This is a genomic window from Cellulomonas humilata, from assembly GCF_030814415.1.
Taxonomy (GTDB): Bacteria; Actinomycetota; Actinomycetes; order Actinomycetales; family Cellulomonadaceae; genus Cellulomonas; species Cellulomonas humilata_A.
In genome coordinates this window covers 173,015-230,685 of sequence record NZ_JAUSVB010000001.1, presented here as the reverse complement: position 1 = coordinate 230,685, position 57,671 = coordinate 173,015, and the positions used below count along the sequence as shown (strand labels likewise).

At 72.3% G+C, this 57,671-nt stretch carries 52 protein-coding genes (2 of these 52 running past the window's edge); 35 read left to right on the top strand and 17 right to left on the bottom strand.

Translation table 11 applies throughout. The features are described from left to right. From J2X26_RS01000 to xseA, 3 genes are all read right to left on the bottom strand, one after another. Positions 1 to 424: the 5' portion of a carbohydrate kinase family protein gene (locus J2X26_RS01000; protein WP_307489056.1), read on the bottom strand. 509 nt of this gene lie to the left of the window's left edge; 424 of the gene's 933 nt are visible here — the first part of the coding sequence; its start codon is at positions 422 to 424; its stop codon lies off the left edge, out of view. Then, entirely contained in the window at positions 421 to 726 is a 306-nt protein-coding gene (locus J2X26_RS00995; RefSeq protein ID WP_307489055.1) for an exodeoxyribonuclease VII small subunit, read from the bottom strand. The genes J2X26_RS01000 and J2X26_RS00995 overlap by 4 nt, the downstream gene beginning before the upstream one ends. Positions 727 to 934: 208 nt before the next feature. Next, positions 935 to 2,191, bottom strand: coding sequence for an exodeoxyribonuclease VII large subunit (gene xseA / locus J2X26_RS00990; RefSeq protein ID WP_307489053.1), 1,257 nt, complete (start codon positions 2,189 to 2,191; stop codon positions 935 to 937). Positions 2,192 to 2,326: 135 nt separating this feature from the next. Between xseA and J2X26_RS00985 the strand changes: the two genes are divergently transcribed. Continuing rightward, the gene (locus J2X26_RS00985) at positions 2,327 to 3,385 is read left to right on the top strand and encodes a 4-hydroxy-3-methylbut-2-enyl diphosphate reductase (protein ID WP_307489051.1); all 1,059 of its coding nucleotides are present in this window, start codon (positions 2,327 to 2,329) and stop codon (positions 3,383 to 3,385) included. 136 nt (positions 3,386 to 3,521) lie between these two features. On the opposite strand, the gene J2X26_RS00980 is transcribed toward J2X26_RS00985, so the two are convergent. Continuing rightward, on the bottom strand, positions 3,522 to 4,868 hold the full coding sequence (locus J2X26_RS00980) for a DNA recombination protein RmuC (RefSeq protein WP_307489049.1): 1,347 nt from the start codon (positions 4,866 to 4,868) through the stop codon (positions 3,522 to 3,524). Positions 4,869 to 4,920: 52 nt separating this feature from the next. On the opposite strand from J2X26_RS00980, the gene J2X26_RS00975 reads away from it, so the two are divergent. From J2X26_RS00975 to ychF, 3 genes are read left to right on the top strand one after another with little or no spacing between them, the layout of a single operon-like run. Next, on the top strand, positions 4,921 to 5,727 hold the full coding sequence (locus J2X26_RS00975; RefSeq protein WP_439897802.1) for an ABC transporter ATP-binding protein: 807 nt from the start codon (positions 4,921 to 4,923) through the stop codon (positions 5,725 to 5,727). Further along, positions 5,703 to 7,262 carry a hypothetical protein gene (locus tag J2X26_RS00970; protein WP_307489046.1) on the top strand — a complete coding sequence of 520 codons (1,560 nt, stop codon included), beginning with the start codon at positions 5,703 to 5,705 and terminating at the stop codon, positions 7,260 to 7,262. Before J2X26_RS00975 ends, J2X26_RS00970 begins: the two co-directional genes overlap by 25 nt. Before the next feature lie 27 nt (positions 7,263 to 7,289). Then, complete coding sequence (gene ychF / locus J2X26_RS00965) at positions 7,290 to 8,363, top strand: redox-regulated ATPase YchF (RefSeq protein ID WP_307489045.1); 1,074 nt, start codon at positions 7,290 to 7,292, stop codon at positions 8,361 to 8,363. Between the two features lie 267 nt (positions 8,364 to 8,630). Here the strand turns inward: ychF and J2X26_RS00960 are convergent, their stop codons facing one another. Next, positions 8,631 to 11,819, bottom strand: coding sequence for a fibronectin type III domain-containing protein (locus J2X26_RS00960; protein ID WP_307489044.1), 3,189 nt, complete (start codon positions 11,817 to 11,819; stop codon positions 8,631 to 8,633). Positions 11,820 to 12,592: 773 nt separating this feature from the next. Here J2X26_RS00960 and J2X26_RS00955 point away from each other — a divergent pair. Next, the gene (locus J2X26_RS00955) at positions 12,593 to 13,537 is read left to right on the top strand and encodes a sugar phosphate isomerase/epimerase family protein (RefSeq protein WP_307489042.1); all 945 of its coding nucleotides are present in this window, start codon (positions 12,593 to 12,595) and stop codon (positions 13,535 to 13,537) included. Between the two features lie 4 nt (positions 13,538 to 13,541). On the opposite strand, the gene J2X26_RS00950 is transcribed toward J2X26_RS00955, so the two are convergent. From J2X26_RS00950 to J2X26_RS00940, 3 genes are all read right to left on the bottom strand, one after another. Beyond that, entirely contained in the window at positions 13,542 to 14,588 is a 1,047-nt protein-coding gene (locus J2X26_RS00950) for a hypothetical protein (protein WP_307489040.1), read from the bottom strand. A gap of 78 nt (positions 14,589 to 14,666) precedes the next feature. Continuing rightward, the gene (locus J2X26_RS00945) at positions 14,667 to 15,968 is read right to left on the bottom strand and encodes a lactate 2-monooxygenase (protein WP_307489038.1); all 1,302 of its coding nucleotides are present in this window, start codon (positions 15,966 to 15,968) and stop codon (positions 14,667 to 14,669) included. Between the two features lie 76 nt (positions 15,969 to 16,044). Continuing rightward, the gene (locus J2X26_RS00940) at positions 16,045 to 16,323 is read right to left on the bottom strand and encodes a GlsB/YeaQ/YmgE family stress response membrane protein (RefSeq protein WP_307489036.1); all 279 of its coding nucleotides are present in this window, start codon (positions 16,321 to 16,323) and stop codon (positions 16,045 to 16,047) included. A 91-nt stretch (positions 16,324 to 16,414) separates the two neighbouring features. Between J2X26_RS00940 and J2X26_RS00935 the strand changes: the two genes are divergently transcribed. After that, positions 16,415 to 17,080 carry a response regulator transcription factor gene (locus J2X26_RS00935; RefSeq protein ID WP_307489034.1) on the top strand — a complete coding sequence of 222 codons (666 nt, stop codon included), beginning with the start codon at positions 16,415 to 16,417 and terminating at the stop codon, positions 17,078 to 17,080. A gap of 53 nt (positions 17,081 to 17,133) precedes the next feature. After that, complete coding sequence (locus J2X26_RS00930) at positions 17,134 to 17,862, top strand: class I SAM-dependent methyltransferase (RefSeq protein ID WP_307489032.1); 729 nt, start codon at positions 17,134 to 17,136, stop codon at positions 17,860 to 17,862. On the opposite strand, the gene J2X26_RS00925 is transcribed toward J2X26_RS00930, so the two are convergent. Next, positions 17,853 to 18,521 carry a hemerythrin domain-containing protein gene (locus J2X26_RS00925; protein ID WP_307489030.1) on the bottom strand — a complete coding sequence of 223 codons (669 nt, stop codon included), beginning with the start codon at positions 18,519 to 18,521 and terminating at the stop codon, positions 17,853 to 17,855. The two genes, J2X26_RS00930 and J2X26_RS00925, sit on opposite strands and share 10 nt — an antisense overlap. Before the next feature lie 107 nt (positions 18,522 to 18,628). On the opposite strand from J2X26_RS00925, the gene J2X26_RS00920 reads away from it, so the two are divergent. Next, positions 18,629 to 19,111 carry a CGNR zinc finger domain-containing protein gene (locus tag J2X26_RS00920; RefSeq protein WP_307489028.1) on the top strand — a complete coding sequence of 161 codons (483 nt, stop codon included), beginning with the start codon at positions 18,629 to 18,631 and terminating at the stop codon, positions 19,109 to 19,111. Here the strand turns inward: J2X26_RS00920 and J2X26_RS00915 are convergent. Together J2X26_RS00915 and J2X26_RS00910 are read right to left on the bottom strand one after the other, a co-directional pair. Beyond that, positions 19,102 to 19,662, bottom strand: a complete 561-nt coding sequence (locus J2X26_RS00915) for a GNAT family N-acetyltransferase (RefSeq protein ID WP_307489026.1) — start codon at positions 19,660 to 19,662, stop codon at positions 19,102 to 19,104. The genes J2X26_RS00920 and J2X26_RS00915 overlap by 10 nt on opposite strands. Then, entirely contained in the window at positions 19,659 to 20,123 is a 465-nt protein-coding gene (locus J2X26_RS00910; protein ID WP_307489024.1) for a nitroreductase family deazaflavin-dependent oxidoreductase, read from the bottom strand. Before J2X26_RS00910 ends, J2X26_RS00915 begins: the two co-directional genes overlap by 4 nt. Positions 20,124 to 20,487: 364 nt before the next feature. Here J2X26_RS00910 and J2X26_RS00905 point away from each other — a divergent pair, with 364 nt between their 5' ends. The 3 genes from J2X26_RS00905 (at position 20,488) to J2X26_RS00895 (ending at position 25,109) form a co-directional block, all read left to right on the top strand. Then, positions 20,488 to 22,326, top strand: coding sequence for an ABC transporter family substrate-binding protein (locus tag J2X26_RS00905; protein WP_307489022.1), 1,839 nt, complete (start codon positions 20,488 to 20,490; stop codon positions 22,324 to 22,326). A 189-nt stretch (positions 22,327 to 22,515) separates the two neighbouring features. Further along, positions 22,516 to 24,036 (top strand): ABC transporter permease, encoded by a 1,521-nt coding sequence (locus tag J2X26_RS00900; protein ID WP_307489020.1) that lies wholly within the window; start codon positions 22,516 to 22,518, stop codon positions 24,034 to 24,036. After that, complete coding sequence (locus J2X26_RS00895) at positions 24,033 to 25,109, top strand: ABC transporter permease (RefSeq protein WP_307489018.1); 1,077 nt, start codon at positions 24,033 to 24,035, stop codon at positions 25,107 to 25,109. The genes J2X26_RS00900 and J2X26_RS00895 overlap by 4 nt, the downstream gene beginning before the upstream one ends. A gap of 23 nt (positions 25,110 to 25,132) precedes the next feature. Here the strand turns inward: J2X26_RS00895 and J2X26_RS00890 are convergent, their stop codons facing one another. After that, complete coding sequence (locus J2X26_RS00890; protein WP_307489016.1) at positions 25,133 to 25,735, bottom strand: PH domain-containing protein; 603 nt, start codon at positions 25,733 to 25,735, stop codon at positions 25,133 to 25,135. Between the two features lie 74 nt (positions 25,736 to 25,809). Between J2X26_RS00890 and J2X26_RS00885 the strand changes: the two genes are divergently transcribed. The 7 genes from J2X26_RS00885 (at position 25,810) to J2X26_RS00855 (ending at position 37,115) form a co-directional block, all read left to right on the top strand. Beyond that, positions 25,810 to 27,654 (top strand): ABC transporter ATP-binding protein, encoded by a 1,845-nt coding sequence (locus J2X26_RS00885; RefSeq protein ID WP_307489015.1) that lies wholly within the window; start codon positions 25,810 to 25,812, stop codon positions 27,652 to 27,654. A 143-nt stretch (positions 27,655 to 27,797) separates the two neighbouring features. Continuing rightward, the gene (locus J2X26_RS00880) at positions 27,798 to 29,642 is read left to right on the top strand and encodes an ABC transporter substrate-binding protein (protein ID WP_307489014.1); all 1,845 of its coding nucleotides are present in this window, start codon (positions 27,798 to 27,800) and stop codon (positions 29,640 to 29,642) included. A 106-nt stretch (positions 29,643 to 29,748) separates the two neighbouring features. Beyond that, positions 29,749 to 31,719: a translational GTPase TypA gene (typA, locus tag J2X26_RS00875; protein WP_307489012.1), complete on the top strand. Its 1,971-nt coding sequence runs from the start codon at positions 29,749 to 29,751 to the stop codon at positions 31,717 to 31,719. Positions 31,720 to 31,726: 7 nt separating this feature from the next. After that, complete coding sequence (locus J2X26_RS00870) at positions 31,727 to 32,683, top strand: PIG-L family deacetylase (protein ID WP_307489010.1); 957 nt, start codon at positions 31,727 to 31,729, stop codon at positions 32,681 to 32,683. A gap of 5 nt (positions 32,684 to 32,688) precedes the next feature. After that, positions 32,689 to 33,111, top strand: a complete 423-nt coding sequence (locus J2X26_RS00865) for a hypothetical protein (protein WP_307489008.1) — start codon at positions 32,689 to 32,691, stop codon at positions 33,109 to 33,111. Then, positions 33,108 to 33,593: a flavin reductase family protein gene (locus J2X26_RS00860; protein WP_307489007.1), complete on the top strand. Its 486-nt coding sequence runs from the start codon at positions 33,108 to 33,110 to the stop codon at positions 33,591 to 33,593. The genes J2X26_RS00865 and J2X26_RS00860 overlap by 4 nt, the downstream gene beginning before the upstream one ends. 156 nt (positions 33,594 to 33,749) lie before the next feature. Further along, on the top strand, positions 33,750 to 37,115 hold the full coding sequence (locus tag J2X26_RS00855) for a VanW family protein (protein ID WP_307489005.1): 3,366 nt from the start codon (positions 33,750 to 33,752) through the stop codon (positions 37,113 to 37,115). Here J2X26_RS00855 and J2X26_RS00850 read toward each other — a convergent pair whose 3' ends face one another. Next, the gene (locus J2X26_RS00850; RefSeq protein ID WP_307489003.1) at positions 37,116 to 37,388 is read right to left on the bottom strand and encodes a hypothetical protein; all 273 of its coding nucleotides are present in this window, start codon (positions 37,386 to 37,388) and stop codon (positions 37,116 to 37,118) included. It lies immediately after the preceding gene. A gap of 84 nt (positions 37,389 to 37,472) precedes the next feature. Between J2X26_RS00850 and fdxA the strand changes: the two genes are divergently transcribed. The 3 genes from fdxA (at position 37,473) to J2X26_RS00835 (ending at position 40,438) form a co-directional block, all read left to right on the top strand. Further along, positions 37,473 to 37,799 (top strand): ferredoxin, encoded by a 327-nt coding sequence (gene fdxA / locus J2X26_RS00845; RefSeq protein WP_028050935.1) that lies wholly within the window; start codon positions 37,473 to 37,475, stop codon positions 37,797 to 37,799. Between the two features lie 10 nt (positions 37,800 to 37,809). Further along, positions 37,810 to 38,940, top strand: a complete 1,131-nt coding sequence (dapC, locus tag J2X26_RS00840; protein WP_307488999.1) for a succinyldiaminopimelate transaminase — start codon at positions 37,810 to 37,812, stop codon at positions 38,938 to 38,940. Between the two features lie 199 nt (positions 38,941 to 39,139). After that, complete coding sequence (locus J2X26_RS00835) at positions 39,140 to 40,438, top strand: citrate synthase (protein WP_307488997.1); 1,299 nt, start codon at positions 39,140 to 39,142, stop codon at positions 40,436 to 40,438. Between the two features lie 19 nt (positions 40,439 to 40,457). On the opposite strand, the gene J2X26_RS00830 is transcribed toward J2X26_RS00835, so the two are convergent. Both J2X26_RS00830 and dapD read right to left on the bottom strand, forming a co-directional pair. Continuing rightward, the gene (locus J2X26_RS00830; protein ID WP_307488996.1) at positions 40,458 to 41,345 is read right to left on the bottom strand and encodes a hypothetical protein; all 888 of its coding nucleotides are present in this window, start codon (positions 41,343 to 41,345) and stop codon (positions 40,458 to 40,460) included. Further along, on the bottom strand, positions 41,342 to 42,289 hold the full coding sequence (gene dapD, locus J2X26_RS00825) for a 2,3,4,5-tetrahydropyridine-2,6-dicarboxylate N-succinyltransferase (RefSeq protein WP_307488994.1): 948 nt from the start codon (positions 42,287 to 42,289) through the stop codon (positions 41,342 to 41,344). Before dapD ends, J2X26_RS00830 begins: the two co-directional genes overlap by 4 nt. 44 nt (positions 42,290 to 42,333) lie before the next feature. Between dapD and dapE the strand changes: the two genes are divergently transcribed. From dapE to J2X26_RS00795, 6 genes are all read left to right on the top strand, one after another. Continuing rightward, positions 42,334 to 43,422: a succinyl-diaminopimelate desuccinylase gene (dapE, locus tag J2X26_RS00820; RefSeq protein WP_307488993.1), complete on the top strand. Its 1,089-nt coding sequence runs from the start codon at positions 42,334 to 42,336 to the stop codon at positions 43,420 to 43,422. A gap of 68 nt (positions 43,423 to 43,490) precedes the next feature. Continuing rightward, positions 43,491 to 44,312 (top strand): TIGR00730 family Rossman fold protein, encoded by an 822-nt coding sequence (locus J2X26_RS00815; RefSeq protein WP_307488991.1) that lies wholly within the window; start codon positions 43,491 to 43,493, stop codon positions 44,310 to 44,312. Further along, positions 44,309 to 45,214, top strand: a complete 906-nt coding sequence (gene folP / locus J2X26_RS00810) for a dihydropteroate synthase (RefSeq protein ID WP_307488990.1) — start codon at positions 44,309 to 44,311, stop codon at positions 45,212 to 45,214. The genes J2X26_RS00815 and folP overlap by 4 nt, the downstream gene beginning before the upstream one ends. Next, positions 45,211 to 46,473, top strand: coding sequence for a hypothetical protein (locus J2X26_RS00805; protein WP_307488988.1), 1,263 nt, complete (start codon positions 45,211 to 45,213; stop codon positions 46,471 to 46,473). The genes folP and J2X26_RS00805 overlap by 4 nt, the downstream gene beginning before the upstream one ends. A 177-nt stretch (positions 46,474 to 46,650) precedes the next feature. Beyond that, positions 46,651 to 46,818, top strand: coding sequence for a DUF3117 domain-containing protein (locus tag J2X26_RS00800; protein ID WP_013772033.1), 168 nt, complete (start codon positions 46,651 to 46,653; stop codon positions 46,816 to 46,818). 50 nt (positions 46,819 to 46,868) lie between these two features. Continuing rightward, a complete protein-coding gene (locus tag J2X26_RS00795) occupies positions 46,869 to 48,413 on the top strand; it encodes a leucyl aminopeptidase family protein (RefSeq protein ID WP_307488973.1) in 1,545 nt (514 codons plus the stop codon). Positions 48,414 to 48,462: 49 nt separating this feature from the next. Here the strand turns inward: J2X26_RS00795 and J2X26_RS00790 are convergent, their stop codons facing one another. Continuing rightward, positions 48,463 to 49,347: an alpha/beta hydrolase family protein gene (locus J2X26_RS00790; RefSeq protein WP_307488971.1), complete on the bottom strand. Its 885-nt coding sequence runs from the start codon at positions 49,345 to 49,347 to the stop codon at positions 48,463 to 48,465. Between the two features lie 269 nt (positions 49,348 to 49,616). After that, on the bottom strand, positions 49,617 to 50,249 hold the full coding sequence (locus J2X26_RS00785; protein ID WP_307490679.1) for an O-methyltransferase: 633 nt from the start codon (positions 50,247 to 50,249) through the stop codon (positions 49,617 to 49,619). Between the two features lie 173 nt (positions 50,250 to 50,422). Here J2X26_RS00785 and sigE point away from each other — a divergent pair, with 173 nt between their 5' ends. From sigE to J2X26_RS00745, 8 genes are all read left to right on the top strand, one after another. Beyond that, a complete protein-coding gene (sigE, locus tag J2X26_RS00780; RefSeq protein WP_307488969.1) occupies positions 50,423 to 51,034 on the top strand; it encodes an RNA polymerase sigma factor SigE in 612 nt (203 codons plus the stop codon). Beyond that, the gene (locus J2X26_RS00775; RefSeq protein ID WP_307488968.1) at positions 51,031 to 52,026 is read left to right on the top strand and encodes a zf-HC2 domain-containing protein; all 996 of its coding nucleotides are present in this window, start codon (positions 51,031 to 51,033) and stop codon (positions 52,024 to 52,026) included. Before sigE ends, J2X26_RS00775 begins: the two co-directional genes overlap by 4 nt. After that, complete coding sequence (locus tag J2X26_RS00770) at positions 52,023 to 53,615, top strand: S1C family serine protease (RefSeq protein ID WP_307488966.1); 1,593 nt, start codon at positions 52,023 to 52,025, stop codon at positions 53,613 to 53,615. Before J2X26_RS00775 ends, J2X26_RS00770 begins: the two co-directional genes overlap by 4 nt. 72 nt (positions 53,616 to 53,687) lie before the next feature. After that, on the top strand, positions 53,688 to 54,083 hold the full coding sequence (locus J2X26_RS00765) for a twin-arginine translocase TatA/TatE family subunit (protein ID WP_307488964.1): 396 nt from the start codon (positions 53,688 to 53,690) through the stop codon (positions 54,081 to 54,083). 74 nt (positions 54,084 to 54,157) lie between these two features. Further along, positions 54,158 to 55,198, top strand: coding sequence for a tryptophan--tRNA ligase (trpS, locus tag J2X26_RS00760; RefSeq protein ID WP_307488962.1), 1,041 nt, complete (start codon positions 54,158 to 54,160; stop codon positions 55,196 to 55,198). Then, positions 55,195 to 55,767, top strand: coding sequence for a 2'-5' RNA ligase family protein (locus J2X26_RS00755; protein ID WP_307488960.1), 573 nt, complete (start codon positions 55,195 to 55,197; stop codon positions 55,765 to 55,767). The genes trpS and J2X26_RS00755 overlap by 4 nt, the downstream gene beginning before the upstream one ends. Before the next feature lie 9 nt (positions 55,768 to 55,776). Further along, a complete protein-coding gene (locus tag J2X26_RS00750; RefSeq protein WP_307488958.1) occupies positions 55,777 to 56,799 on the top strand; it encodes a YihY/virulence factor BrkB family protein in 1,023 nt (340 codons plus the stop codon). Between the two features lie 176 nt (positions 56,800 to 56,975). Next, a protein-coding gene (locus tag J2X26_RS00745; RefSeq protein WP_307488956.1) for a YihY/virulence factor BrkB family protein crosses the window boundary here: on the top strand, positions 56,976 to 57,671 show its 5' portion. 294 nt of this gene lie beyond the right edge of the window; 696 of the gene's 990 nt are visible here — the first part of the coding sequence; its start codon is at positions 56,976 to 56,978; the stop codon falls past the right edge of the window.

Here is a 57,671-nt window from a genome sequence, read left to right as displayed (position 1 = left end):
CGATCGTCGCGACTGCGGCACCGCCGGGCTGCAGCACCGTCGCGATCGAGCCGGTGTGCACGACCAGCGGGTTGCCGGGCTCCTCGTCCCACGTCTCGGGCAGGTCCCACTCGAGGTCGAACTCGTAGGAAGCGGTGCCCTCGGCGTCGAGGTGCGCCGTCGCGACGGGGGTGCGCAGCGCCGACCGGTTGCCCTGCAGGACGTTGACGCCCGAACCGAGCAGGTGCCGGCGCACCAGGTCGCCGTCCGCGTCCTGCCCGAGCCACGTCAGCAGGTCCACGCGCCGACCGAGCCGGCCGAGCCCGAGGGCGACGTTGGCGGGGCTGCCGCCGGGGTGCTGCGCGCGACTGCCGTCGGGGCGTGCGACCACGTCGATGAGCGCCTCGCCGATCACGAGGGCCCGGTCTGCTGTCGGCGTGGTCATCGCGTCTCCTCGTCGTCCATGCTGTCGTTCGTGCTGCCCTCCGCGCCCACCACTGTGTCGCGCACGGCGGCGAGCCGCTCACGAGCACCGTCCAGCCACTCCTGGCACCGCGTCGCCAACGCCTCACCGCGCTCCCAGAGCGCGAGCGACTCCTCGAGCGTCGCCGCACCGGCCTCGAGCCGGGCGACGACCGAGACGAGCTCGTCGCGGGCCTCCTCGTAGCCGAGGGCGGCGACGTCGGCGTTCGGGTCGGGCGGGGCGGACGACGAGGCGGACGCGGCGGACTGGGACGACTTCGGCACGGGGACAGTCAACCAGGACGTGCCCACAGCGCCGGCCGGTGTCCGCCGCGGCCGCAGCGGGTCGCGGTGAGCGGCGTCCGGACCGGGTGATGCGGGCGCGCTGCGGGCACCGTTGGCGCGACTCGTCCGCACGTCGTCGATCGGCCCTGGGTTGCGTCGCGCGGACGAGCACGCGGCGCGGTTGGCGCAGACGGTCGCGTGTCGTCCGTCAGCTCGAGGTGACCGTCGCGGCCAGCTCGCCGCGGGCGACCCGGATACGCAACAGCTCATCGGGCGCGACGTCGTCCGGGTCCCGCACCACGTGCCCGTCGGCGCCCTGCACGACGGCGTACCCGCGGTCGAGCGTGGCGGCCGGCGACAGGGCACGGACCTGGGCGCTGAGCCCGGCCACCTCGGCGCGGCCGTGCACGAGCGCGGTGTGCAGGGACCGCCGCGCACTCTCGCGCAGGGCGTCGACGCGGTGCTCGTGCATGTCCACCAGCGTCGTCGGGTTGGCCAGCACGGGCCGGCTGCGCCAGTGGTCGAGCCCGCTCTGCTCGCGGGTGAGGCGGTGCGTGAGTGCGGCCCGGGCGCGCAGCCGCGCCTGGGTCAGCCGCGCACGCTCCTCGCTGACGTCCGGCACGATCCGCTTGGCGGCGTCGGTCGGAGTCGAGGCGCGGAGGTCCGCGACGAGGTCCAGCAGCGGCGTGTCCAGGTGGTGCCCGATCGCGCTGACCAGAGGTGTCCTGCAGGCCGCCGCGACGCGCACCAGCGACTCGTTGCTGAACGGCAGCAGGTCCTCGAACGACCCACCGCCGCGGGCGACCACGATCACGTCGACGCGCGGGTCCCGGTCCAGCTCCGCGATCGCCGCACTGACCTCGGGCACCGCCCGCGGCCCCTGCACGGTCACCCGGCGGATCTCGAACTGCACCGCGGACCACCGGGCGCGTGCGTTGGACACCACGTCGTGCTCGGCGTCGCCCTGCTGCGCGACGATCAGCCCGACCACCGCCGGCAGGAACGGCAGCCCGCGCTTGCGCGACGGCTCGAACAGCCCCTCGGCGCCGAGCACGCCCTTGAGGTGCTCGATCCGCGCGAGCAGCTCGCCGAGCCCGACCAGCCGCACGTCGTCGGCGGCGAACGTCAGGGTCCCCTTCTTGGCGTGGAACTGCGGTCGGGCGTGCACCACGAGGTGCGCACCGTCCGCGAGCTTGTCCGCGAGCTTGTCGATGGCGGAGGCCGGGGCCGTGACCGACAGGGACATGTCGAGGTCGGTGTCGCGCAGCGTCAGGAAGTAGAGGGTGTTCCACCGCTTGAGGTTCAGCACCTGCCCCTCGACCCACACCGGCGGCATCTTCGCGATGTAGTCGGCGATCTTCGGTGCCAGGTGCCGCACCGGCCAGGGGCGGTCGGGGGTGGTGTCCGCCGCGCGCAGCGGACGAGGGCCGGCCGTCGCCGGGGTGCTCAGGGGGCCGGTGCTCACACGCCCAGCCTGCCTCATGGCGCCGACATCTCCGCCCCCGCCGCATGTGACGGGGCCGTGCGGGTCGGGTGCAGGTCACACCCGCGGGGCGCCTCCGAGCAGGGCCGATGCGGCCCGCCGATCTAGACTCGGACCGTGACTTCCCCGACCGTCTCCGCCTCCGGCACGCCCTCCGGCACGCCCGCCACCGGCAAGCGCGTCCTGCTGGCCGCCCCCCGCGGCTACTGCGCCGGCGTCGACCGCGCGGTCATCGCCGTCGAGAAGGCGCTCGAGCACTACGGCGCCCCCGTGTACGTCCGCAAGGAGATCGTCCACAACCGGTACGTCGTCGAGACGCTGGCAGCCCGGGGTGCCGTCTTCGTGAACGAGACCGACGAGGTGCCCGAGGGCTCCCACGTCGTCTTCTCCGCGCACGGTGTCTCGCCCGCGGTCCACGCGCAGGCGGCGGCGCGGAACCTGCAGACCATCGACGCCACCTGCCCGCTGGTCACCAAGGTCCACAAGGAAGCCGTGCGGTTCGCGTCCGAGGACTACGACATCCTCCTCATCGGCCACGACGGCCACGAGGAGGTCGAGGGCACGTACGGCGAGGCCCCCGACCACATCCAGGTCGTGAACTCCCCGGATGCCGTCGCCGACGTCGTGGTGCGCGACCCCGACCGGCTCATCTGGATCTCGCAGACCACGCTCTCGGTCGACGAGACCATGGACACGGTCCGCCGGCTGCGCGAGCGCTTCCCGAACCTGCAGGACCCGCCCAGCGACGACATCTGCTACGCCACCCAGAACCGTCAGGTGGCCGTCAAGAAGCTGGCTCCCGAGTGCGACCTGGTCATCACGGTCGGCTCGGCGAACTCGTCCAACTCCGTCCGGCTGGTCGAGGTCGCCCTGGACGCCGGTGCGCGGACGTCCTACCGCGTCGACCAGGCCTCCGAGATCGACCTCGCCTGGCTCGACGGCGTCACCACCGTCGGCGTCACGTCGGGCGCCTCCGTCCCCGAGATCCTGGTCAAGGACGTCCTGGCCCTGCTCGCCGAGCACGGATTCGGCGACGTCGAGGAGGTCCGCACCGCGACCGAGGACCTCATGTTCTCGCTGCCCCGCGAGCTCCGCGCCGACCTCAAGGCCGCCGGCAAGGCCCCCGTCGTCCCGCGCCGCGACGGCCGCACGTCGCTGGACGTCCAGCCGGCCTGACGGACCGCAGCCTGCCGCTGACCCCAGGCGAGCCGCGACGCGCGCCCGCGGCCCCTTCCGACGAACCCGACGTGGGTGTCGCTCTCCGGCCCAGAACGCCACCCATGTCGGGTTCGAGGCCGCCGTGTGCGGGGCGTCAGGCCGTCGACGCGTCCGGGGGTTGCGCGGCGCGCTCGGCGCGGAGGGCGCGCTCGTCACGGTCGGCGCGGCCGTCGAACATGACGATCAGCTCCTCGGCCGACGCGACCAGCTCGGGCGCGCTGACCGCGGAGAGCTGCGGGTTCACGGGGTCGGGGGTCTCCAGGCCGCCGTCGACCACGTGCAGGTCCGCGAACCGTCGGGCGCTGACCAGGACCCGGGTCTCCAGGGACGACACGGTCTGGTTGTAGGCACCGGCTGCGGAGTCGATGGCGCGGCCCAGCTTGGCCAGGTGCGAGCCCATGGTGGCGAGCCGGCCGTGCAGCTCCTTGCCGAGCGACAGGACGGCCTGCGCGTTGCTGGCCAGCGCGTCCTGCCGCCACGCGTACGACACGGTGCGCAGGAGGGCGAGCAGGGTGGTCGGCGTGGCGATGACGACGTTGCGCTCGAACGCGTACTCGATCAGCAGCGGGTCCTGCTCGGCGGCGGCGTGCAGGAACGACTCGGCGGGCACGAACATCACGACGAACTCCGGTGCCGGGGCGAACTGGTCCCAGTAGCGCTTCCCCGCGAGGTCGTCGACGTGCGCGCGGACGTGCCGGGCGTGCGCCGCGAGCCGCTCGGTACGGACGTGCTCGTCGGTGGCCTGCGCGGCGTCGAGGAACCCGAGGAACGCGACCTTGGCGTCCACGACGACGTTCTTCCCGCCTGCGAGCTTGATGACCATGTCCGGCCTCAGCAGCCCGTCGTCGGTGCGGACCTGGTCCTGCTCGACGAAGTCGACGTGGGCGAGCATCCCCGCGGCCTCGACGACCCGCTTGAGCTGCAGCTCACCCCACTTCCCCCGCACCTGCGACGAGCGCAGCGCCGTGACCAGCTGCGCCGTCTCACCGCGCAGGTGCTCGGAGGCCAGGTGCATCGCACGCACCTGCTCGCCGAGCGCAGCCTGCCCGGCGGCCCGCGCCTGCTCGGCGGTCGACAGCTCGACGCGCACCTGGTCGAGGGTGCGGGACAGCGGCTCCACCATCGCGCGGACGGCCTGCTCGCGCTGGGCGAGCTCACCGACCTGCGTCTGGTGGTCGGCGGCGAACCGTTGGTGGGCGAGCGCCAGGAACTGGTCGGTGCTCGTCGCCAGGGCGTCGGCCGCCAGGGCCCGGAACTGGTCGGCCAGCCGGTCGGAGTCCGCCAGCCTGGCCTGTGCACCGTGCCGCTCGGCCTCGAGCAGCGCGCGCGCCCGTGCGGCCTCGAGGTCGGCGGCGCGCAGCCGGGACGAGGCGAGCATCCAGCCGGCGAGCGCGCCGACGACCGCGCCGATCGCGAGTCCCAGCAGCAGTCCTGTGTCCATGCGTGCAGGCTCCCAGCAGCCACCGACATCCCACCCGGCCTCCCACCGGAGAATGAGGCACGGCGGGCCGACGACGCCTTACGGTGGTCCGATGTCGAACGCACCCGCCCTCGAGCTGCGCGGACTGTGGCGCAAGTTCGGCGACAAGATCGCCGTCTCCGGCATCGACCTCGTCGTCCCTGCCGGCTCGTTCTACGGCCTCGTCGGCCCCAACGGCGCCGGCAAGACGACCACACTCTCGATGGCGACCGGGCTGCTGCAGCCCGACTTCGGCACCGTGCTGGTGCACGGCCGCGACCTGTGGGCGTCCCCGATCGAGGTCAAGAGCATGCTCGGGGTGCTGCCCGACGGCGTCCGCCTCTTCGACCGGCTGACGGGTGAGCAGCTCATCACCTACGCGGGGCTGCTGCAGGGGCTCGACCGCGAGACCGTCGCCGCCCGCGCGGCCGACCTGCTGGCCGCCCTGGACCTGACCGCCGACGCGACGAAGCTCGTCGTCGAGTACTCCGCGGGCATGACGAAGAAGGTCGCCCTGGCGTGCGCGCTGGTGCACGCACCCCGGCTGCTGGTCCTGGACGAGCCGTTCGAGGCCGTCGACCCGGTGTCCGCCGCGAACATCCGCGACATCCTGCGCTCGTACGTCACGTCGGGCGGCACCGTGATCGTGTCGTCGCACGTCATGGACCTGGTCCAGCGCATGTGCGACCACGTCGCGGTGATCGCGGCGGGCCACGTGCTCGCGGCCGGCACCATCGACGAGGTCCGCGGCAACGGCAGCCTCGAGGACCGGTTCGTCGACCTGGTCGGCGGACGCGTGACCGGGGAGGGGCTGGCGTGGTTGCGCACCTCGTCCGCCTGAAGCTGACCCTGCTGCGCAACGCGCTGCGGCGCAGCGCCTGGCAGGTGGTCGGCCTCGTCGTCGGCTCCCTGTACGGGCTCGGTGCCCTGGTGCTCGTGGTGGTGTCGATGGCGGTGCTCAGCGTGCAGGAGCCCGACATCCGTGGGCTCGTCACCGTGCTCGCCGGCTCCGTGCTCGTCCTGGGCTGGTGGGTGGTGCCGCTCGTCGCCTTCGGTCTGGACTCCACCATCGACCCCGCGCGGTTCGTCACGTTCGCCATCCCGCGGCGGTCCCTGCTCACGGGCCTCGCCCTCGCGGGGATCATCGGGGTGCCCGGCGCGATCACGGTGGGGTCGGCGCTCGCGATGGCGGGCGTGTGGTGGCGGACCCCGGCGGCGCTCGTCGTCGGGATCGTCTGCGCGGCGCTCGCCGTCGCGACGTGCGTGATCGGCGCGCGGGCGACGACCTCGGCCGCGTCCACCCTGGTCACGGGCCGACGCTTCCGCGAGGTCATGGCCGCCGTCGCCGTGCTGCCGTTCATCGTCGTGGGACCGGTCCTGGGCCGGCTGACCTCGGGCGCGACCATCACGCAGGACCTGCTCCAGCAGGTGGCCGACGTCCTGTCGTGGACCCCGTTCGGCGCGTCCTGGGCGGTGCCGGCCGCCGTCGCGGACGGGCAGTGGGGGCTGGCGGTGGCGCGCTTCGGGATCGCCGTGGCGACGCTCGCGGTCGTCGCCGTCGTGTGGGACCGGTCGCTGGCGCACGCGCTGGTCAACCCCGCGCACCAGAAGGTCTCGTCGAAGGGCCGCGGCCTCGGCTGGTTCGACCGGCTGCCCGCGACACCGCTCGGCGCGGTCACCGCACGATGCCTGACGTACTGGGCGCGGGACCCGCGCTACGCGCTCGCCGTGGCCGTCGTACCAGTGCTCGCGGTGGTGCTGTACATCGTCAGCCCGGGTGGCGAGGTGGTCCTGCTCATCGGCCCCATCGCGGCCTATCTCATGGGCTGGGGGATCTCCGCCGACGTCGCGTACGACGGCTCCGCCTTCTGGACGCACGTCGCCGCACCCCTGCGCGGGAGCGCGGACCGGCTGGGTCGGGTCATCGCGGCGGGAGCGATCGCCGTGCCCGCGGTCACGGTCCTCGTCGTGGGCTCCGCACTGGTCGCCCGCCAGCCGCACACGATCCTCGCGCTGCTCGGGCTGTCGTTCGGGGTGCTGCTGACGTCGCTCGGCGGCTCCAGCGTCCTGTCCGCGCTCGTCGTCTACCCCGTCCAGCTGCCGGGCGAGAGCCCGTTCCAGACGAAGCAGGGTGCCTCGACGGCGTCGGTCCTCTCCCAGCTGGTCGGCTGGCTGGTCGTCATGGCGCTGTGCCTGCCCGAGATGGTCCTCGCGCTGATGGCTGTCCGCGGTGGGTCGGTCACGCTCGGCTGGGTGACCCTCGTCGTCGGGCTGGTGCTCGGCTCGGCGCTCCTGGCGATCGGTGTGCGCGTCGGTGGTCGCACGCTCGACCGGACCGGTCCGAGCCTCCTGAGCAAGATCGTGGCGTTCGCCTGACGGAAGGCCCCCGTAGACTTTCCCGCCGTGGCACTCACCATCGGCATCGTCGGCCTGCCCAACGTCGGCAAGTCCACCCTCTTCAACGCGCTGACCCGAGCGCAGGTCCTCGCGGCGAACTACCCGTTCGCGACGATCGAGCCCAACGTCGGCGTCGTCCCGCTGCCCGACCCTCGGCTCGAGACGCTCGCGGAGCTCTTCGGCTCCGAGCGGATCCTGCCCGCGACCGTGTCGTTCGTCGACATCGCCGGCATCGTCAAGGGCGCCAGCGAAGGTGAGGGCCTGGGCAACAAGTTCCTCGCCAACATCCGCGAGGCCGACGCGATCTGCCAGGTCACCCGCGTGTTCGCCGACCCGGACGTCGTGCACGTCTCCGGCGCGGTGAACCCGAAGGACGACATCGAGATCATCGCCACCGAGCTGATCCTCGCGGACCTGCAGACCCTCGAGAAGGCGATCCCGCGCCTCGAGAAGGAGGTGCGCGCGAAGAAGGCCGACCCCGGTCTGCTCGCGGCGGCCCAGGAGGCGTTCGCGATCCTCGAGACCGGCCAGACGCTCGCGCAGAGCGGCAAGAAGATCGAGCACCTCGACGAGCTGCAGCTCATGACGAGCAAGCCGTTCATCTACGTCTTCAACACCGACGACGCCGGCCTGGCCGACACCGCGATGCAGGACGAGCTCCGCGCGCTGGTCGCCCCCGCCGACGCCATCTTCCTCGACGCCAAGTTCGAGTCCGAGCTGGTCGAGCTGGAGCCGGACGAGGCCCGCGAGATGCTCGCCGACAACGGCCAGGAGGAGGCCGGCCTGGACCAGCTGGCCCGCGTCGGCTTCCACACGCTCGGCCTGCAGTCGTACCTGACGGCCGGCCCCAAGGAGTCCCGCGCCTGGACGATCCACCGCGGCTGGACCGCCCCGCAGGCCGCCGGCGTCATCCACACCGACTTCCAGAAGGGCTTCATCAAGGCGGAGGTCATCTCGTTCGACGACCTCGTCGCCGCGGGCTCCGTCGCGGCCGCCCGTGCCGCGGGCAAGGCCCGCATCGAGGGCAAGGACTACGTGATGGCCGACGGCGACGTGGTGGAGTTCCGCTTCAACGTGTAACCGGCCCGGTCAATTGCTGTTTCTTGGCCTCAACCCGCAGGGAGTCTGCAGGAGAACGGAGGACCATGCCTGGGGCAGCACCCGGTGGTCAGCGGCGCGCTCCCCGGCCGCGAGGTCTCCCGGATCGACCCTGCTGCCGAGACCGAGCGGCCCGCGCGAGCCGCGACCCGCTCGCACGACAAGACCCCCCACGGCGAACCCTCTCGGGCTCCGCGTGGGGGGTCTGGTCGTTCAACCAGTCGCTGCGGTTGCGCTGCTATCGGTGGGTCAGTGCTGCGACCCGTGCCGACGGATCCGGCTGGCGGCGAGGGCTGAGGTGCCCGCTGCGAGCAGGAGGGCGACCATCAGCAGCGTCGAGCCCAGGTCGGCGCCCGTCGCTGCGAGCGGTGCCGAGGTGGCCACCGGGGCATCGGCGAGGACGACGACGCCCGTCGAGACGCTCCGGACCTCCCCGTCGACCGAGACGCCGTTGACCTGCACCGTGTGCGCCCCGACGGCGAGCCCGTCCGGGAGGTCGAACCGTGCCACGAACGCGCCGTCGTCGCCGACGGTCACCTGACCGAGCAGGATGTCCGTGCCCAGGAGCCACACGTCGATGGCACTCCCCGGCTTGAAGCCCGTCCCGCTCGCCTGGATGAGCCCGCTCTGGCCGACGACGATCCGGCCCGAAGAATCCAACGGGACGAGCGAGCCGTCGGCGTTCAGGGCACGCATCTGCATCGTGAAGCCGTTGCCGACGAGGTTGAACGCCCCACCGGTCGTGGTGACCGTCACGGGGCGGAGCTGACCGTCCACGACGAGCACGCTTGTGCCCGGAGCGGGTGCCGGGCTGACCGGGGAGAGGATCCCCGGCGCGAGGATCGGCTGGAGCACCGGGGTTCCGCTGACCGACGCACTGGCCGGTCCGTGACCTGCCTCGTTGACCGCGCGGAGCACGACCTGAACCGGCACGCCGTTGACGAGCCCGCCGATGACCAACGGGCTCGCGGCGCCACCGGTCGAACGGCGGGTCCACGTGGTCCCACCGTCCAGCGAGTAGTCGTACGTCGTGACGTCCGCGCCGCCGTCGTTGACGGGGGGCTGGAAGCTCACCGTGAGCGTGCGGTTGCCGCCCACGACCGTGGTGATCGTCGGTGCACCCGGGGTGGTGCGCGGGGTGGCCGTCTCGACGGTGCTGTACGCGCCGGCGCCCGCCTCGTTGACCGCGGCGACCCGGAACGAGACCGGGGTGCCGTTGGCGAGCGAGGTCACCGTGTACGTCGGGCTGGTCGAGGCGGTGTCGGCGACGACCGTCGTCCACGTGGTGGCATCGGTCGAGCTCTCGACCCGGTAGCCGGTGACCGGGGCGCCACCGTCATCGACAGGGGCCGCCCAGGTCAGGGTGACGACCTCGTTGCCCGGCGTCGCGGCGAGGTTCACCGGGGCGTCGGGGATGGTGCGAGGCGTTGCGGTCGTGGGGACGCCGGCCGGGCCCGCACCGACGGCGTTGAACGCGCTGACCCGGAAGGAGACCGGGATGCCGTTGGCCAGGCCGGTCGCCGTGAAGGCCGTGGCGGTCGAACCGGTGTCGGCGACGACCGTCGTCCAGGTCGTGCCGTCCGTGGAGGACTCGATCTGGTACCCCGTGAGGGGCGTGCCGCCGGTGTCCGTCGGCGCCGTCCAGGTGAGGTCGACGCGGTGGTTGCCGGGAAGCGCGACCAGGTCGGTCGGCGCCACGGCGACGTCCACCGGGGTGGCCGTGACGGGCGTCGAGGCGGTGCCCGTCCCGGTGGCGTTGCGTGCCGAGAAACGGAAGGACACGGCGTCGCCGTTGGTCAGTCCGGTCGCGGTGTAGGACGTCGCGTCCGTGCCCGTGTCGGTGAGTGTGGTCCACAGGACGCCGTCGGTCGAGGATTCGATGACGTAGCCCTCGATCGCCGATCCGCCGAGCCAGACCGGAGCCGTCCAGGTCAGGGCGATCTGCTCGGGTCCGGGCGTGGCGGCGAGCGCGGTCGGCGTGCCCGGCGCGGTGTCCGGCACGCTGATCGCGATCGTGTACGACGCGGTGCTCGTGATGCCCAACGACGACGCGGTCACCGTGAACGAGTCGGCGTCGTCGACCAGGCGGGCGTCGATCGCTGAGGCGTCGGGGACGAACACGTACTGGCCGGTCACGTCGTCGACGCGAGCTGTGCCGTAGGTGCCGACGAGGGCGTGCGTGTAGCTGACGCCGCCGATGGTCGCGGCCTGGGCGACGCCCCCGTCCAGCCCGTAGGTGATCGGATCACCCTCGGGGTCCGTCGCGGCGAGCGTCCCGGTGGCGTTGGCGTACGTCTGCGCGCCCTCGGAGTTGGTGAAGGTGTCCGTCGACGGTGCGACGAGCGTGGGGCCGTCGTCGACGGGCGTGATGTTCACCGTGACCTGGCCGGATCCGGAGCCCTGCGAGCTGCTGTCAGCCAGGATGGTGATCGTCCGGCTGGCCGGCGGGGTGTCCGAGGTGTTCGAGTACGCCAGCAGGCGGGCGACCTGCTGGGCGACGTCGTCCGTCGCCTTGGTGCCGTAGACGCGAACGTTGTCGATCTGCAGCGAGGCGCCGGCGGCCAGGCCGCAGGTCGCGTCGTGGGTACCGGCGACGAAGACGAAGCGGTAGGTGCCCGCCGTGGGGATGACCGTCTCCTGCGAGGCCCACGGCGTGGTGCCCGGGCCGGTGGAGTCGAGGACCTCGGTCTGGACGCCGTTGGTGTCCACGATGTAGCCGAAGACGTGGTAGTTGTCGTCACCCGCGTAGGCGCGCCAGTCGAAGTAGATCTTGTCGCCGGCGGCGGCCTGGAACGGTGCCGTGTAGACGCCCGGACCGTGCACGACGTCGCAGCCCTGGGCGGTCGTCATGCCGCTCGAGGTCAGCTCGAGGGCGTACGAGCCCTCGCTCGCGCTGGTCGTGACCGTGCTCGTGTAGGAGCCCGGGAACATCGGGGCGTTGTTGTCCTGGTTGGGCGTGTTGCCCGGGTAGGTGCTCGTGTCGGCCGCCACGAAGCCGGCGATCGAGGTGACGCCGAGGTCGATCCGGTTGTTGATGGCCGTCCAGCCGGTGAGGTCGGAGCTCTCGAACCCGGCGTTGTCGAAGGCGCTGGTGAAGTTGACGCGTAGGGGCTGGCCGGACGTCCCGTCGAGGCTCGGGTCGACCGAGCCGACCGGGTCCGCGGACGTGCCGTTGCCCAGGTAGACCGAGCCGCCGACGACCGAGACGACGCCGGCCGCGACGACCGGCGAGGAGCTGGTGAGGAGGGACAGGACGTCGGATGTGTCGCCGGCGTCGACCGAGAACTCGACGAACTGACCCGCGTAGGAGGTTCCGCCGGTGACCGTGACGTTCGAGCCGACGGCGACGGGGGCGGCCTGCTCGACGTAGACGGGGGTGGGCGCGCTGCCGCCGTCGACGACGGGCGCGGCGAAGGCGCCCGCGAGGGGGGCTGTCACGAGGAGGAGTGCGGTGGCCGCTGCGATCTTCCACAAGCGGGGTCGAGCGGGGGGTGTGGCGACGGTGCAGACGGGTGTCGTCGTCATCGGTGGTGATCTCCCTTGGGCGCGGTACAACCGCGCTGGTGAGGTGTGGGTGACGTGCGGGCCGAATGTCCGATGGACATGTGGCCTCATGGTCATCGGGAGCCTCACCCCGATACTTGACCGTTCAACGACCGAGGTTCTGCCACTGACCGGGTGAAGGCGTCGTCTCGCGAGCCGGACAAGCGCTCAGATAGTGGACACAACGCACGCTCAGCGGCCCACGGTTCCGACTCCTTCGCCGCGCAGGGCTCGCACCGTCCGCACACCTCACCAAGACCTATGGGGACGGCCAGCACCGCACCATCGTGCTGGACTGCTTCGAACTCGACGTCGCCGACCGCTACATCGCCGCGGTCGTCGTCCCCAGCGGTTCCGGGAAGAGCACCCTCGCGATCGGTGTGACGCTGCTCGAGCCGCCGACCTCGGCTTCGAGCACACCGACGACCAGGAGGACCCCGAGGCCGGCGTCGTGTGGGAGTGGCGATGGACCCGAGCGTCGGACACGTAGGCCCGGCGACCCACTCCGCGCGATGGCGGCCGACGACCGAATGGGCCCGACCCCCTTCCGTCCGGGCGGCCCCTTTCCCCTCGGCGCGACGGCCGGTTACGGTGCTAGTGGATCGAACGCCGTACGGGCAAGGAAGGCCGGGCGAGCGTTCGACGACGTGGCGCCTCGGGAGCACCTGATGGAAACCATGCACGGATCGTGGGCCCGCACTCTGCGTGGCTTCATCGTCGCGACGGTGGTCGCACTCTTCCTCGCAACCGGTGCTGTCAGCCCTGCATCCGCGGGGCCTCCGGGCCACGCGGGCAGAGGGGTGCCGACGAGCAAGATCTCGGTGCAGCTGTGGACCTTCGCGGAGTACATCGGGTTCGGCACGGACGCCGCCACCATCGCCCGGACCGAGGAGGTGTTCAGCCGCCTCAAGGAGATGGGGTACCGGAACGTCGAGCCGTTCACCCTGAGCGGGCTGACCGCGCAGCAGTACCGCGCGCTGCTCGACAAGTACCGGCTCAAGGCGTCCGCGCGCCACGTCGACGTCGGGACGCCGCAGAACCCGGCCGACATCGACCAGATCCTGCGGGACAACCGGACGCTGGGGATCACGTACTTCGGCTCCGGGTCGACCCCGATCTTCCCGCCGGTCTACACCACCGAGGCGGAGTGGATCGCGTACGCGGAGTACATCGACGGGCTCGGCGCCGTGGCCCGCCGGCACGGCCAGACGCTGATGGTGCACAACCACGACATCGAGTTCGAGACGGTCTTCGGCGGCCGGACCGTGTTCGACATCCTCATGGCGAGCACGAAGCCGAAGAACGTCGTGTTCCAGCTCGACCTCTACTGGGCGACCAACGGCGGCGGCATCGACAACCCGATCGACGTGATCGAGCGGTACGGCAACCGGATCAAGCTGTTCCACGTGAAGGACATGGCGGCCGGCGCGTTCCCCGGTCGGATCGAGATCGTCGGCGACGGGATCATCGACTTCCCCTCGATCTTCCGTGCCGCGGGTGGCAGCACCAAGTACTACGTCGTCGAGCACGACCCTCGGTTCGGCGACCCGACCTTCGACCCGTTCGTGGCCGCCCAGGAGGGCTTCGACTACCTCGAGCGCGTGACCTTCTGACGCGTCAGTGGTGCGGCGTGCCGCGTCGTGCCTCGACCACGGCGTGCCGCACGAACCGCTTCGCGTGGTCGAGCATCTCGGCGTTCGACTTGACCCCGTCCGTCTCTCCATCCGACCGCCGCGGCTTGTGGTCGGGTGCTGCGACGACGAACGACGCCAGGGCAGCCGCAGCGCGCGCGTAGATGTCCCGGGCCAGGTCGGTGCAGAGGAACGACGTGATGCTGGCGGACTTCTCCGGCCTGCCGCCCGGTGGCTTGAAGAAGTACCGCGACGGGTCGGATCCCACCTCTGCCGCGAACTCTCGGTAGGCCTGGTCGAGCTCCTGCATGGGTGTGAAACCGAAGGACGCCGCTGCCACGGGCTCGGGCGCCCAGTACTTCGACGTCGGTCGCGGCCGGGAGCCGGCCGCGCGCCCCGGCCCCACGGGGGCGGGCTTCGACAGGTTGTAGAGGATGGTGCCGACGCGGTACTGGCCCGGGTCGGACTGCAGGTAGACCACCCGGCGGCACGCGGCGAGCGTCATGACCCCGGAGCACTGGGCGCACGACTCCAGGCTCGTGTAGATGGTGACGCCGTTCATCGTGCTGCCGTACCGCACCGGCGCGGCCTCGTCCGGGTCGACCACCTGCCAGTTGTTGTAGGTCTGGTTCAGCGAGAACAAGCGCCGGACCAGACGGCTCTCGGCATGTTCCGCGGAGCTGTTGAAGAGCTCGTTGTGGTTGAGGTCGAAGTCGAGGATCGAGCCGTTCTCGTCGACGGCGATGCAGGCGATGTTGTGGCCGAGGTAGCGGTCGCCGGACTTGTCACCGGCATACCTGCCCTCGTCGACCTTCTGGTTCTCCCGCCACGGATAGGTCCCCAGCGCCCCGGACTTGTTGCCGTTCCAGTAGCCGTCGATCAGGGCCATGACGACCAGCGACGCGATCGTGTGACGCTCCGCGTCGCCCGGCGAGACGGGCACGGCAGGAGGTTCGACCAGGCTGCTGACCGGCTTGTCCCAGTACCCCGCGAGACTGGAGTCGGGCGGGACGTCGGGCGGCAGAGCGCTCACGGCACCTGCTCCTCTGCTGAGGTGACCAGATCGTTCCTCCGCATCCTGTCAGCGGGCGACGGTGGTGCCAAGAACAGCTCAGGCCGGAGCCAGCAGGTCCCGTCCGATCTCGTCGACGCACCGCACGCCGGACAGTGCCATGGTCAGGTCGAGCTCCGCCCAGAGGTGCTGCATCACGGCGCGAGCACCCTCCGCGCCCGCGAGGGCCAGGCCGTAGACCCACGGCCGGCCGACGAGCACAGCAGTCGCCCCGAGCGCGAGCGCCGTGACGACGTCGGCGCCGCTGCGGATGCCGCTGTCGAACAGCACCGGGATGCGGCCGCCGACGACCTCGACCACCGTCGGGAGGGCGTCGAGCGAGCCGATCGCACCGTCGACCTGACGACCGCCGTGGTTGGACACGACGATCCCGTCGACGCCGTGCTCGAGCGCGAGCGCGGCGTCGCCGGGGTGCTGGATGCCCTTGAGCACGATCGGCAGGGACGTCCGCTCGCGCAGCCGGGCCAGGTCGGCCCACGTGAGCGACGACCGGGAGAACACGTCGAGGAACGTCTCGACGGCGGCCCGGGGGAGCGGCGAGCGGAGGTTGTCGCGCGTCCGGCCGGGGTAGTGGGACGCCATCGAGTGCAGCGCGCGGACGGCCGCCGGCGTCGGGCGCGGAGCGGGCTCGTCGGCGGGTGCCCTCGTCGCGGCCCGCGCCTCGACCAGCCGACGGAAGGCCGGGTCGCTCGTGTACTGGGCGATGCCCTCGCCGCGCGCGAACGGCAGGTAGGCGAGGTCGAGGTCGCGCGTCCGCCAGCCGAGCACGTGCGTGTCGAGCGTGACGACGAGCGCGTCGCTGCCGATGTCCTCCGCGCGCGACACGAAGGAGTCGACGACATCGTCGTCCTTGCTCCAGTAGAGCTGGAACCAGCGCGGCGCGTCCCCGAGGGTCCGGGCGACGGCCTCCATCGGGACGGAGGCCTGCGACGAGATCACCATCGGCAGGTCCAGTGCTCGCGCCGCGCGGGCGACGGCGTGGTCGGCGTCGCGGTGTGCCAGCTCGAGCACGCCGATGGGCGCGAACAGGAGCGGGGCGGGCAGCCGGCGACCGAACAGCTCGACCGACGTGTCGCGCTGCTCGACGTCGACGAGCATGCGCGGGACGATCCGGTGCCGGTCGAACGCGTCCCGGTTGGCCTGCACGGTGCGCTGCCGACCGGCGCCGCCCGCGACGTACGCCCAGGCGACGTCGCTCATCCGGGCGCGTGCCGCGGTCTCGAGCGCCTCGGGCTCGACGGGGACGACGGGCCTCCGGCCGAACACCCCCGCGCGGTAGATGCGGGACTGGACCGCGCGGCCGACGGCGGCTGCGGTCCGGCGGTCGGCGTCGTCGCTCACCCGTCGCAGTCTGGCACCAGGGCGCCCCAGGTGGCCCGGCCGGTCGCGGTCGGGCCACGGACCGGCCGGGCGTCGATCAGCGGGTGACCGAGCGACGACCGCCGACGCGGATCCAGATCAGCAGCACGATGATGGCGCCGATGATCGACCCGATGATCCCGGAGGGCTGGAGGAAGCCGTCGGACGCGTCGTCACGGAAGAACAGGTAGGCGAGGAACCCGCCGACGAACGAGCCGAGGATCCCGATGATGATCGTCATGGCGATCGACAGGTCCTGCTTGCCGGGGACGATGAGGCGTGCGAGCAGCCCGGCGACGAGCCCGACGATGATGACGGTGACGATGAGTCCCAGCATGGTGGTACCTCCTTGGGAGTGACTGTGTGGCTCTACCAGACCACCCCTAGGGCGGCAGCAGTACACCCCTAGGGGGGTCTACGGTCGAGGCATGCCCGCATCCGGTCGTCCGATCACCGTCGCGCTCGTCGACGACTACGACGTCGTGGTGATGGGCGTCGCGAAGATCCTCGACCAGTACCGGGACCGTGTCGTGGTGGCCGAGATCGACACGAACACCCCGGTCAGCGACGCCGTCGACATCGTGCTGTACGACGCGTTCGCGCAGCCGGAGTCCGACCAGCAGGAGATCGGCGTGCTGCTGCGCAACCCCAGCGCTCGCCGGGTGGTGGTCTTCACGTGGAACTTCCACCCGGACCTCGTGGCCGCCGCACGGGAGCAGGGCGTGCGCGGGTACCTGTCGAAGGCGCTGCCGGCGCGCGAGCTCGTCGCCGCCCTCGAGGCCGTCCACGCCGGCGAGGTCGTCGTCAGCGAGGTGCCGGGCCGCGCCCGCCCGGCCAACGGCCTGGACTGGCCGGGGCGCGACGAGGGTCTGACCGACCGGGAGTCGGAGGTCCTCGCCCTGATCACGCAGGGCCTGAGCAACGCCGAGGTGGCCGCGCACACCTACCTCAGCCCGAACACCGTCAAGTCCTACATCCGGTCGGTCTACCGCAAGATCGGGGTCGAGAGCCGGACGAAGGCGGTGCTGTGGGGCGTCGACCACGGCTTCGTCCCGGACCACCGACGCATCGACCACTGGCGTGGCGGCCCGTAGCACCCGCGCAATCCGGTGGCCGTCCAGTCAACGGCGCTCCTAGGGTCCGGGTCATGGCCGACGACGGATTCGAGGTGCCCCGCCTCGCGCAGCTCTACGACCCGCTCGACCCGGACCGCAGCGACCTCGACGTGTTCGCGGCGATCGTCGACGAGCTCGGCGCCCGCAGGGTGCTCGACGTCGGCTGCGGCACGGGAACGTTCGCGCTGATGCTCGCGGCCCGGGGGCTGGAGGCGATCGGCGTCGACCCGGCGGTGGCGTCGCTGGACGTGGCGCGGGGCAAGCCCGGAGCCGGCGCCGTCCGCTGGGTGCACGGTGACGCGACGAGCGTGGGTGCCGTCGGCGTGGACGTCGCGACGATGACCGGGAACGTCGCGCAGGTCTTCGTGACCGACGAGGAGTGGGCGGAGACGCTCGACGCTCTCCGCGCCGCGCTGGCCCCGGGCGGGCACCTGGTGTTCGAGACCCGCGTCCCGGAGCGCGAGGCGTGGCGGGAGTGGACGCGCGAGGGGACGCACGACGTCACCGTCGTCGACGGGGTCGGGCCGGTCGAGACGTGGACCGAGGTGACCGACGTCGTCGGCGAGCTCGTGACGTTCCGGTCGACGTGGGTGTTCTCGTCGGACGGTGCCGTGCTGACCTCGGACTCGACCCTGCGGTTCCGGGACCGGCGCACGGTCGAGTCGTCGTTGGCGAGCGTCGGGTTCGACGTCGTCGACGTACGTGAGGCTCCCGACCGACCGGGCAGGGAGATGGTGTTCGTCGCCCGCCGTCAGCCGTAGACCCGCGCCCGGTGAGCGGCGAACTGACGCCGGCCCACCAGCCGCCACAGCAGGCGGGCGGGCGCCGGAAGGTTCGTCCGCAGCCAGCCTGCTCGCTCGTCGGCGGGCACGACCTCCAGGATCCAGCCGAGCTGGAGGAACAGACGATCCTTCGGGACCGACGCCATGCCGTGCTCGTGCAGCAGGCTCCACTCCCGCTGCGACATCACCGTGGACGCCGTCGGCAGGATCTGCGTCTCCTCCTGGCCGAGGTGCTGCAGGAGCGTGTCCCGCACGTCGTCGAGCAGCGCGGCCACGGCGTCCCGTTCGGGGGCACGGGCCGACCCCTCCCACGCGTCCATGAGCGCGCCGAGCCGTTCCAGCTGCGCGGCCGTGGCGGCGTGCTGGGACCGCATCAGCCCGACGTGGAGCGCGCACGCGGGCGCGCGCTGCTCGAGCGTGTCCCAGAGCAGCAGGTCCTCGCCCTCGTGGTGGTGGTGGAGGGCCGCGGCGACCTCGCGGACGTGGTCGGCGACGGTGAGCATCCGGGCGGTGTCCCCGTCAGCCACCCCGCGGACCAGGGCCGGGGCGTCCGTGAAGGCGCGGCGGAACAGCGCGTGGATCGTGAGCATGTCGGAGGTGTCGCAGCCGAGCTTCTCGGTGCTGGTGACGGCGGTCATCGTGCGTCTCGCTCTCATGGTCGGGATCTCCAGTGCGTCACCAGTAAAACCAGTACGCTGGTGATGACTATGGTGGCGAGCCGCTGACGACGTCAAGGGAGGTGTCCGTGCCGGACCAGCTGCTGCGGTGGGTCGAGCTCGGGAGCGAGCCCGGGGTCGCCCCGGGACCGCTCGAACGCGTGCGGGCGCTGCTCAACACCGACGACCGGTTCCACGGCACCGACCACCTGGCCGACGGCCCTGCCGCGCTGGTGTCGTTCCGCGACGCCCTGCGCCGCTACCTCACGTCCGGCGACGTGGCCGGTCTCGACGCGCTCGCGGCCACCCACCCGCTCGTCGTCACCTTCGGTGCCGGTGCGGCCACGCTGGCGCCCGCGGGTGCCAACGACGTCGTCGGCGGGCTGCTCGCCGAGGTGCACCGGGCGCACGCCGCGGGGGAGTGGCCCCGCCTCAAGGCGTGCGCCAACCCCGACTGCCAGTGGGTCTACTACGACGGCTCACGGAACCGCTCGGGACGCTGGTGCTCGATGAACGAGTGCGGCGACGTCATGAAGGCCCGCGCCTACCGCCAGCGTGCCCGTCAGGCCTGACGGCTCACGAGGGCGTACATGTCCATGTCCCGGCGCTCGTCGCCGACCTTCTGCCACGACCGCAGCAACCCCTCGCGCACGAAGCCCGCGCTGGTCGCCGTCCGGGCGGACGCCACGTTCCAGGGCTCGACGTAGAGCTCGAGCCGGTCGATGCCCCGCACGGTGACCGCCCACCGCACCAGGGTGCGCAGGGCGTCCCCGGCCAGCCCGCGGCCGCGGTGCGAGCGGGCGATCCAGTACCCGGCGGCCGCGCGGCCGAGGTCGACGTCGCGGAGCCCGAGGTAGACGTGCCCGACGGCGACGTCGGTGGCACGCTCCGCGACCGCGAAGGCGTAGCCGGCGCCCGTCGTCAGGCGGTCGGCCTGTCGGGCGAGGTAGGCGAGGCACGCGTCGTCGTCGCCGAACGCCGGCACCGACGTGGTGAGGGGGATCAGGGGGTCGGTCGTCGCCTCGCGGACCAGCGGGAGGTCGGCACGGGAGAACGGTCGCAGCCGGACCGCGTCCCCGACGAGCGTCGGGAGGGTGAGCCTGTCGATGAGTGGAGCGCTCATGCCGGGGCCAGGCGGAACACCCGCAGCTCGCGGTCGGTGCGGTCGGCGTAGTCCGCGTACGCGGGCCAGACTGCGAGCAGGGCGGGCAGCAGGCGGGCGCGCTCGTCGGCGTCGGCGAGGGTCGCGACGACCGGCGTGGTGGAGCCCGCGATGGTGACGGTCGCGTGCGGGTCCGCGAGGAGGTTGCCCGACCAGGCAGGGTGGCGTTCCTGTCCCCAGTTGGACCCGATGAGCACCCAGCCGTCGCCGTCGACCGCGTAGAGGAGGACGGCCTCGCGAGGCTGACCGGACGTCCTGCCGGTCGTCGTCAGGACGAGGTGGGGGAGCGTCGGCCTGCCGATGACGCTGAGCCGGCCGCGGCTCGCCTTGTGCAGCCGGCGGTCGATCTGAGACGTCGCCCGGCCGATCCGGGCGAACCAGCGGGTGCGCCCGACCCGGCGGACGATCGAGGTGAAGCCCATCCGAGGATTGTCCCCGACGGAGAACCTGGACGGACGGCAGACTCGCAGGTGGGGCGGTATGTCCGGCGCTCGTGCCCGTTGCTATAGCACGACGCTCTCGGATGGTGTCTGATGGGGTTGTCCGTGGGCGCGCCTCTCGTAACGCACCAGAAACATGCGGGGCTCCATGCGGCTGATTCCAGATGGTGAGACGTACCGCTCAGTATCAATCGCGTAACAATCGGGTTGCGCTCTGTGAACTGTCCGTTTTGTCCACTATTCGCTTGACTACCGTGTCGCCACACCCCGGCGGATCTCTGGACCGCGTGCTGGGCGGTACACCCGCGCAGCACCACAGAGCCCACCACCCTTCTCGGGAGGAAAATTGAGGATCACACGCAAGGCCGTGTTCGCAGCGGTCGCCGCGACGAGCGTGCTCGCTCTCGCGGCCTGCTCCAGCGGCGGCGGCAGCGACGAAGCGACCGACGACGCGGGCATCAACACCGAGACGTCGATCAACATCGCCTGGAACCAGCCGTTCTACTCGGCCAACGGCAACAGCAACACGGGTAACGCCACGGCGAACAGCGTCATCTTGTACCTGCTGAACTCGAGCTTCTACTACTACGACCAGGACCTCAACCTGGTCCAGGACGAGTCGTTCGGCACCTACGAGAAGGTCTCCGACGACCCGCTGCAGATCAAGTACACGTTCGCCGACACCGCGAAGTGGTCCGACGGCACCCCCGCCGGCCCCGCCGACCTCCTCCTCGAGTGGGCCGCGCAGAGCGGGAAGTTCAACAACGTCGAGGCGGAGTACGACGACGAGGGCAACATCTCGAACCAGGACGCCCTGGACGCAGGTGTCTACTTCGACGCCGCCTCGCCCGCCATGGCGCTCGTCGAGGAGACGCCCGAGATCGACGGCGACTCCATCACGCTGACCTACACCAAGCCGTTCGCGGACTGGGCGACGGCCATCTCGATGAACCTGCCGGCGCACGTCGTCGCGCAGCGCGCCCTCGGGATCGAGGACGCCCAGGAGGCGACCGACGCGCTCGTCGCCGCCATCAACGACGGGAACGTCGAGGACCTCTCGCCGATCGCCAAGTCGTGGAGCACCGACTGGAACTTCGCGTCGATGCCGTCCGACGAGGACCTCCTCGTCACCAGCGGCGCCTACCAGATCTCGGAGTTCGAGCAGGAGCAGTTCATCACCCTGACGGCGAACCCGGACTACGAGGGCGACCACAAGGCCGTCTTCAACAAGGTCACGGTCCGCTACAACGGCGACCCGATGGGCCAGGCACAGGCACTGCAGAACGGTGAGGTCGACCTCATCAACCCGCAGGCCACGGCCGACTTCAAGGCCGCCGTCGAAGCCATGGACGGCATCGAGGTCGCGAGCGGGCCCGAGGGCACGTATGAGCACGTCGACCTGCAGTTCGCCAACGGTGGTCCGTTCGACCCGGCGACCTACGGTGGCGACGCCGAGAAGGCCAAGAAGGTCCGTCAGGCGTTCCTCAAGACGATCCCGCGTGACCAGATCCTCGAGAACCTGATCAAGCCGCTGGACGAGACCGCGGAGCTCCGCAACTCGTACACGCAGGTCGCCGGCTCGCCGATGTACGACCCCATCGTCGAGGCCAACGGCCAGGCCGAGGCCTTCGCGCTGGACATCCCCGGCGCCACCGCCCTGCTCGCCGAGGCCGGCGTGCCGGCCGTCACGGTCCGCCTGCTCTTCGACCCGGAGAACACGCGCCGTCAGAACGAGTACGAGCTCATCAAGGCGTCGGCCGCCCAGGCCGGCTTCGACGTCCAGCCCTACCAGGTCCAGACGGACTGGGGCACGGACCTCTCGAACGCGACGGCCTTCTACGACGCAGCGCTCTTCGGCTGGCAGTCGACCTCCACCGCCGTCACCGAGTCGGACGCGAACTATCGCACCGGTGCAGGCAACAACTTCTACGGCTACTCCAACGCCACGGTGGACGGGCTCTTCGACGAGCTCCAGGTCGCCACGGAGCAGGCGGACCAGGAGCCCCTCCTGGCCCAGATCGAGACCGAGCTCGTCAACGACGCGTTCGGTGTGACGATCTTCCAGTTCCCCGGCGTCACCGCCTGGAACCCGGAGAAGATCGGCAACGTCTCGAAGCTGACGATCGCGCCGACGATCTTCTACGGCTTCTGGGAGTGGACCGCGGGCGAGGCCGCGTCCGAGTGATCCACGGTTCCTCCGCCGGGCTCTGAGCCCGGCGGAGGAACCTCCCGGTCAGACGTCACCGGGGCGCCGGCACCACGAGTCCCGGCGCCCCGGTGACGTGCCTGTGGTCGTTCGACCCCGGACCGCGGTGGCCGCAGGGATACGATCCCCCCGACCCGTGGTGCCCCATCCCAGCGAGGTAACCCACCCGTGCTGAACTTCCTCCTCCGCCGCATCCTGGCGGGACTGGCCACGCTCTTCGTGGCCCTCTTCCTCATGTTCGTCCTGGTCGACGCGGCGATCGACCCGCTGTCAGACCTGCGCGAGAGCACGGCGCCGAACAAGCAGCAGCTCATCGCGGCTCGGATCGAGCTGCTGAACCTGGACACCAACGTCGTGGTCCGGTTCTTCCAGTGGCTCGGCAACGTGATCACCGGCGACTTCGGTATCGCGTGGCGCTCGATGCAGCCCGTCAAGGACCTGCTGGGGCACGCCATCGGCTCGACCCTGCAGCTGGTCACCGCCGCAACCATCCTGTCGCTGGTCATCGGTGTCACCGTCGGCATCGTCAGCGCGCTGCGGCAGTACAGCGGCTTCGACTACGGGATCATCTTCCTGTCGTTCCTGCTCTACTCGCTGCCCTCCTTCTGGGTCGCCGTCCTGCTCAAGCAGTGGGCCGCGATCGGCTTCAACGACTTCCTCAAGGACCCCGTGATCGCCTGGTCGGTGATCGCCGGCATCGCCGTCGTCGCCGGGCTGTTCTGGTCGCTCGCCGTCGGCGGGCGACCCGCACGCCGCTGGCAGGTCTTCGGGGTCGCCGCCGCGGCGACGTTCGCGATGTTCGCCTACCTGCAGCTCTCGGGCTGGTGGGAGCGGCCGCAGATCGGCCCCATCCTGCTGCTGATCCTCGCCGGCGGTTCCGCCGTGGCCATCGCCGCCGTGTTCGCGGGCGTGCACAACCGCCGCGCCATGTGGACCGCGCTGACCACTGTGGGCGTCGGGCTGGCGCTGTACTTCCCGATGCAGGTCGTCTTCGACTCGATCGACCCCAACAACTGGATCATCTTCGGGTTCGCCCTGCTCGCCATGGCTGTCGGATATCTCATCGGCCGGCTCTACGGCGGGCCGGACTGGGGCATCTCCGCGCGCACCGGCGCCGCGGTGGCGTTCATCACCGGCGGGTTGATCTTCATCGACCAGGTCATGCAGGTCTGGCCGCCCTACTTCAAGGCGCTGAGCGGGCGGCCGATCCCGACGTTCGGCGACCGCACCCCGGGACTGGGTGGCAACTACTGGGTCGGCGTGCTGGACGCGTTCACCCACCTCCTGCTGCCCACCGCGACGCTCGTGCTCATCGCGTTCGCCGCATACACGCGGTACTCGCGCTCGAGCATGCTCGAGGTGATGAGCCAGGACTACATCCGCACAGCCCGGGCCAAGGGCTTGCCGGAGCGGGCCGTCGTGGTCCGGCACGGGTTCCGCAACACGCTGATCCCGCTCGCGACCATCGTGCCGATCGACATCATCACGCTCATCGGCGGCGCGGTCATCACCGAGGCGGTGTTCGCACGGCCCGGCATGGGCCAGCTGTTCGTCCGCTCGCTCAACGACGCCGAGATCGAGCCGGTGATGGGCTACCTCCTCATCACGGCGACGCTCGCCATCATCGCCAACATCGTCGCGGACATCGTCTACGCGTCGATCGACCCGAGAATCCGGTTGGACGCATGAGCACCTCCACGCATCCCGAGACCCCCTCGTCGGGCGACACCGTCGAGAACGCGATCGAGCTCCAGGACGTCGTCGGGCTGTCCCAGGGGCAGATCGTCCGCCGTCGGTTCTTCCGGCACAAGGGAGCGCTCGTCGGCCTCGCCGCCCTCGGCGGCACGATCCTGCTGGCCGTGACGTCCGTGGGCATCGGACCCATCCCCGGCTGGTGGATGTGGACCGGCTACGAGACCGGCAACCCGATGTCGAACCCGGGCGGGGCCCCGACGCTGAGCCTGTTCCCGCCGGTGTGGGGCGACCACCCGTTCGGCCAGGACGAGCTGGGCCGGGACATCTTCGCCCGGGTCATGCACGGCGTGCAGACCTCGCTCATGGTCATGTTCGTGATCGGCATCGTCGCCGGCGTGATCGGCGTCCTCGTCGGATCCATCGCCGGCTTCTACCGCGGCGGCCGGGACACGGCCCTGATGCGGTTCACCGACCTCGTGATCACCGTGCCGACGATCGTCATCGGCGCCGTGATCGGCAAGCTCTCCGGCCAGATCAGCGCCGTCGTCTTCGCCGTCTCGCTGGGCCTCATCCTGTGGACCACGCTGTCCCGGCTGGTGCGCGGAGAGTTCCTCGCCCTGCGGGAGCGCGAGTTCGTCGACGCGGCGCGCGTGGCCGGTGCCAGCAGCCGGCGGATCATCTTCAAGCACATCCTGCCCAACGCGATCGGCACGATCATCGTCAGCACCACGCTGCTGATGAGCTCGGCGATCCTGCTGGAGACCGCGCTGTCCTACCTGGGCTTCGGCATCACCCCGCCGACGATCTCGCTGGGCCAGATGATCCAGACCTACCAGCAGGCGTTCTCGACGCGTCCGTGGCTGTTCTGGTGGCCGGGCATCTTCATCGTGATCATCGCGCTGAGCGTGAACTTCATCGGTGACGGTCTGCGCGACGCGTTCGACCCGCGCCAGAAGCGGATCCCGTCCGAGCGCAAGATGGCCAACGCCATGAAGGCGGACGCCTCGGCGAAGAGCGCGCTGAACTCGAACCTGCCGCCCTCGTCCGGCAAGCTGGCCGGGCTGTGACCGTGCCGAACCGCGCGAACGGCTCAGGCGGTGGCCAGCACGGCCACCGCCGTGCCGACGAGCACCAGGAGCGCCGCGATCGTCGCGACGTGCCAGTGGCGCTCGAGGCGGATGTCGCCGGCGGTGCGGGCCTGCTCCGCACCGCGCAGGAAGCCGGCGTCGGCCAGCGCACGATGACGGTCGCCGATCGCTGCGGCGACGTCCTCGGCGGTACCGGGGAGCCTGGCGTCCGACGTGGCCGTCACGACGGCGTCGTCCGTCGTGGAGCGGCGCATGCGGGCGGCCGTCCCGCTCGACCGCGGTGCCGCCCAGGCGGTCACGTCGCCGTCGGTGGTGTGCAGGACCAGCGACCACTGCACGGTGAGCCCGCGGTAGGTGGGCCAGGGCACGTGGGTGCTGCGCAGGGGGTTGCGCACCAGCACGCCGCCGTCGCTCACGACGACCGCCGGACGCCAGAACAGCACCCAGACCAGCAGGACCACCACACCGGCCAGCGGCAGCGCGCGGACCACCTCACCGAGGCCGTCCTGCACGCCCACCGCGACCACGGCGACGAGGGCGACGACGCCCGCGGCGACCGTGAGCGCACGGCCGTACCTCGACGAGAACTCCAGAGTGGGACGCACATGCCCATGCTCGCAGAACCGCAGGTGGCGACCGTCCTGACCGGACGCGCCCACCGTGCGCAGGAAGGATCCTGATGGCCATCGACATCTCGGACGCCCCGCCGCCCACCGACACGCGCACGCCCGTGCTGCAGGTGCGGGACCTCGGCGTCGACTTCTACGTGGACGGCACCTGGTACCCGGCCGCGACCGGCATCAACTACGACGTGCGCCCCGGTGAGGTCCTCGCGATCGTCGGCGAGTCCGGTTCCGGCAAGACGCAGTCCTCGATGGCCCTCATGGGTCTGCTCCCGCCGAACGGTCGGGCCCGCGGCTCGGCCGTGATCGGGGACCGCGAGCTCATCGGGATGCCGCCGCACAAGCTGCGCCGGATCCGCGGCAAGGAGATCGCGATGATCTTCCAGGAGCCGATGACCGCGCTGAACCCGGTCTTCACCATCGGCTTCCAGATCATCGAGACGCTCCGGACGCACTTCGAGATGGGTCCGGCGGACGCCCGCGTGCGTGCGCTCGAGCTCCTGCGCCTCGTCGAGATCCCGAACCCCGAGACCCGGATCGACGCGTACCCGCACCAGCTGTCCGGTGGTCAGCGCCAGCGCGCGATGATCGCCCAGGCGCTGGCGTGCGACCCGAAGCTGCTCATCGCGGACGAGCCGACGACGGCCCTCGACGTCACGGTCCAGGCCGAGATCCTCAAGCTCATGCGTGACCTGCGCTCCCGCATCGACTCGGGCATCGTCCTGATCACCCACGACATGGGCGTCGTCGCCGACATGGCGGACACGATGATCGTGATGAAGGACGGCAAGGTCGTCGAGCAGGGTGAGGCTCGCCAGCTCTTCGCGAACCCTCAGCACCCGTACACGATCAAGCTGCTCGACGCGGTGCCGCACCTGGGCCGCAGTGCCGAGGCTCAGCAGGCCGAGCAGTCCGGGACGAGCGCGACCGCGGTGCACGACGCCCCGGTCGTCACGACCTCGGACCGTGCGGTCGTCCTCGAGGCCAAGCAGATGGTCATCGAGTACCCGGGTCGCCGTCGCACGCCCGCCTTCCGTGCGGTCGACGGAGTGGACCTGACCATCCGCGCCGGTGAGGTCGTCGGGCTGGTCGGCGAGTCCGGCTCCGGCAAGACGACGATCGGTCGCGCGATCGTCGGGCTGCAGCCGGTGACCGGGGGTTCGCTGCGGATCGTCGGCCAGGACATGGTCGGAGCGAGCACCAAGGACCTCAAGCCGCTGCGCACCAAGGTCGGGATGGTCTTCCAGGACCCGGGCTCGTCGCTCAACCCGCGCCTGCCCATCGGCGAGTCGATCGCGGAGCCGCTGCTGCTGCACCGCGGGCTGAAGGGCGCCGCCATGTCGACGGCGGTCGAGACGCTCCTGGACCAGGTCCAGCTGCCGCGTGCGATGCGCAACCGGTACCCGCACGAGCTGTCCGGCGGTCAGCGCCAGCGCGTCGGCATCGCCCGCTCGCTCGCGCTGGAGCCGCAGCTGCTGGTGGCCGACGAGCCGACGTCCGCGCTCGACGTCTCGGTCCAGGCGACGGTGCTCGCCCTGTTCCAGGACCTGCAGCGCGAGCACGGCTTCGCCTGCCTGTTCATCAGCCACGACCTCGCCGTCGTGGAGATGCTCGCGGACCGGATCGCGGTGATGCACAACGGCAAGCTGGTCGAGGTGGGGGAGACCGCGCAGGTGGTCAACCACCCGCAGGACCCGTACACGCAGCGGCTGCTCGCCGCGGTGCCGGTGCCGGACCCCGCCGCGCAGCAGGCTCGTCGGGAGGCGCGCGACGCGCTCCTCGAGGCGCAGCGCGACGAGCTCGAGCGCGAAGAGCTGCTCCACGCTGCCGACGCCGAGAACATCGACGCGCACGACATCACCGACGTGGACAACGAGCGGATGACCGGGCGCGGTTTCTGACGTCGACACCGCCGCGAGCGCCGTCCCCTTCGGGGGACGGCGCTCGCGGCGCGTCCGTCTCTCTTCTGCCGATTCCGACAGATGTGTCCGGCATGGTTGACCTTCTGGCGGAAACGACCGATACACCTCGATGACGGGGTGCGGTGGTCCGCCTCGATGAGGTCGGTCTGTGGAGGCGCGCGGTGTTCAAGGGGTCACGGTTCGGGGTCGTCGCACTGGTCGCGCTCGTGGCGGTCGGAGGCTGCACGCAGGAGGCGCCGCAGCCGGACCGGAGCGGCACGGTGGTCGTGACGGTGGGGATGCCGTTCACGTCGCTGAACAGCGCGACTCCCGAGGGGCGCGCGCCCGGCAGCACGCTGGTGCGCTCCTTGGTGCAGGCGGGGTTCGTCTCGCTCGACCAGGACGGCGCCGCCGTGTTCGACGAGGGCTTCGGGACGGTCGAGAAGGTCAGCGACTCGCCCCTGACCGTGACGTACACGATCGACCCGGCGGCGACGTGGTCGGACGGCACGAGCGTCACCCCCGCCGACCTGCTGCTGGAGTGGGCTGCGCGCAGCGGCCAGCTCGACGACGTGACCCCCGAGCTCGACGCGCAGGGGGGGATCAGCAACAACGACGAGCTCGACGCGGGGGTCGCGTTCGCGGCGGCGTCGCCCGCGCTCGTGCAGGCGCAGCAGGTCCCGACGGTGGACGGAGCGACGCTCACGCTCGTGTACGCGACGCCCGTCCCGGACTGGCAGGTCGCGCTCGACGTCAACGTCCCCGCGCACGTGGTGGGGCAGACCGCGCTGGGGGTCGAGGACCCGACGGAGGCCGCCGCGGCGGTCTCGAAGGCGATCGTCGACGAGGACAAGGAGGCGCTGAGCTCGATCTCCGCAGCCTGGCGGACGGACTTCGACGCCGACGCCCTCGCGCAGCACGTCGACCAGGCGGTCACCACCGGGCCGTACTCGGTGGACGTGATCGTGCCGGGCGATCGCGTCGAGCTGGTCCGCAACGACGAGTACGAGGGCGACGGCGCCGCGAGCTACGACCGGGTGGTCGTGCGCAGCGACCTCGAGCCGCTGGAGCAGGTCGAGGCGCTCGCGGCCGGCACCGTGGACGTCGTGGCTCCGACGGACACCCGGGACGTGCTCGACGCGCTGGCGGAGGTGACCGGTGCGGACGTGCGCACGGGTGGCGACACCACCCTCCAGCTCCAGGTCCAGGCGGCGGGGGTCGGCGCCTTCGACCCCGCGACGTACGGCGGTGACGCGACGGTCGCGGCGGCGGTGCGCCAGGCCTTCCTGCTGACCGTGCCGCGGGACGCCCTCGTCGCCACCGTCGTCGCGCCGCTGTGGCCCGAGGCCGTCGTCGCCTCGGCGCTGCTGCCGACCGTGGGTCCGGACGCCGGAGGTGACGTGGCGCCGAGCGGCCCCGCCGACATCGCGGGGGCGCGCCGGCTGCTGGACGAGGCGGGTGTCACCGAGCCCGTGGCGGTGCACGTGCTGGTCAACACCACCGACCCGCTGCGGGCCGCGATGCTCGCGCTGATCACGGCGTCGGCGTCGGACGTGGGGTTCGAGGTCGAGCCGTACGCCCCGGTCGCCGGTCTCGGGCCGGACCTGGTGGGCGCGCCCGAGGCGTGGGACGTGGCGCTGGTGCCGGTGCCGCAGTCGGACCTGCCGGTGGACTCGGTGCTGTCGCGGTGGCGGACCGGGGGCGCGACGAACGTCACCGGGTGGTCGGACGCGGCCACGGACGCAGCCGCGGCGACGCTCGCGCAGACGATCGACCCGGACGCCGTCGAGGACCAGCTGGCCGCGGTCGCGGAGAGCCTCGACGCCGGCGGCGCGGTGCTGTCGCTGGTGCGGCAGCCCATCGTGGTCGCCACGCGCGGTTCGGCCGCCCCGACCGCGGGGACCACCCCGGCGGCGCCCGACGTGGAGCCGCTCGAGCTCGGCCGGGCGGACCTGACCGACTGGTGGGCGTGGGCACGCACCAGCTGACGTGGGTCTGGTCACCTTCTGACGCCGTGGTACGGGTGTGCGGGTAGAATCGATCGGCGCGACCGGCGACCCGGCGCGCTCCCCACCTTCTGAGATGAGTTCCCCCATGTCTGAGCCCACGACTGCGCCGACGGTGTCTTCGGCTGTGCCGACGTCGTCCACCGGCACGAGCGTGCGCAACGACCTGCGCAACGTCGCCATCGTCGCGCACGTCGACCACGGCAAGACGACGCTCGTCGACGCCATGCTGTGGCAGTCCGGCTCCTTCGGCTCCCACGCCCACGTGGACGAGCGCGCCATGGACTCGGGTGACCTGGAGCGCGAGAAGGGCATCACGATCCTCGCCAAGAACACGGCGATCCGGTACACGGGTCCCGCGGCCGCGGGGATCGGCGAGCCCGGCGGCATCACCATCAACGTCATCGACACCCCCGGCCACGCCGACTTCGGCGGCGAGGTCGAGCGCGGCCTGTCCATGGTCGACGGTGTCGTCCTGCTGGTCGACGCGAGCGAGGGCCCGCTCCCGCAGACGCGCTTCGTGCTGCGCAAGGCGCTCGTCGCCAAGCTCCCGGTGATCCTGGTCGTCAACAAGACCGACCGTCCCGACGCGCGGATCACCGACGTCGTGCACGAGGCCACCGACCTGCTGCTGGGCCTCGCGTCCGACCTGCACGAGGACGTCCCGGACCTGGACCTCGACGCGATCCTCGACGTGCCCGTCGTGTTCGCCGCCGCCAAGGCCGGCCGCGCGTCGATGAACCAGCCCGCCGACGGTGGCCTGCCGGACTCGGAGAACCTCGAGCCGCTGTTCAAGACCATCCTCGAGCGGATCCCCGCGCCCACCTACACCGAGGGCGCGCCGCTCCAGGCGCACGTCACCAACCTCGACGCGTCCCCGTTCCTCGGCCGCCTCGCCCTGCTCCGCGTCTTCAACGGCACGATCCGCAAGGGTCAGACTGTCGCGTGGGCCAAGGCCGACGGCACCCTGGCGAACGTCAAGATCACCGAGCTGCTGGAGACCAAGGCGCTCGAGCGTGTCAGCACGGAGTCCGCGGGCCCCGGTGACATCGTCGCCGTCGCCGGCATCGAGAACATCACCATCGGCGAGACCCTGACGGACCCCGACGACCCGCGTCCGCTGCCGCTGATCACGGTCGACGACCCGGCCATCTCGATGACCATCGGCATCAACACGTCCCCGCTGGCCGGCCGCGGCGGCAAGGGCCACAAGGTCACCGCCCGCCAGGTCAAGGACCGCCTCGACAAGGAGCTCGTCGGCAACGTCTCGCTCCGCGTGGTGCCCACCGAGCGTCCCGACGCCTGGGAGGTCCAGGGCCGTGGTGAGCTCGCGCTGGCCATCCTGGTCGAGCAGATGCGTCGCGAGGGCTTCGAGCTGACCGTCGGCAAGCCGCAGGTCGTCACGCGCAAGGTCGACGGCAAGGTGCACGAGCCCGTCGAGCGCATGACGATCGACGTCCCCGAGGAGTACCTCGGCGCCGTGACCCAGCTGCTCGCGCAGCGCAAGGGCCGCATGGAGACCATGTCGAACCACGGCACTGGCTGGGTCCGCATGGAGTTCCTGGTCCCCGCGCGCGGCCTCATCGGCTTCCGCACGCGGTTCCTCACGGACACGCGCGGCACCGGCATCGCGTCGTCCATCGCCGAGGGCTACGAGCCCTGGGCCGGCAACATCGAGACGCGCATCAACGGCTCGCTCGTCGCCGACCGCTCCGGACCGGTCACGCCGTTCGCCATGATCAACCTGCAGGAGCGCGGCTCGTTCTTCGTCCAGCCCACGCAGGAGGTCTACGAGGGCCAGATCGTGGGCGAGAACTCGCGCAACGAGGACATGGACGTGAACATCACCAAGGAGAAGAAGCTCACGAACATGCGGTCCGCGACGGCCGACAACTTCGAGAACCTCATCCCGCCGCGCAACCTCACGCTCGAGGAGTCGCTGGAGTTCGCCCGCGAGGACGAGTGCGTCGAGGTGACGCCCGAGATCGTGCGCATCCGCAAGGTCGTGCTGGACCAGACCGAGCGCGCCCGCATCACGGCCCGCTCCAAGCGCGCCTGATCCGTCCGTGGTGACATCGGGCGGCCTCGTCGCCGTCCATGCCCACCCCGACGACGAGTCCCTCGCGACCGGCGCGCTGCTCGCTACGTGGGCAGCCGCCGGTCGTCCCGTCACCGTGGTGACCTGCACGCGCGGCGAGCGCGGCGAGGTCATCGGCGCGCGCCTGGCCCACCTCGAGGGTGACGGCCCGGCGCTCGCCGAGCACCGTGACCACGAGCTGGGCAAGGCGCTGGCCGCCCTCGGCGTGCGGGACCGCGGCTACCTCGACACCATCCCCGGCGGGACCGACCAGCGGTTCGAGGACTCGGGCATGGCGTGGGTGGGCACCGGACGTGCGGGGCTTCCCGACGACGTCCCCGAGGGTGCGTTCGTCGGCATCGGGCTCGAGGAGGCCGCCGAACGGCTGGCTCGCGTGATCCGCTCCCGTCGCCCCGACGTCGTCGTCACGTACGAGCCCGGCGGCGGCTACGGACACCCCGACCACGTCCGCACCCACGAGGTGACGCAGTGGGCGGTCGACTTCGCCGGGTCGCGTCCCGACGAGGCCTCGCCCGCGTTCGCCGTGCCCGTCGTCCTCTGGTCCGTGCAGGGTCGCCTCGCGCTGCAGCGCGGCCTGCGCGCGGTGGGCGACGACGCGGTGCTCGCAGCGCTCGGCTCCCTGCGCGACGACCTCGAGCTCCCGGACCCCGCCGCGGAGCTGCCGTCGGTCGCCGTCCCGGACGACGAGATCGAGCTCGAGGTCGACGTGCCGCCCGTGCGCGACCGCGTCCTGGACGCCCTGCGCGCCCACGTCACCCAGGTCCAGGCGATCCGCGCCGTCGACGACGACCGAGGCCTCGTCGCCTGCTACGCCCTCAGCAACCGCATCCTGGCGCCCATCCTGCCCACGGAGTCGTACCGCCGCGGGACGGGCGGCTCGGGTGCCGACGTCGTCTGGCCCGCCGGCGTCCGACCGGTAACGTGACGCGCGTGCAACGCCTCTCCGCCGGCGTGATCGGCTCAGCCGTCGCGGCCCTCCTGCTCGGAGTCCTCGTCGGCACCCTCGGCACCGTGCTGCACCGCAGCATCCAGCCGTGGGGGGTCGCGATCTGCCTCACCCTCGTGTTCGTCGCCGCCGTCACGGTCCGCGCCTGGAGCGGCTTCGTCGCGCTCGCCGGCTACGCGACAGGCCTCGTCGTCACCGTCCTGGTCCTCACCGAGTCCGGTCCCGGCGGCGACACCCTCGTCCCCGACGGGCAGGCGATCGGCTGGGTCTGGCTGGTCGGCTCGGTCGCCGCGACGGTCGCCGTCGCCCTCCTGCCGCGCGGCCTGTTCGACGACCGCCCCCGCGCTCCGCGCACGCCCACCGAGCCGGTGACGGTCGAGGGCGGGCTCGAGGACCCGCCTTCGTGAACGAGCCGGACGCCTTCCGGTCCGCTGTCGCGCGGCTCCCCGCGGGGGTCGCCGTCATCACCGTGCGCTGGCGCGGCACCCTGCACGCCATGACGGCCAGCGCGATCACGTCGGTCTCCCTCGACCCGCCCATGCTCCTGTTCTGCGTCCACACCGACGCACGGTTCCGCGACGCGCTCGACGACGTGGACACCTGGTCCGTGAGCGTCCTGGCCGACAACCAGGCCCACACCGCCGACTGGCTGGCCTCCCCGGGGCGACCCGCCATCGACCAGCTCGCGCGCGTCCCGCACCGAACGGCACCCGTCGCCGACGCGGTGTGGATCGACGGAGCCGCCGCCTGGTTCGACTGCCGGACCGACTCCGTGCACCGGGCAGGGGACCACGACATCATCGTCGGCTCCGTCCTGGCCACCGAGCAGGGAGCCGCCGGTGCGGGCGGTCTCGTCCACCTGCGTGGGCGCCTGCACGGCGTCCGCTGAGACCCGGACGACCCCGTCCACGCCTCCGGTTGCGGCCTCGACCCGCGGATGCGGGTGAGAACCCCCACCGCCGTCGCGGCGCGAGCAATTCCAGTTCGCCCGGGCACGTAGACTCGCGCGGACGCGTTGTGCGTGCGTGGAACAGCGGGGGAGCGGATGACTAACGGCACCGAGCGCGACGAGCCCGGACAGCGCAGCGAGGGCTTGCCTCAGGGCTCCGGTCCCACGGAGAGCAGCCGTCCGTCGTCGGACCCGGTCTGGCCCGTGTGGGGTGGCAGCAGTGCCGCCGAGCCCGAGGCGCCGACGGACGAGCAGGGTGCCGACGAGGCCACCGAGCCCTCCGCCACGGAGCCCGCCGAACCCGCAACCGACGCAGCCGCCGCGCCCGCTGTCGACGAGCCCGGGGCCGACGAGCCCGCGGAGCCCGCCGCCGACGAGCCAGCAGCCGACGAGAGCGCGGAGCCCGCCGCCGACGAGCCGGCAGCCGACGAGAGTGCAGAGCCCGCGGCCGACGAGGACACCGAGCCCGCTGTCGGCGACGACGCCGAGCCCGCTGCTGGCGAACCGGCACCCGCGGAGCCTGCTGCTGCCGCGCCTGCAGACGCCGCGACCGTTGCCGATGAGCCCGAGACCGAGCAGGTCCCTGCCGAGGCGCTCGCCGATGAGTCTGCTGGCGACAGGCTCGCCGACGGTCCTGCAGCCGAGAATTCCTCTGCCGAGGAGCCTGCCGCTGATGAGCCGGCAGCGGAGGAGCCCGACGCCGAGGAGCCTGCTGCCTACGGGGCCGTTGCCGATCAGCCGGACGCCGCCGAGGAGGCTCCTGCCGAGCCCGACGTCGACGAGCAGCCTGCTGACGAACAGACAGCCGATGGCGAGGCCGTGGTCGAGGTCCCGACCGACCAGGAGAACGACGACTCCGAGGGTGCTGACGAGCCAGTCGCCCACCAGGAGGCCGACGACTCGTCCGCGAACGAGACGAACGCGGACGTAGCTTCCGCGGACGAGGCCGCTGACACCGAGCCGGCCGTTGCCGAACCCCGTGCCGACGCACCGGAGCAGACGAACCCCGCCGTGGGCACCGTCAGCGACGACGTGGCGCCCGACGGCCGTGACGACACCGCCACGGCCGGCACCGTCACCGCCGCGGCCGACGCTGACGCCGCGGCCGACGCTGACACCACGGCGAACGCCGACACCACCGCGGACGCTGACGCCACCGCCGACACTGAGACCGCCGGTGCCGCCGACCCTGACGCCGAGCGGGGCCGGGTCGCCGTCGCCTCTGCCGCGGTTGCAGCGCTCGACGGCGCGGGCGAGCCGCCTCGCGATGCTGCGGCCGCGGCCGCTGCGCCGACAGCGACGGAATCGCCTGCGCGGCAGCCTGTCGGTCGGGACGACGCGACGGCCGTCATCGCGCCCGTCGTGGCCACGCCTGCACCGGAACCCACGCCGCCTGCGGCGCCCACGCCGCCTGCGGCGCCGACGACGCCACCGCCGGTGGGGACGCTCGCCGCCCCGGTGACGCGCACGGTGCCGGGATCGGCCGCGGCGACGGTCGGGCCGACCCCAACGGGACCGGTCGCGCCGAGCGAAACGTCACCGGCCGGCACCGCCGCAGCAGCGGCCACGAATGCCACCGCCCCCGCTGCGCCGACGGCCGCCCCCGCTGCGCCTGCCTCGACGAGCGCCGGACCCGCGGCGGCCGCCGCCGCAGCTCGGCCCCAGGGACCGGCGCAGCCGCAGTCGCAGGCTCCGATCCCGTCCGGCCCCGTGCCGCCGTCGGAGCGCAGCGAGTCGCCGCTGGACGTGTTCGAGGCCGAGGACGGCAAGCGGCGCTGGCCCAAGCGGCTGCTCATCGTCGCGGCCGTGGTCGTCGCGCTGGGTGCGGTGTACGTCGGCGCGTCGTACGCGCTCGCGGACCGGGTGCCTCGCGGTGCGACGGTCGCGGGCGTGGACATCGGCGGGCTGTCGTCGGAGGAGGCGGTCGCGCGGCTGGACGAGGAGCTCGCGGACGCGACGACGCAGCCCATCGAGGTGGTCGCCAACGACGTGCAGGCGACCGTCGACCCGACGGCTGCCGGGATGACGTTCGACTCCCAGGCCACGGTCGACCAGCTGACCGGTGTGAACCTCGCGGAGCCGGAGCGGCTCTGGGCGCACATCGCCGGTGTCGGTGAGCAGGAACCGGTGACGTCGGTCGACGACGAGGCGCTCGCCGCGGCGATCGGTGACCTCGGGACCTCGCTGGCGCTCGCGCCGGTGGACGGCACGGTCGTGTTCGTCGACTCGTCGCCGCAGTCGACGCCTGCGGTGGACGGCTGGAACCTGGACCAGCCGGGAGCCGCGGACGTGCTGGCCTCCGACTGGCTGGTGGCCGCGCGCCCGATCGAGCTGCCGACCAAGACGGTCGCACCCGACATCACGCAGGAGGAGACGGATGCCGCTCTCGTCCAGGCGCGGCAGGTCACGTCGGCGCCGGTGACGGTGTCGGTGGCGGGTCGCACCGCGCTCATCGACACACCCAGCCTGGCGGCGAACGCGTCGTTCGTCCCGGTGGACGGCAACCTGTCGCTGCAGATGAATGGCGAGGGTCTGGCGGAGGTCGTGCTGGCTCAGCTGCCCGACCTGCTGACCCAGTCGGCGGACGCCCACTTCGAGTTCGTCAACGACGCCCCCGTGATCATCCCCGGCACCCCGGGGACGTCGCTGGACCCGGCTGCGCTGGCCACCAGCGTCGCGGCGGCGACCGCGGCTCCTGACCGCACGGCGACGGTGGAGCTCGTCCAGGCCGACCCGTCGGAGTCGACGGCCGAGCTCGAGGCGCTGGGGGTCAAGGAGATCGTCTCGGAGTTCGCGACGCCGCTGAACAGCGAGCCGCGCCGCACGGTGAACATCACGAACGGTGCGAGCAAGATCAGCGGGACGCTGATCCGTCCGGGCGAGACCTTCAGCCTGACGGAGGCCCTCGGTCCGATCGACGCCGCGCACGGGTACGTCGAGGCGGGCGCGATCGTGAGCGGTGAGCACACGGACGCGTGGGGTGGCGGCCTGAGCCAGGTGTCGACGACCACCTACAACGCGGCGTTCCTGGCGGGCTTCGAGGACATCGAGCACCGCCCGCACAGCGAGTGGTTCGCGCGGTACCCGGAGGGGCGCGAGGCGACGATCTTCACCGGCACCCTCGACATGCGGTGGAAGAACAACACGCCGTACGGGGCACTCGTGCAGGCGTGGGTCTCCGATGGTCGCGTGTACGTCCGGGTGTGGGGGACCAAGCACTGGACGGTCGAGTCGATCACCAGCCCGCGCTCCGGCGTGGTCGCGCCGACGACGGTGTACTCGCAGTCGCCGACGTGTGAGGCGCAGTCGGCCGGGAACCCGGGCTTCTCCGTGACGGTCACGCGCAAGACGTACCTGAACGGCGTCCTGGAGAAGACGGAGTCGAACTCCTGGCGCTACAAGCCGCAGAACAAGATCATCTGCGGGGCGCCCCCGGCGGCGACCCCGCCCGCCACGCCGTAGTCAGGTGCCCGTCGGCCGGTGACGCCGGTCGACGGGCGCGGGCGGGACCAGCTTGGTGAGCACGATGTCGGCGGCGGGCACGCGGACGTCGCCGCGTCGCGTGCGGACCAGGAGCCCGTCGTCGTCGATCGCGATCAGCTCGCCGAGCACGTCGGTGTGCTGCGGGACGTGCAGGTCGGGGTGGTCGGGGTGCGGCTCGGGCAGGTCGTCACGCAGGCGGCGGACGACCACGCGCACCCCCGGTGACCAGGTCCGCCAGCCGCCGGCGCTCATGACTGTCCCTGTGATGGACACCGCGTCACGAGGCTGCGCATGTGAGCGATACTAAGAGCACCCCTGGCCTGTGGAGGACCGACCGTGACGTATGTGATCGCCGAGCCTTGCGTGGACGTCAAGGACAAGGCGTGCATCGAGGAATGTCCCGTGGACTGCATCTACGAGGGCAAGCGATCGCTGTACATCCACCCGGACGAGTGCGTCGACTGCGGTGCGTGCGAGCCGGTGTGCCCGGTCGAGGCCATCTACTACGAGGACGACGTCCCCGAGCAGTGGACCGAGTACTACAAGGCGAACGTCGAGTTCTTCGACGACCTCGGCTCGCCTGGTGGCGCCGCGAAGATGGGTGAGATCGACAAGGACCACCCGATCATCGCGACGCTGCCGCTGCGCGTGCACGGCGACTGACGCCGCCCCGGTGGGCCTGCTGACCGGCGACCTGCCGGACTTTCCCTGGGACACCCTCACGCCGCTCGCGGAGCGCGCTCGCGCGTACCCGGGCGGCATCGTGGACCTGTCCGTCGGCACGCCCGTCGACCCGACGCCCGAGCTCGTGCGGGAGGCGCTGGCGGCGGCGGCGGACTCACCGGGCTACCCGACGACGCACGGCACGCCCGCGCTCCGGCAGGCCGTGGTGGACTGGTTCGCCCGCCGGCGCGGCGTCCGCGGGCTCGATCCCGCGGCGGTCCTGCCCACGGTCGGCTCCAAGGAGCTGGTCGCGTTCCTGCCGTCGCTGCTCGGCCTCGGCGCGGGCGACGTGGTGCTGCACCCGGCGGCTGCCTACCCGACGTACGACGTGGGGGCGCGGCTGGCGGGCGCGACGCCGGAACCGACAGATGACCCGGCCGGACGCCTGGCGCACGGCGACGACGTCCGCCTGGTCTGGCTGAACTCCCCGGGCAACCCCGACGGCTCCGTGCTGGGCGTGGACCAGCTGCGCGCGGTCGTCGATGCCGCGCGGTCGTCGGCCGGGCCCGTCGTGGTCGCGTCCGACGAGTGCTACGCCGAGCTGGCGTGGGACGAGCCGTGGGCGTCGACCGGCGTGCCGAGCATCCTCGACCCGAGGGTGACCGGCGGGGACCTCACGGGCCTGCTCGCGGTCTACTCGCTGTCCAAGCAGTCCAACCTCGCTGGGTACCGCGCGTCGTTCGTCGTGGGTGACCCCGCGCTCGTCGCGCGACTGCTGGAGGTGCGCAAGCACGCCGGCATGATCGTCCCCGGCCCGGTGCAGGCCGCGACGACCGCGGCGCTGTCCGACGACGAGCACGTCGCCACGCAGCGGGCCGTCTACGGGCGCCGGCGCCGGGTGCTGCGCGCAGCGTTCGAGAGCGCGGGCTACGCGGTCGACCGCTCGCACGCCGGCCTGTACCTGTGGGTGCGCCCGGAGTCCGGCGGCCAGGACAGCTGGGCCACGGTCGCTGACCTGGCCGGACTCGGGATCCTGGTGGCCCCCGGCGCGTTCTACGGCGACGCGGAGCACGTTCGCGTGGCGCTGACGGCGTCGGACCAGAGCATCGCGGAGGCCGCCGCCCGCCTCTCGGGGGCCTAACCCGTCGGGTGTGATCGTCGTCACAGGGGCACCAACGTCTCGTCGAGGATTGGTCACGGAACGGTTCGCGCGGGTACCGTCGATCCACGCCAACGAGGGCACGCACGCGCAGGCCCAGCAGGCCCACCAGGCGCAGTCGCCGACGACCGAACATCGCGGGACATCCCCGTCACCCCGGGAGTCGCAGGAGAGGAACACCATGTCGGACGTCGTCACCGTGCCGGTCCAGCTGATCGTCGACGGACAGTCCAAGGACCTGCCCATCGTGACCGCGACCGAGGGCAACGACGGCATCGTCGTCTCCTCGCTGCTGCGCGACACCGGCATGGTGACCGTGGACCCGGGCTTCATGAACACCGCCTCGTGCGAGTCGCAGATCACCTACATCGACGGCGACGAGGGCATCCTGCGCTACCGCGGGTACCCGATCGAGCAGCTGGCCGAGCACTCCACGTTCCTCGAGGTCGCGTACCTGCTCATCCACGGCGCGCTGCCCACGCCGGGCGAGCTCGACGCGTTCGAGGAGCGGGTCAACCGCCACACACTGGTGCACGAGGACTTCCGCACGTTCATGGGGACGTTCCCGCGCCACGCGCACCCGATGGCCGTCATGGCGTCGGCGATCAACGCGCTGTCCACGTTCTACCCGGAGTCGCTGGACCCGTTCGACCCGGAGACCGTCGAGCTGGCCACGGTGCTGATCCTGGCCAAGACGCGGACCATCACGTCATACGTGCACCGGGCGTCCAAGGGCGAGCCGCTGCTGTACCCGGACTACTCGCGCGGGTACGTCGAGGACTTCCTGCGGATGACGTTCGCAGTGCCGTACCAGCAGTACGAGGCCGACCCGGTCGTGGTGTCGGCGCTGGACCAGCTGCTGATCCTGCACGCCGACCACGAGCAGAACTGCTCCACGTCGACGGTGCGCATCGTCGGCTCCAGCCAGGCCAACCTGTACGCGTCGGTGGCCGCCGGCATCAACGCGCTGTCGGGTCCGCTGCACGGCGGTGCCAACGAGGCGGTCCTGAAGATGCTCACGGAGATCCAGGCCGACGGCGGCGACGCCACCAACTTCATGAAGCGCGTCAAGGACAAGGAGCCCGGCGTCCGCCTCATGGGCTTCGGGCACCGCGTCTACAAGAACTACGACCCCCGCGCGGCGATCGTGAAGAAGAGCGCCGACTCGGTGCTCTCCGCCCTCGGCGGCAACGACGAGCTGCTCGACCTCGCGATGGGCCTCGAGGAGATCGCGCTCTCCGACGACTACTTCATCTCCCGCAAGCTGTACCCGAACGTGGACTTCTACACGGGCCTCATCTACAAGGCGATGGGCTTCTCGGAGGAGATGTTCACGCCGCTCTTCGCGCTGGGCCGCATGCCCGGCTGGATCGCGCAGTGGCGCGAGATGATGACCGACCCGCAGACCAAGATCGGCCGTCCGCGGCAGATCTACACGGGCGCCGTCTCGCGCGACTACACGGAGCTGGACGCGCGGTAGCGCGCGAAGGTCCTGCCCGCTAGCCCGCGAGGGTCAGCCGCACGGTCCCGGCGGGAACGGGCGTCTCCGACAGCGCCCAGCCGCCCTCGGCGCGGTCCCAGGTGCGATCGGCGACGGCCACCGATGTGACCGCGAGCGGCTCGGCGACGGAGACGGCCCACTGCGCGACCGCCCAGTCGAGCCGGGCGCGGTCCTCGGGAGCCCCGAAGCCCGACGTGTCGACGATCAGCCCGCCGCTGGCGTCCGCGACCACGGGCAGCCCGCCGAGGTCACGCTGCACGCGCGCTGCGACGGCATCGGCCGACGACGCTGCCGGGTCCGGGTCGCGCAGGGTGCAGGTGAGCGTCGCGGGGGACCAGCCGGTGAGGGCCGACGCCCACGCGCGGGAGCGTGTCTCGTGCTGCGCGTACGCGTCGGGGAAGCCGGAGCGTTGCACCGCCTGCGCGGCCTCGGTGATGGGCAGGTTCTCGTAGCCCTGGATCGCCACGAGACCGTCGTAGAAGCGCCCGGTGGCGTACACGGGGTCCTGGACCTGCTCCGCGGTGCCCCAGCCCTGCGACGGGCGCTGCTGGAACAGCCCGAGGCTGTCGCGGTCGCCGTACGTGACGTTGACCAGCCGGGACTCCTGCAGCGCGGTGGCCAGGGCGATCGTGACCGCGCGGGCAGGCAGCCCGCGCTGGACGCCGGTCGCCGCGATCAGGGCCGCGTTCTGCGCCTGGTCGGGGCTCAGGCGCCAGCCGGTGCCGTCGAGCTCCACGACGCACTGCTGCGCTGCCGGCGGTGCCGGGTCGAGGCGCGTCAGGACGGTGACCACCCCGACGGTCGCGGCGACCAGAAGCACGAGGGCGACGACGACGGCGAAGCCTGCGCGTCGTGCTCGTCGTGCCCCCCGACGTCGAGCGCTCACTCGTTGGCGTGCAGGGTCGCGTTCAGCTGCACGCCCGAGCCCGCACGCGCGACCGCCTCGACGCCGCCGGTCAGGGAGTTGCGACGGAACAGCACGCCGTCCCGCCCGGCCAGCTCGCGGGCCTTGACCACGCGCGGGGAGTCCTCGAAGCCGACCAGGGCGACCTTGGTGCCCGCCGTGACATACAGCCCCGCCTCGACCACGCAGTCGTCGCCGAGCGGGATGCCGACCCCGGCGTTCGCGCCGAGCAGCGTGCGGCGGCCGATCGAGACGACCTCCCGGCCGCCTCCGGACAGGGTGCCCATGATCGAGGCGCCCCCACCGATGTCCGACCCGTCACCGACGACGACACCGGCGGAGACGCGGCCCTCGACCATCGACGTACCGAGCGTCCCGGCGTTGAAGTTCACGAAGCCCTCGTGCATGACGGTGGTCCCGGCTGCGAGGTGCGCACCGAGCCGGACCCGGTCCGCGTCGGCGATCCGCACCCCGGAGGGCAGCACGTAGTCGACCATGCGCGGGAACTTGTCGACTCCGAACACGGTGACCGGGACTCCCGTGGCGGCACGCAGGCGGCCACGGGTCTCCTCGAAGCCGTCGACGGCGCACGGTCCGCGGTCGGTCCACACGACGTTGGGCAGCGCGCCGAACAGCCCGTCGAGGTTCTGCCCGTGCGGCTGGACCAGGCGGTGCGAGAGCAGGTGGAGCCGCAGGTACGCGTCGGCCGTGCCGGCCGGCGGTGCGTCCAGGTCGATCACCGTGCGGACCACCTCCACGCGGACGCCACGGGCCTCGTCGACCCGCGCCGAGGCGGTCAGCGACGCAGGCGCGGACGCATCGGGTTCGGGTGAGCCCAGGGCGGGGGCGGGGTACCAGACGTCGAGCGTGGTGCCGTCGTCGGTCACCGTGGCCAGGCCGAAGCCCCAGGCCGTCCGTGCAGTCATGGCGACAACCCTAGGTCACCGTGCGGTCGGGCTAGGGTCGCGTCGTGGACACGACCCTGGACCTCTCGTCGGATCTCCTCTCGCTGACCCGCGCCCTGTGCGACCTCCCGTCGGTGAGCGGTGACGAGCGCGCGCTCGCCGACGCGATCGAGACCGCCCTCTCGAGGTACACGCATCTCGAGGTGCTCCGCGACGGTGACGCGGTCGTGGCCAGGACGAACCTCGGACGGTCGTCGCGCGTCGTCGTCGCCGGCCACATCGACACCGTGCCCATCGCCGACAACCTGCCCACGCGGCTCGTCGGGGAGGGTGCGCAGGCGGAGCTGTGGGGCCGCGGCACCGTCGACATGAAAGCCGGCGTGGCCGTGCAGCTGGCGCTCGCGGCGGAGCTGAACGAGCCGACGCGCGACGTCACGTGGGTGTTCTACGACCACGAGGAGGTCGCCGCCGAGCTCAACGGGCTGGGCCGGATCGTGCGGGAGCACCCGGACTGGGTGGCGGGCGACTTCGCGATCCTGGGCGAGCCGACGAACGGGGGCATCGAGGGCGGCTGCAACGGCACGCTGCGGGCCGAGGTGCGGCTCACGGGGGTCGCGGCCCACTCGGCGCGGGCCTGGTTGGGCAGCAACGCGATCCACGCTGCCGGCGAGGTGCTGCGCCGGCTCGAGGCGTACACGCCCCGGGAGGTCGAGGTCGACGGCCTGGTCTACCGGGAGAGCCTCAACGCGGTGCTCGTCTCGGGCGGCATGGCGGCGAACGTCATCCCCGACTCCTGCGTCGTCACCGTGAACTACCGGTTCGCGCCGTCGGCGAGCGTCGAGCAGGCGTCGGCCCACGTGCGCGAGCTGTTCGACGGGTACGACGTCGAGATCGTCGACGCCGCGCCCGGTGCGCGCCCGGGGCTGGACGACCCGGCCGCGCAGGAGTTCACGCGTGCCGTGCTGGCCATCACGGGCGGAGCGCCCGCGGCCAAGTACGGCTGGACCGACGTCGCCCGGTTCTCCGAGCTCGGCGTGCCCGCGGTGAACTTCGGGCCCGGGGACCCGCTCCTGGCGCACAAGCAGGACGAGCGGTGCGTCGTCGGCCAGATCACCCTGGTGCACGCGGCGCTCCGGGACTGGTTGTCCGCCTGAGTGAACGGCGGGTGTCGACCGCGGGAACCGTCCGTCACGGTCCGCCCGGTCGACCTAGAGTCGGGGCCATGAGCGACGACGGCGTGTCCGCCCCGGGCCACGGGTACCGCAAGGGCCCGGTCCTGCTGCGCGGACAGCAGATCCCCACCACCACCTCCGACCAGCGCCTCCTGTCCGGGCCGGGGGACGCGGAGTGGCTGCGGGGCGACCCGTGGCGCGTCATGCGGATCCAGAGCGAGTTCGTCGAGGGTTTCGGGGCGCTCGCGGAGGTCGGCCCGGCGGTCAGCGTGTTCGGCTCGGCGCGGGTGCCGGTGGACCACCCCGACTACGCCCTCGGCCGCGAGGTCGCACGCCTGCTGGTCGAGGCGGGCTACGCGGTGATCACCGGTGGCGGCCCCGGGATCATGGAGGCGGCCAACCGCGGGGCGCTGGAGGCCGGCGGGCTGTCCGTCGGGCTCGGCATCGAGCTGCCGTTCGAGCAGGGCATGAACGACTACGTGGACCTCGGCATCAGCTTCCGGTACTTCTTCGCGCGCAAGACGATGTTCGTGAAGTACTCCGAGGGGTTCGTGGTGCTGCCGGGCGGCTTCGGCACCTTCGACGAGCTGTTCGAGGCCCTGACGCTGGTGCAGACGCACAAGGTCATCAGCTTCCCCATCGTGCTCGTCGGCCGCGACTACTGGCAGGGCCTCATCGACTGGGTGGGCAGCGCCGTGATGGGCCGCGGCATGATCTCGACGGCCGAGCTCGAGCTCCTCAAGGTCGTCGACACCGCCCAGGAGGCCGTCGACCTGGTACTCGTGCGGGGTGCCCAGCTGCGGGCCGAGGAGGCGGCGGCCGCCGCTGCGACCGCGAGCGCGCAGCAGGCTGCCGAGGGCTCGACGCGGTGACCACGCCGCCGGCCGGCGCGCAGCTGCGCCTGCGGGGGCGCTGGATCGCGCCCGGTCGCCCGGCCGTCATGGCCGTCGTCAACCGGACGCCGGACTCGTTCTACGCCGCGGCCCGGTTCGACGACGCGTCCGCCGCCGACGCGGTGGCACGCGCGGTCGACGAGGGCGCCGACATCGTCGACCTCGGCGGGGTACGGGCCGGCCGGGGTCCGCGCGTCGAGGTCGCCGACGAGATCGCGCGGGTGATCCCGCTGGTCACACGGGTTCGGGCCCGCCACCCGGACCTGGTGATCAGCGTCGACACCTGGCGCGCGGAGGTGGCGCGGGCGGCCGCCGACGAGGGCGCCGACCTGGTCAACGACACGTGGGCCGGCCACGACCCCGCCCTCATGGAGGTCGCCGCCGAGCGCGGTCTCGGGATCGTGTGCTCCCACACGGGCGGTGCGCGGCCCCGGACCGACCCGTTCCGCGTGGAGTACCCGCCGGGCGACGGCGACCCCCTCGACGGCGTCGTCGACGACGTCCTGCGCACGGTGTCGACGGCCGCGGCACGTGCCGTGTCGCTCGGCATCGACCCGGCGAGCGTCCTGGTGGACCCGACGCACGACTTCGGCAAGAACACGTGGCACTCGCTGCACCTGGTCCGGCGCACCGAGGCGCTGGTGGCGCTCGGCTTCCCGGTGCTCATGGCGCTGTCCCGCAAGGACTTCGTGGGGGAGACCCTCGACCTGCCCGCGGAGGAGCGGCTCGAGGGCACGCTCGCCGCGACCGCGGTCGCCGCGTGGCTGGGTGCGCGGGTGTTCCGGGCCCACGACGTGCGCGCGACCCGGCGCACCCTCGATATGGTCGCCACCATCCGCGGGGACCGTCCCCCGGCTCGGACGGTCAGGGGGCTGGCGTGAGCGAGGTGCAGGAGGTCGAGGAGTCCTCGGCGGAGGCCAGGCCGACTCCCGGTCTCTGGGCCTGGGCCGTGAGCCGGCCGTGGTGGGTTCAGGTGCTCCTCGTGTACGGGGCCGCGCGGCTGTTCACGACGGCCGTCTTCCTCTGGGTAGCCAGCGTCCAGGAGCAGAACCCGTGGACCGCCGAGCACCCGGGCTACTTCCCGTACGTCGGCCTCATGTTCGACGGCTCCTGGTACAAGAACGTCGCCGAGAACGGCTACCCGGCGCAGCTGCCGGTGGGCGCGGACGGTCTGGTCCAGCAGAACGCCTGGGCGTTCTTCCCGCTCTTCCCGATGCTCGCGCGCGGGCTCATGCTCGTCACGCGCGCACCGTGGGAGGTCGTCGCCCCGCTGCTCGCCGTCGTCCTGGGCGCCGGTGCGGTGCTCGCCATCCACCGGACGATCGTCCGTGGCGCTCCACGCGCGGTCGCCGCGCGGCCCGGCCTCCCGCTGGCGACGGTCGCCCTGGTCAGCGTCTTCCCGACGGCGGCGGTGCTGCAGGTGGCGTACACCGAGGCGCTGGCGCTGCTGCTCGTCGCGAGCGCCCTGCTGCTGCTCCTGCGCCGCGACTACGGGTGGATGGCGCTGGTCGTCGTCGCGCTGGGGTTCACGCGGGCGGTCGCGCTGCCGATGGCCGTCGTCGTCGTCGTGCACGCCGCGGTCCGCTGGTGGTCGTCGCGCCGCGGGACTGACACGTTCACCTGGCGCACAGGGACCGGCCTGGCGGGCCTGGCGGTGCTCGCCGCGGCGTCCGGCTTCCTGTGGCCCGCCATCTGCGGCTGGGTCACGGGGGTGCCGGACGCGTACCTGCAGACGCAGGAGTCGTGGCGCGGCGTCCGGGAGGTCGCGCCGTTCGGCGGCTGGTCCTACGTGCCGCAGTTCTGGTTCAAGGAGCGGGCGCTCCTGGTGGTGGGCCTGTCCTTCGCGCTCGTCATCGCGGTGCTCGTCGTGCCGGCCGCCTGGCGCCTGGGCCGGGAGCTGCACGCGTGGGCCGCCGCCTACATCGTCTACATCGCCGCCGTGGTGGAGCCGGGCAGCAGCCTGGCGCGGTTCCTGCTGCTCGCGTTCCCGCTCGCGGCCGTGACGGCGGGGGTGGTCACGCGTCCTCCGGCGGCGCGGCGCTGGTGGTTCGGTGCCGTCGTGGTGCTCATGCTCGGGCTGCAGGTGCTGTGGGTCCGCCAGATGTGGCACGCGAACCCGGTGGCGGACTGGCCGCCGTGATCGGCGTCGCAGTTGGACGTTCGTCCGATCAGTGGGCTGACCGGCATCCGGACAGGTGGGGGGCCTCGGGTGAACTAGGATGGACCTCGGACAACCGGTAGACGAGGCCGACGTCGGGTGCGCGAAAACGCCCCGACGAGCCGCGCGCCGGACGCACGAGCGAAGGAGAGGCCCCGCATGGCCGCGATGAAGCCGAGGACCGGTGACGGCCCGCTCGAGGTCACGAAGGAGGGGCGCGGCATCGTGATGCGCGTTCCGCTCGAGGGCGGTGGACGGCTGGTGGTCGAGCTCAACGCGACCGAGGCCGCGGAGCTGGGTGAGGCTCTGACGTCCGTCGTCAGCTGACGATGGCTCGCACGAGCACGAGATCGTCGATCGGTCGCGTCCCCCCGGACGTGACCGTCGACGGTGGCAGCATCGCGACGACGACGCTGCTCACCGACGGGTCGACCGACGCGGTCGCCGTCCCCGTGGCCCCGGCGCGCGCGGGTGACGATGCACTGCGCCCGCTCCAGGGCACGGCCGAGGCCGCGGCACGGTACGGCGTCGACCTGGCCGAGATCGGCGATCGCGCGCGACTGACCGGTGCGGCGGGCGAGATCTACGTCCTGCAGCTGCCCCGGCCGGTCGGCTCGTCGGTCACCCTGCCGTGGTCGGGACTGCCGCCTCGGCTGGTGCTCGTCGGCGTCGGTGCGGGCCGGCCCGCGGACCTGCGGCGTGCCGGCGCGGCGCTCGCGCGTTCCTCACGCGGCCTGCGCCGGGTGGTCACGACGCTCGGCGCCGAGGCCCACCAGGACGACTCGGCGGCTGCCACAGCTGCGCGAGCCGTCGCCGAGGGCTACCTGCTCGCCGCCTACGTGCCGCCGACCGCCTCGACGTCGGACGGCCCCTCGCGTGAGGCCGCCGAGCTCGTCCTGCTCGGGCGCGACGGCATGCGATCCGCCGCGGCCGTCTCCGAAGGTCGCACGGCCGCCACCGCGACGTGGCTGGTCCGGGACCTGGCCACCACCCCGTCCAGCACCAAGACCCCCGCCTGGCTGGCGGACCAGGCCAAGCGCCTGGCCACCAAGGCCGGGCTCGAGGTCGTCGTCCGGAGCACCCGGGAACTCACGGCCGAGGGGTTCGGGGGCATCCTCGCGGTCGGTGCCGGCTCCGCCTCGTCGCCGCGCCTCGTGACCGTCTCCTGGACGCCGCCGACCGCCGGTGGCCGACACGTCGTCGTCGTCGGCAAGGGCATCACCTTCGACACGGGCGGGATCTCGATCAAGCCTCGCGAGGCCATGGTCCCCATGAAGACCGACATGACCGGCGCCGCCGTCGCGCTGGCCACGGTCCTCGGTGCTGCCGCCGCCGGGGTCGCGCACCGGGTCACGGCCGTGCTGCCGCTCGCGGAGAACCACTTCGGGGGAGCGTCGTACCGCCCGAGTGACGTGCTGACGATGTGGGACGGCACCACGGTCGAGGTCGCCAACACCGACGCCGAAGGACGCCTGGTCCTGGCCGACGCGCTGGCCTGGGCAGACGCCACCCTCCACCCCGACGTGCTCATCGACGTCGCCACGCTCACCGGCGCGGCCTCGCTCGGGCTCGGCAAGCAGTACGCCGCCCTGTACTCCGGTGACGCCGACCTGGCCGACGCGCTCCTGGCCGCCGGCGACGCGTCGGGCGAGCTGGCGTGGCACATGCCGCTGGTCGAGGAGTACGAGGAGGCCGTGTCCTCGCAGGTCGCGGACCTGCGGCACGTGCCCGTCGACAAGCACATCGGCGGCGGCTCGATCACGGCTGCTCTGTTCCTGCGGCACTTCGTCGGGAAGCGCACCTGGGCCCATCTCGACATCGCGGGCCCGGCCCGTGCGACGTCGGACAAGCACGAGGTCACCGAGGGTGCGACGGGCTTCGGCGCCCGCCTCCTGCTGCGGTACCTCGACGACCTGCGCTGAGGGCACCCCGCACCGCTCTGGTGACGACGCGGGGTGCCCGGTCAGGCGGTCAGAACGGGCAGCTCGAGGCCGCCTCGGACAACGCGGTGCCGGACGGGGTCGGGCACAGGAACTGCGTGTAGCGGGTGTCGTTGTCGACGAACCGCTTGAGCCAGGCGATCGAGTTCTCGGCGATCGTCGTGTTCGAGCTGTTCGGCGCGAAGTGGCTCGCTCCGCGCAGCTCGAGGTAGGTGCGCGGCGTCGACGACGGGAGCGTCTGGTAGAACGGCTTCGCGTGCGACGCGACCGGCGCGACGGAGTCGTTCTGGGCTCCGATGACCAAGGTCGGGGTGGTGACCTCGGGCCACGTCTTGTCCACGTTCCACGGGGTCAGCGGGATCGCCGCCTTGAGGGACGGGCGGTCCTTGGCGGCCTCGAGCGTCCCGCCACCGCCCATCGAGTGGCCGACGACGGCGATGCGGGTGGCGTCGATCCGGCCGGCCACCGCGCTGCGCTGGGTGAGGTAGTCGGCGGCCGCGAGCAGCTGGTCCCCGCGGGACGCCGGCTGGTCGTAGACCGAGTTCGTGTCGATGGTGAACACGACGAAGCCCTGCGACGCGATCCGCGGCCCGAGCCACGCCATGCTGGACTGCCGCGCGGTGTAGCCGGGGGCGACGACGACCGCGCCGAACGTGCCCTGGGACTGGTCGGTCGGGTAGTAGACGGTGCCGCCGCCGAAGCCGCTGACGCCGTAGCGGGAGACAGAGGTCTGCGAGACGGCGAACGACCCGCGGGCGGCCTGGATGCTGGACCGCGTCGGGTCGGGGCCGCGCTGGTACGGGTTGTCTGCTCCTGCAGCTGGGGAGGCGACGCCGGCGATGCCGCCGACGACGAGGGTGGCGCTGAGCACGGCGGTCGTGGCGACCGTGCGGCGCCACTGGGTCAGAGATGTCACGTCGTTGTGTCCTCTCGGTGGTGCCCCGCCGACCGGTGACTCTCGGGGCGATGGGTGGGCGATGACCTCCTTACGACACAAACCGACCGGTCGGTTTCGCAACTTAGCACCACGAACATAGCGTTGTCATCGAATTCCTGTGACGTAGTCACGAGGCGCGTCAACCAGCGCCGGTGACCTGCGCGGACGCGGACGGGCGCGTCACACGGGCGACGCGGGGTGGAGCTCCGGCACTGCAAGCGGGTCAGCGTGCTCCGCGCCCCGACCGGCTACCGCTTGACGGCCACCAGGAGTCCGTCGCCCACGGGAAGGAGGGACGGGAGCAGCCGGTCGTCGGCGCGCACGATGCGGCCGACCTCCCGGATGGTGGTCGTCGTCTCGTCGCGGCGTGCGGGGTCCGCGACCCGGTCGTGCCACAGGGCGTTGTCCACCACGAGCACCCCGCCGGGGCGCAGCAGGCGCACGGCCTGCTCGACGTAGCCGCGGTAGTTCTCCTTGTCGGCGTCGATGAACACTAGGTCGTAGCCGCCGTCGGTGAGCCGGGGCACCACGTCCAGGGCGCGGCCGGAGATCGTGCGGGTACGGGTGGGCTTGACGCCCTCCTCGACGAACGCCTCCTTGGCGGCACGCTGGTGCTCGACCTCGAAGTCGATCGTGGTCAGGACGCCATCGGCCGGCATCCCGCGCAGCAGGTACAGCGAGCCCACGCCGGTCCCGGTCCCGATCTCGACCACCGCGCGGGCCGCGACGGCCGCCGCGAGCACGCTCAGCGCGGCGCCCGCGCCCGGCAGCACCGGGGTGCACCCCAGCTGCGCGGCGCGCTCACGGGCGCGCAGCAGGATGTCGTCCTCCGGCAGGAACTCCTCGCAGTAGACCCAGCTCTGGGCCTTGTCGGTGGAGATGGTGGCCTCCCGGGGCGCGACGACGTGGTGGTGCAACGGTCGTCCGCCAGCGTAGTCGGGTGCCCCCGGAGGGTGCGGGGGCGCGCGCGGTCCGCTACAGGCGGAACTTCTCGCCCGCTGCAGGCGTTCCTAGCGTTCGAGGCTCACAGGTCGACCTGGGACACTGGGGCACGATGTCACGCACCGAGGAGACCAGCCCTGTGGCCAGCCAGCCCACCCAGCCCGCCGCCTGGCAGGCTCCGTCGTGGGAAGAGATCGTCCGCGACCACTCCGCGCGGGTGTACCGGCTGGCCTACCGCCTCACGGGGAACAAGCACGACGCCGAGGACCTCACGCAGGAGACGTTCGTCCGCGTGTTCCGCTCGCTGCACTCCTACACGCCCGGCACGTTCGAGGGCTGGCTTCACCGCATCACCACCAACCTGTTCCTGGACCAGGCCCGCCGGCGTCAGCGCATCCGCATGGACGCCATGGGGGAGGACGCCGAGCGCTATGCGTCCGGTGACCAGCTGGGTGCACCGGAGCGTGCCTTCGAGCACGGCAACCTGGACCTCGACATCCAGCGCGCGCTCGACCAGCTGCCCCCGGAGTACCGCGCGGCCGTCGTGCTGTGCGACATCGAGGGCCTGTCCTACGAGGAGATCGCGGTGACGCTCGGCATCAAGCTGGGCACCGTCCGGTCCCGCATCCACCGCGCCCGCGCGCGGCTGCGCGTGTCGCTCGAGCACCGTGCGCCGACGGCGGCCTCCGACTCCGACGTCTCTCCGCTGACGGTCCTCGGATGAGCCACCTCGGGTCGCGGATCAGCGCGCTGGTCGACGGGCAGCTCTCGGTGGCGGACACCGAGAAGGCCCTCGCGCACGTCGCGGTCTGCCCCGAGTGCTCGGCCGAGCTGGCCGCGTCCCGCGCCGCCCGCCGTGCGCTGGCCTCCGCCGACGAGGTCACGCCGAACCCTGACCTGACCGCGCGGCTGCTGTCGCTCGCGGGGAGCACTCCGGACTCGTTCGGCGGCGACCCCTTCGCGCCCCCGGCCCGGCAGTCCCGCGACGAGCTGGCCTCGTACGGCGTGGCCAGCGGTGGCCTGGGCTCGCGCGGCTGGCGCGGGAACGGTTCGCTGCGCGGGGACGTCGGCCACCGGCGTTCGTCCGTCCGGATCGCCGCCGGCTCGATGGCGGGTCTCGGTGCGGTGGCGGCGATGCTGTTCGTGCTGGGCGAGCGGCCCGACGTGGTGCCCACCGTGCACCCCGGCGTGGACCTCGGGCTGCTCGGACAGGCGACGACCGCGGACCCCGCCGCCGACCGGCTGGTCGACAGCAGCCCCTGGCCCGGCGACGACGGGTCGGCGGACGCCTCCCACCAGACCGTGGCGTGGCTGCGCTCGCACGCCTGGACGTTCCCGGCCGAGCTCCCCGCCGGCTGGACCGTGACCGCGGTGCGCTGGTCCGGCGACGACTCCCGGGTGCTCGAGGTCGACGTGACCGGCGCGGACGGGACGTCGCTGGTCGTCACGGAGCAGCAGGGGCGGCTCGAGACGAGCGCGCTCGCCGCCGCCCCCACCAGCACGGTCGGCGGGCGGCAGGTGTACGTGCTCTCGTACGAACCGTGGCACGTCGTGTGGCAGGCCGACGGCACGGTCGTCCAGGTGGTCGGCTCGCAGTCGTCCGGCTCGGCCGAGACACTTGTGGGAGCCTTTCCTGGCGGCGCCTTCGACGACGGCGTACCCGCGCGGATCACGCGCGGCTGGGACACCGTGACAGGAGCGCTCGAACGGCCATGACGATCCCCGACGACGCGCAGCCCGTCGCTGTGCCTGGCGGCGAGGGCCCCGACCGGGCTCCTACCAGCCCGTTCGCGTCGCCGTCCGGTCGCCGCGAGCTGCCCCCCACGCCGCCGACGCCCGCACCAGAGCCCACCCCGTCCGCGCCTGAGGCGCCGTCGCTCGACGCGCCCCCGGTCGACGAGGCCGTCGCGCCGCCGTCGGCGCCCGTCGCCGAGACCGCTCCCGTCGCGCCGCAGCCGCCCGCGCCGCACCCGCCCGGGACCCACTGGTCGGTGCCGCACGGCTCCGTGCCGACGTTCGCCCAACCGTCGCCGTCCGTGCCCGCGAACCCGTACGGACCGGCCGTCCAGCAGCCGGTCCCGGCGCCGTGGGCCGGTGTCCCGTACACGACGACCGGCACGACGGCCGGCGTCGACCCCGTGCCGCCGACCGGTCCCTCGGGCGTGCCGCACACGGTCGTCCTGCACCGCAAGCGACGACGCACTCTCTCGGCTGCCTGGGTGGTCCCGCTCGTGATCATCGCGCTGGCCGCGGGTGCCGTGGGCGGCGTCGTGGGGTCCCGGCTCACCGAGGACGACCGTCTCGCGGACGCCGGCCTGCCCGTCGCTCCCGCCGGTGCCAGCACCGTGGACCGGGCGCCGGACTCGGTGGCGGGCATCGCGGCCGGGGTGCTGCCGAGCGTGGTGTCGATCCAGGTCGACGGCCCCGACGGCAGCGCGACCGGGTCGGGCTTCGTGCTGCGCGGTGACGGGTACCTCGTCACCAACAACCACGTGATCGCGCAGGCTGACGGATCGGCGACCACGACGATCACGGTGACCTTCGTCGACGGCAGCGAGCAGGACGCGACGATCGTCGGGCGGACGGCCGACTACGACCTCGCCGTGCTCAAGGTCGACGTCGAGGGCCTGACACCGCTCCTGCTCGGCGACTCCGACGCGGTCGTCGTCGGCGACCCCGTGGTGGCCGTCGGCGCGCCGCTCGGCCTGGCCGGGACGGTCACGACGGGCATCGTCAGCGCCCTCAACCGGCCCGTGTCCGCGGGCGAGGCCACCGACTCGGACGATCAGGCCTTCATCAACGCGATCCAGACGGACGCCGCGATCAACCCCGGCAACTCCGGCGGCCCGCTGGTCAACGGGGCCGGTGAGGTCATCGGTATCAACTCGGCGATCGCGCAGCCGCCGGGCTCGTTGTCGACGGTCGGGGGGAGCATCGGCCTGGGGTTCGCCATCCCCTCGAACCAGGTGCGCCGCACGGCGGGCCAGCTCATCGAGACCGGCAGCGCGACGTACCCGATCATCGGCGTGCTGCTGGACCAGCGGTACACCGGTGAGGGCGTGCAGGTCTCGACGGACGTGCAGGACGGACGGCAGCCCGTCACGGCCGACGGACCGGCCGAGCGTGCCGGGATCCACCCGGGTGACGTCATCCTGGCCATCGACGGACGGCCGGTGACGGACCCCGACGAGCTGATCGTCGCGATCCGCGCGCGGACCCCGGGGGACACCATCGTGCTGCACGTGCGCAGCGGCTCCAGCGAGCGCGACGTGCGCGTGAAGCTCGACGAGTCGCCGACGGACTGACGTCGTCGGGCCACCCGCCCGTCGTCCACAGCGGCGCCCGCGAGGCTCAGTGTCGGGGGGTACTCTGACCCGGTGTTCGGGATCAACGGCGGTGAGCTGCTGGTGCTGCTCGTCGTCGCCGCGCTGGTCATCGGCCCCGAGCGGCTCCCCGGCTACGCCGAGCAGCTCGGTCAGTGGGTGCGCCGCGGACGCCGGTTCATCAAGGACGCCAAGGCGCGCGTCGACGAGGAGCTGGGCGAGGAGGTCGGCGACGTCGACTGGGCCGCGCTCGACCCCCGCAAGTACGACCCCCGACGGATCGTGCGGGACGCGCTGCTGGAGGACGACGACCCGCCGCGACCGGTGAGCACGCCCGCCACGCGGCCGCGCACCGGCGCTGCCGCCGCCCGCGCAGCCACCGGGGGTGCCGCCGCCGCAGCAGCCGCCGGCACGCCCGCCCCGACCCCCTACGACGACGAGGCGACCTGACCGGACCTGCCCCGTCCCCCTCCCTCCTCGGGAGCACCGGCCCGCCGGTCCTCCCGCCCTGACAGAATGGTCCGATGGTCTTGGCGCCGCACCAGTCGCGCATCTTCTCGGGGATGCAGCCCACGTCCGACTCCCTCCAGCTCGGCAACTACCTGGGTGCCCTGACCCAGTGGGTCGCGCTCCAGGAGGAGCACGACGCCATCTACTGCGTCGTCGACCTGCACGCGCTGACGGTGAGCCCGGACCCGTCCGTGCTGCGCGACCGCACCCGTCGCACGGCGGCCCAGTACCTGGCGGCCGGCGTCGACCCGGACCGCTCGATCCTGTTCGTGCAGTCGCAGGTGCCCGAGCACGCCGAGCTCTCCTGGTTGCTCTCGTGCCACACCGGGTTCGGCGAGGCCAACCGGATGACGCAGTTCAAGGACAAGTCCGGCAAGCACGGGACCGAGGGCACGACCGTCGGGCTGTTCACCTACCCGGTGCTGATGGCGGCGGACATCCTGCTGTACGACACGACGCTCGTGCCCGTGGGGGAGGACCAGCGCCAGCACCTGGAGCTGACCCGGGACCTCGCCCAGCGGCTGAACTCGCGGTTCGGTCCGGACACCGTCGTCGTGCCCGAGCCGCACATCGTCAAGGCGACCGCCAAGATCTACGACCTGCAGGACCCGACGGCCAAGATGAGCAAGTCGGCCGAGAGCCCCAACGGCCTGATCGAGCTGCTGGACGACCCGAAGGTCGTCGCCAAGCGCATCCGGTCGGCCGTGACGGACGCGGAGCGCGAGATCCGGTTCGACCCCGAGGGCAAGCCCGGCGTCTCCAACCTGCTGACCATCTACTCGGCGCTGACCGGCCGGGACATCCCCGCGCTGGAGGCCGACTACGCGGGCAAGGGCTACGGCGACCTGAAGGTCGACCTGGCGAACGTCGTCGTCGACTTCCTCACGCCGTTCCAGGCCCGCGTGCACGGGTACCTCTCCGATCCCGCGTCCCTCGACGAGGTCCTGTCCGACGGTGCGGACCGGGCGCAGGAGCTGGCCCGCGGCACGCTCGAGCGCCTCTACGACCGCAGCGGTCTGCTGCCGCGTCGGTCGCGCGCCCGGGTCGGCGCGTGAGGCTGCCGGAACGATCCGGCAACCAGGTCCGGATCGGTGTGGCCATCACCGTGCCGGAGCCGTACGGCATGGTGCTGCAGGCCGCGCGGGCCCGGTTCGGGGACCCGTGGGCGGAGTTCATCCCGCCGCACATCACCCTGCTCGGCCCGACCGTCATCGAGCACGACGAGATCCTCCCGGTGGACGAGCACCTGGCGGCGGTCGCGGAGCAGCACGCCCCCTTCGTCGTGACGTTGCGCGGGACGGCCACGTTCCGGCCCGTCTCGCCCGTGGTGTTCGTCCAGGTGGTCGAGGGTGTGGCCGGCTGCGAGGGCCTGGAGGGCAGCGTCCGGTCGGGCGTGCTCAGCCAGGAGCTCCGGTTCCGGTACCACCCGCACGTCACGGTCGCGCACGAGGTGCCCGACGACCAGCTCGACGCAGCGTTCGCCGGTCTGGCCGACTTCGACGCCTCGTTCGTCGTCGACAGCTTCCACAGCTACGCGCACGGTGACGACGGTGTCTGGCGGCCCGCGCGGGACTTCAGCCTGACCGGACCGCCCGCAGATGCCGGGGTCGGCACCTCGACCTAGGGTCGGGGAATGACGGCCGACCGCACCTCCGAGAAGGACGCGACAGGGCCTGCCGCCGGAGCGGGAGCAGCGCACGCGCGAGCCGTCGCGACGGCCCCGGACCCGGCGGAGCCGGCACCCCGCGGGTCGCTCGTCGGCCGGGCGAAGGCGCTGTTCGCCTGGTGGCAGCACACCCGTCCCGCGCGGGCCAACGCACGGTTCGGTGCCCGCGGCGGCGGGGTGCTCACCGGTGGCATCGCCTACGCGGCGCTGTTCTCCGTGTTCGCCGCGCTGACCATCGGCTACACGATCTTCATGGCCGTCCTGGGCAGCAACGACGAGCTGCGCCAGCAGGTGCTGGACGCGCTCGACGAGTCGCTGCCCGGGCTCATCGACACCGGCGAGGGCAGCACCGGGATGATCGATCCCGACTCGCTGGTGCTCAGCGGCAGCCTCACGATGACCGGGATCATCGCCGTCGTCGTGCTCCTGCTGAGCGCGATCGCTGCCATGGCGGCCCTGCGGCTCGCGGTCCGGGCGATGTTCGCCCCGGAGACCGGAGCGGGAGCCGGGGGGAACGCGGTGCTCGGCAAGGCCCGGGAGCTGGGCGGGTTCGCCGGCATGGCGTTCGCGGTGCTGCTCTCCGCGCTGCTCACCACCGGTGTCGCCAGCGCGGCGTCGTGGATCCTCGACGCGCTCGGCTGGGGCGGCTCGACCACGGTCGTCCTGCGGGTGGTCGGCATCCTCGTCGCGTTCGTCGTCGACGCGGGGATCTTCCTGCTCGTCGTGACCGTGCTGGCCGGCGAGCACGCGCCGTGGCGGGACCTGCGCTGGGGGGCGGTCATCGCAGGTGTCGGCATCGGGGTCGTCCGCATCCTCGGCACGGAGGTGGTGGCCGGCAGCGTCAGCAAGAACCCGCTGTTCACGTCGGTCGCCGTGATCGTCACCCTGCTGGTCTGGGTCAACCTCATCGCGCGCATCGTCCTGCTCGCGGCGGCGTGGACGGCGAACCCGCCGTTCGTCGAGCCGGCCACGGAGGAACCCGCCACCTGACCCGCCGGGCACCGCGAACGTCCGCACCTTCGGCCGCCAGGACGCTCGATCGTGCGGACGTCCGCGCCCTGGGCCCGCAACGTCCGCAGGTTCGGTCGTCAGAGCGCGCGATCCTGCGGACGGCGCGTCCCTGGTGGCGCCTGTACCGGGGGTGCGGGCCGCCCTAGGGTCAGCGCATGTCAGCCGATCAGACAGGTCCCGCAGCTGCGGCCGGGACGGCGCAGGTGCGCGCCGACGCGGTCCCGGCGTCGCACGCAGGGTCCGCGGACAGGCCGTCCCTGGTCGCCCGGGGCAAGGCCCTGTTCCTGTGGTGGAAGCACACCCGACCGGGCCGGGCGAGCGCGCGGTTCCGCGCCCGCAGCGGGGGAGTCCTCTCGGGCGGGATCGCCTACGCGGCGCTGTTCTCGGTCTTCGCCGCGCTGACCATCAGCTACACGACGTTCATCGCGATCCTGGGCGACAACGAGGAGCTGCGCGAGCGGGTCATGGTGGCGGTCGACACGACGTATCCCCACCTCCTGGACACCGGGGACGGCGAGGGCGCGCTCGACCCGGAGTCGCTCGAGCTGTCCAGCAGCCTGACGATCGCCGGCATCGTCGCCGTCGTGGTGCTGCTGCTGAGCGCGATCGCCGCCATGACCGCCCTGCGCAGGGCGGTGCGTGCGATGTTCGCGGCCGAGCTCGGCGGCAACCCGATGCTCGGCAAGGCGCGCGACCTCGGCGGGTTCGTCGGGCTGGTGTTCGCGGTGCTGCTCTCGGCCGTCCTGACCACGGGCGTCGGCACGGTGGCGTCGTGGCTCCTCGACACCCTGGGGCTGGACGGTCTGACGACGGTCGTGCTGCGGGCGCTCGGCATCCTCGTGGCCTTCGTG

Bases quoted from the DNA above. Each gene is read 5' to 3' on its own strand.
- J2X26_RS00925 (WP_307489030.1), bottom strand. From the start codon at position 18,521: ATGACCGCCGTCACCAGCACCGAGAAGCTCGGCTGCGACACCTCCGAC.
- J2X26_RS00775 (WP_307488968.1), top strand. From the start codon at position 51,031: ATGAGCCACCTCGGGTCGCGGATCAGCGCGCTGGTCGACGGGCAGCTC.
- J2X26_RS00800 (WP_013772033.1), top strand. From the start codon at position 46,651: ATGGCCGCGATGAAGCCGAGGACCGGTGACGGCCCGCTCGAGGTCACG.
- trpS (WP_307488962.1), top strand. From the start codon at position 54,158: ATGGTCTTGGCGCCGCACCAGTCGCGCATCTTCTCGGGGATGCAGCCC.
- J2X26_RS00895 (WP_307489018.1), top strand. From the start codon at position 24,033: ATGAGCACCTCCACGCATCCCGAGACCCCCTCGTCGGGCGACACCGTC.
- J2X26_RS00915 (WP_307489026.1), bottom strand. From the start codon at position 19,662: ATGAGCGCTCCACTCATCGACAGGCTCACCCTCCCGACGCTCGTCGGG.
- J2X26_RS00910 (WP_307489024.1), bottom strand. From the start codon at position 20,123: ATGGGCTTCACCTCGATCGTCCGCCGGGTCGGGCGCACCCGCTGGTTC.
- J2X26_RS00850 (WP_307489003.1), bottom strand. From the start codon at position 37,388: ATGAGCGCCGGCGGCTGGCGGACCTGGTCACCGGGGGTGCGCGTGGTC.
- J2X26_RS00940 (WP_307489036.1), bottom strand. From the start codon at position 16,323: ATGCTGGGACTCATCGTCACCGTCATCATCGTCGGGCTCGTCGCCGGG.
- typA (WP_307489012.1), top strand. From the start codon at position 29,749: ATGTCTGAGCCCACGACTGCGCCGACGGTGTCTTCGGCTGTGCCGACG.
- J2X26_RS00980 (WP_307489049.1), bottom strand. From the start codon at position 4,868: ATGGACACAGGACTGCTGCTGGGACTCGCGATCGGCGCGGTCGTCGGC.
- J2X26_RS00770 (WP_307488966.1), top strand. From the start codon at position 52,023: ATGACGATCCCCGACGACGCGCAGCCCGTCGCTGTGCCTGGCGGCGAG.
- dapD (WP_307488994.1), bottom strand. From the start codon at position 42,289: ATGACTGCACGGACGGCCTGGGGCTTCGGCCTGGCCACGGTGACCGAC.
- J2X26_RS00885 (WP_307489015.1), top strand. From the start codon at position 25,810: ATGGCCATCGACATCTCGGACGCCCCGCCGCCCACCGACACGCGCACG.
- J2X26_RS00855 (WP_307489005.1), top strand. From the start codon at position 33,750: ATGACTAACGGCACCGAGCGCGACGAGCCCGGACAGCGCAGCGAGGGC.
- J2X26_RS00815 (WP_307488991.1), top strand. From the start codon at position 43,491: ATGAGCGACGACGGCGTGTCCGCCCCGGGCCACGGGTACCGCAAGGGC.
- J2X26_RS00930 (WP_307489032.1), top strand. From the start codon at position 17,134: ATGGCCGACGACGGATTCGAGGTGCCCCGCCTCGCGCAGCTCTACGAC.
- J2X26_RS00955 (WP_307489042.1), top strand. From the start codon at position 12,593: ATGGAAACCATGCACGGATCGTGGGCCCGCACTCTGCGTGGCTTCATC.
- J2X26_RS00835 (WP_307488997.1), top strand. From the start codon at position 39,140: ATGTCGGACGTCGTCACCGTGCCGGTCCAGCTGATCGTCGACGGACAG.
- J2X26_RS00750 (WP_307488958.1), top strand. From the start codon at position 55,777: ATGACGGCCGACCGCACCTCCGAGAAGGACGCGACAGGGCCTGCCGCC.
- J2X26_RS00975 (WP_439897802.1), top strand. From the start codon at position 4,921: ATGAGGCACGGCGGGCCGACGACGCCTTACGGTGGTCCGATGTCGAAC.
- J2X26_RS00935 (WP_307489034.1), top strand. From the start codon at position 16,415: ATGCCCGCATCCGGTCGTCCGATCACCGTCGCGCTCGTCGACGACTAC.
- sigE (WP_307488969.1), top strand. From the start codon at position 50,423: ATGTCACGCACCGAGGAGACCAGCCCTGTGGCCAGCCAGCCCACCCAG.